Origin of the sequence: Novosphingobium indicum (genome assembly GCF_014645195.1) — a bacterium.
Taxonomy (GTDB): domain Bacteria; phylum Pseudomonadota; class Alphaproteobacteria; order Sphingomonadales; family Sphingomonadaceae; genus Novosphingobium; species Novosphingobium indicum.
This window is the reverse complement of the sequence record NZ_BMLK01000028.1, coordinates 1-40,721: the sequence shown is the minus strand read 5'-3', so window position 1 is coordinate 40,721 and position 40,721 is coordinate 1. Positions and strand designations below refer to the sequence as shown.

The 40,721-nt window shown below is 64.2% G+C and carries 53 protein-coding genes, 1 tRNA gene and 1 pseudogene; 19 read left to right on the top strand and 36 right to left on the bottom strand.

The genetic code is table 11. The features are described from left to right. A partial coding sequence (locus IEX64_RS20775; RefSeq protein ID WP_373290178.1) for an IS5 family transposase occupies positions 1–621 on the top strand: 621 nt, incomplete at its 5' end. 753 nt (positions 622–1,374) lie between these two features. Here IEX64_RS20775 and IEX64_RS20770 read toward each other — a convergent pair. Both IEX64_RS20770 and IEX64_RS20765 read right to left on the bottom strand, forming a co-directional pair. Beyond that, on the bottom strand, positions 1,375–2,553 hold the full coding sequence (locus IEX64_RS20770; RefSeq protein WP_229710611.1) for a tyrosine-type recombinase/integrase: 1,179 nt from the start codon (positions 2,551–2,553) through the stop codon (positions 1,375–1,377). Positions 2,554–2,771: 218 nt separating this feature from the next. Continuing rightward, positions 2,772–2,862: transfer RNA gene (locus tag IEX64_RS20765), tRNA-Ser, on the bottom strand. A 77-nt stretch (positions 2,863–2,939) separates the two neighbouring features. Here IEX64_RS20765 and IEX64_RS20760 point away from each other — a divergent pair. Together IEX64_RS20760 and IEX64_RS20755 are read left to right on the top strand one after the other, a co-directional pair. Then, positions 2,940–3,950: a peptidylprolyl isomerase gene (locus IEX64_RS20760; protein ID WP_188822856.1), complete on the top strand. Its 1,011-nt coding sequence runs from the start codon at positions 2,940–2,942 to the stop codon at positions 3,948–3,950. A gap of 7 nt (positions 3,951–3,957) precedes the next feature. Then, positions 3,958–4,275, top strand: coding sequence for a DUF1905 domain-containing protein (locus tag IEX64_RS20755; RefSeq protein WP_188822854.1), 318 nt, complete (start codon positions 3,958–3,960; stop codon positions 4,273–4,275). Between the two features lie 15 nt (positions 4,276–4,290). Here IEX64_RS20755 and IEX64_RS20750 read toward each other — a convergent pair whose 3' ends face one another. Further along, the gene (locus IEX64_RS20750) at positions 4,291–6,384 is read right to left on the bottom strand and encodes a RelA/SpoT family protein (protein WP_188822860.1); all 2,094 of its coding nucleotides are present in this window, start codon (positions 6,382–6,384) and stop codon (positions 4,291–4,293) included. 234 nt (positions 6,385–6,618) lie between these two features. Here IEX64_RS20750 and IEX64_RS20745 point away from each other — a divergent pair, with 234 nt between their 5' ends. Then, the gene (locus IEX64_RS20745; protein WP_188822852.1) at positions 6,619–7,095 is read left to right on the top strand and encodes a PilZ domain-containing protein; all 477 of its coding nucleotides are present in this window, start codon (positions 6,619–6,621) and stop codon (positions 7,093–7,095) included. A 25-nt stretch (positions 7,096–7,120) separates the two neighbouring features. On the opposite strand, the gene IEX64_RS20740 is transcribed toward IEX64_RS20745, so the two are convergent. Together IEX64_RS20740 and hemF are read right to left on the bottom strand one after the other, a co-directional pair. Further along, a complete protein-coding gene (locus IEX64_RS20740; protein WP_188822850.1) occupies positions 7,121–8,380 on the bottom strand; it encodes an MFS transporter in 1,260 nt (419 codons plus the stop codon). Between the two features lie 354 nt (positions 8,381–8,734). Next, positions 8,735–9,598, bottom strand: coding sequence for an oxygen-dependent coproporphyrinogen oxidase (gene hemF / locus IEX64_RS20735; protein WP_188822848.1), 864 nt, complete (start codon positions 9,596–9,598; stop codon positions 8,735–8,737). 44 nt (positions 9,599–9,642) lie between these two features. On the opposite strand from hemF, the gene pdeM reads away from it, so the two are divergent. Continuing rightward, positions 9,643–10,335 carry a ligase-associated DNA damage response endonuclease PdeM gene (gene pdeM / locus IEX64_RS20730; protein ID WP_188822846.1) on the top strand — a complete coding sequence of 231 codons (693 nt, stop codon included), beginning with the start codon at positions 9,643–9,645 and terminating at the stop codon, positions 10,333–10,335. Between the two features lie 169 nt (positions 10,336–10,504). Continuing rightward, positions 10,505–11,026 carry a translation initiation factor IF-3 gene (gene infC / locus IEX64_RS20725; RefSeq protein WP_188822844.1) on the top strand — a complete coding sequence of 174 codons (522 nt, stop codon included), beginning with the start codon at positions 10,505–10,507 and terminating at the stop codon, positions 11,024–11,026. 84 nt (positions 11,027–11,110) lie between these two features. Here infC and IEX64_RS20720 read toward each other — a convergent pair whose 3' ends face one another. From IEX64_RS20720 to IEX64_RS24805, 3 genes and pseudogenes are all read right to left on the bottom strand, one after another. Next, a complete protein-coding gene (locus IEX64_RS20720; RefSeq protein WP_188822842.1) occupies positions 11,111–12,670 on the bottom strand; it encodes a DUF1570 domain-containing protein in 1,560 nt (519 codons plus the stop codon). Positions 12,671–12,814: 144 nt separating this feature from the next. Then, entirely contained in the window at positions 12,815–13,090 is a 276-nt protein-coding gene (locus tag IEX64_RS24500; RefSeq protein ID WP_229710610.1) for a hypothetical protein, read from the bottom strand. Between the two features lie 176 nt (positions 13,091–13,266). After that, positions 13,267–13,434: pseudogene (locus IEX64_RS24805) on the bottom strand (sulfatase/phosphatase domain-containing protein); the annotation flags it as partial. Positions 13,435–13,581: 147 nt separating this feature from the next. Between IEX64_RS24805 and IEX64_RS20710 the strand changes: the two are divergent. Next, a complete protein-coding gene (locus IEX64_RS20710) occupies positions 13,582–14,997 on the top strand; it encodes an SLC13 family permease (RefSeq protein ID WP_188822837.1) in 1,416 nt (471 codons plus the stop codon). A 6-nt stretch (positions 14,998–15,003) separates the two neighbouring features. Here the strand turns inward: IEX64_RS20710 and IEX64_RS20705 are convergent, their stop codons facing one another. The 15 genes from IEX64_RS20705 to hisB form a co-directional block, all read right to left on the bottom strand. Then, positions 15,004–15,537, bottom strand: coding sequence for a J domain-containing protein (locus IEX64_RS20705; RefSeq protein ID WP_188822834.1), 534 nt, complete (start codon positions 15,535–15,537; stop codon positions 15,004–15,006). Between the two features lie 97 nt (positions 15,538–15,634). Then, positions 15,635–16,174 carry a peptidoglycan-associated lipoprotein Pal gene (gene pal / locus IEX64_RS20700; protein ID WP_188822832.1) on the bottom strand — a complete coding sequence of 180 codons (540 nt, stop codon included), beginning with the start codon at positions 16,172–16,174 and terminating at the stop codon, positions 15,635–15,637. A 117-nt stretch (positions 16,175–16,291) separates the two neighbouring features. Then, complete coding sequence (tolB, locus tag IEX64_RS20695; RefSeq protein WP_188822830.1) at positions 16,292–17,716, bottom strand: Tol-Pal system beta propeller repeat protein TolB; 1,425 nt, start codon at positions 17,714–17,716, stop codon at positions 16,292–16,294. Further along, complete coding sequence (gene tolA / locus IEX64_RS20690) at positions 17,713–18,624, bottom strand: cell envelope integrity protein TolA (RefSeq protein ID WP_188822828.1); 912 nt, start codon at positions 18,622–18,624, stop codon at positions 17,713–17,715. Before tolA ends, tolB begins: the two co-directional genes overlap by 4 nt. Before the next feature lie 25 nt (positions 18,625–18,649). After that, positions 18,650–19,093 (bottom strand): ExbD/TolR family protein, encoded by a 444-nt coding sequence (locus IEX64_RS20685; protein ID WP_188822825.1) that lies wholly within the window; start codon positions 19,091–19,093, stop codon positions 18,650–18,652. Continuing rightward, entirely contained in the window at positions 19,093–19,803 is a 711-nt protein-coding gene (gene tolQ, locus IEX64_RS20680; protein ID WP_188822823.1) for a protein TolQ, read from the bottom strand. Before tolQ ends, IEX64_RS20685 begins: the two co-directional genes overlap by 1 nt. Further along, entirely contained in the window at positions 19,800–20,261 is a 462-nt protein-coding gene (locus IEX64_RS20675) for a YbgC/FadM family acyl-CoA thioesterase (protein WP_188822820.1), read from the bottom strand. The genes tolQ and IEX64_RS20675 overlap by 4 nt, the downstream gene beginning before the upstream one ends. A 116-nt stretch (positions 20,262–20,377) precedes the next feature. Then, on the bottom strand, positions 20,378–20,755 hold the full coding sequence (locus IEX64_RS20670) for a histidine triad nucleotide-binding protein (protein WP_188822818.1): 378 nt from the start codon (positions 20,753–20,755) through the stop codon (positions 20,378–20,380). Between the two features lie 22 nt (positions 20,756–20,777). Beyond that, the gene (locus tag IEX64_RS20665; RefSeq protein ID WP_188822815.1) at positions 20,778–21,104 is read right to left on the bottom strand and encodes a phosphoribosyl-ATP diphosphatase; all 327 of its coding nucleotides are present in this window, start codon (positions 21,102–21,104) and stop codon (positions 20,778–20,780) included. A 55-nt stretch (positions 21,105–21,159) separates the two neighbouring features. Beyond that, positions 21,160–21,333, bottom strand: a complete 174-nt coding sequence (locus tag IEX64_RS20660; RefSeq protein WP_188822813.1) for a PEP-CTERM sorting domain-containing protein — start codon at positions 21,331–21,333, stop codon at positions 21,160–21,162. A gap of 132 nt (positions 21,334–21,465) precedes the next feature. Beyond that, positions 21,466–22,227 (bottom strand): imidazole glycerol phosphate synthase subunit HisF, encoded by a 762-nt coding sequence (gene hisF, locus IEX64_RS20655; protein WP_188822811.1) that lies wholly within the window; start codon positions 22,225–22,227, stop codon positions 21,466–21,468. Next, complete coding sequence (locus IEX64_RS20650) at positions 22,224–22,466, bottom strand: hypothetical protein (protein ID WP_188822809.1); 243 nt, start codon at positions 22,464–22,466, stop codon at positions 22,224–22,226. The genes hisF and IEX64_RS20650 overlap by 4 nt, the downstream gene beginning before the upstream one ends. Continuing rightward, positions 22,463–23,194: a 1-(5-phosphoribosyl)-5-[(5-phosphoribosylamino)methylideneamino]imidazole-4-carboxamide isomerase gene (hisA, locus tag IEX64_RS20645; RefSeq protein ID WP_188822807.1), complete on the bottom strand. Its 732-nt coding sequence runs from the start codon at positions 23,192–23,194 to the stop codon at positions 22,463–22,465. The genes IEX64_RS20650 and hisA overlap by 4 nt, the downstream gene beginning before the upstream one ends. A 4-nt stretch (positions 23,195–23,198) precedes the next feature. Continuing rightward, positions 23,199–23,828 (bottom strand): imidazole glycerol phosphate synthase subunit HisH, encoded by a 630-nt coding sequence (gene hisH, locus IEX64_RS20640; RefSeq protein WP_188822805.1) that lies wholly within the window; start codon positions 23,826–23,828, stop codon positions 23,199–23,201. Between the two features lie 11 nt (positions 23,829–23,839). After that, the gene (gene hisB / locus IEX64_RS20635; protein WP_188822803.1) at positions 23,840–24,433 is read right to left on the bottom strand and encodes an imidazoleglycerol-phosphate dehydratase HisB; all 594 of its coding nucleotides are present in this window, start codon (positions 24,431–24,433) and stop codon (positions 23,840–23,842) included. 171 nt (positions 24,434–24,604) lie between these two features. On the opposite strand from hisB, the gene IEX64_RS20630 reads away from it, so the two are divergent. The 7 genes from IEX64_RS20630 to IEX64_RS20600 all read left to right on the top strand — a co-directional run bounded on the left by IEX64_RS20630 (position 24,605) and on the right by IEX64_RS20600 (position 28,361). Beyond that, entirely contained in the window at positions 24,605–25,108 is a 504-nt protein-coding gene (locus IEX64_RS20630; RefSeq protein ID WP_188822801.1) for an SspB family protein, read from the top strand. Positions 25,109–25,137: 29 nt separating this feature from the next. Continuing rightward, positions 25,138–25,572, top strand: a complete 435-nt coding sequence (locus tag IEX64_RS20625; protein WP_188822799.1) for a hypothetical protein — start codon at positions 25,138–25,140, stop codon at positions 25,570–25,572. 79 nt (positions 25,573–25,651) lie between these two features. Continuing rightward, positions 25,652–26,326, top strand: coding sequence for a guanylate kinase (gmk, locus tag IEX64_RS20620; protein WP_188822797.1), 675 nt, complete (start codon positions 25,652–25,654; stop codon positions 26,324–26,326). A 93-nt stretch (positions 26,327–26,419) separates the two neighbouring features. Then, complete coding sequence (dapD, locus tag IEX64_RS20615) at positions 26,420–27,253, top strand: 2,3,4,5-tetrahydropyridine-2,6-dicarboxylate N-succinyltransferase (RefSeq protein WP_188822795.1); 834 nt, start codon at positions 26,420–26,422, stop codon at positions 27,251–27,253. A gap of 101 nt (positions 27,254–27,354) precedes the next feature. Beyond that, complete coding sequence (locus tag IEX64_RS20610; RefSeq protein ID WP_188822793.1) at positions 27,355–27,573, top strand: hypothetical protein; 219 nt, start codon at positions 27,355–27,357, stop codon at positions 27,571–27,573. Between the two features lie 22 nt (positions 27,574–27,595). Continuing rightward, positions 27,596–28,033, top strand: coding sequence for a DUF1810 domain-containing protein (locus IEX64_RS20605; protein ID WP_188822791.1), 438 nt, complete (start codon positions 27,596–27,598; stop codon positions 28,031–28,033). A 124-nt stretch (positions 28,034–28,157) separates the two neighbouring features. After that, complete coding sequence (locus IEX64_RS20600) at positions 28,158–28,361, top strand: hypothetical protein (protein WP_188822788.1); 204 nt, start codon at positions 28,158–28,160, stop codon at positions 28,359–28,361. A gap of 298 nt (positions 28,362–28,659) precedes the next feature. On the opposite strand, the gene IEX64_RS20595 is transcribed toward IEX64_RS20600, so the two are convergent. Both IEX64_RS20595 and IEX64_RS20590 read right to left on the bottom strand, forming a co-directional pair. Further along, a complete protein-coding gene (locus IEX64_RS20595) occupies positions 28,660–29,190 on the bottom strand; it encodes an SRPBCC domain-containing protein (RefSeq protein ID WP_188822786.1) in 531 nt (176 codons plus the stop codon). Further along, positions 29,187–30,053, bottom strand: coding sequence for an LLM class F420-dependent oxidoreductase (locus IEX64_RS20590; RefSeq protein ID WP_188822784.1), 867 nt, complete (start codon positions 30,051–30,053; stop codon positions 29,187–29,189). The genes IEX64_RS20595 and IEX64_RS20590 overlap by 4 nt, the downstream gene beginning before the upstream one ends. Before the next feature lie 152 nt (positions 30,054–30,205). Here IEX64_RS20590 and IEX64_RS20585 point away from each other — a divergent pair, with 152 nt between their 5' ends. Beyond that, on the top strand, positions 30,206–31,792 hold the full coding sequence (locus IEX64_RS20585) for a GMC family oxidoreductase (protein WP_188822782.1): 1,587 nt from the start codon (positions 30,206–30,208) through the stop codon (positions 31,790–31,792). Here IEX64_RS20585 and IEX64_RS20580 read toward each other — a convergent pair. Beyond that, entirely contained in the window at positions 31,789–32,595 is an 807-nt protein-coding gene (locus IEX64_RS20580) for a sugar phosphate isomerase/epimerase family protein (protein ID WP_188822780.1), read from the bottom strand. The genes IEX64_RS20585 and IEX64_RS20580 overlap by 4 nt on opposite strands. 83 nt (positions 32,596–32,678) lie before the next feature. Between IEX64_RS20580 and IEX64_RS20575 the strand changes: the two genes are divergently transcribed. Both IEX64_RS20575 and IEX64_RS20570 read left to right on the top strand, forming a co-directional pair. Next, positions 32,679–33,119: a cupin domain-containing protein gene (locus IEX64_RS20575; protein ID WP_188822778.1), complete on the top strand. Its 441-nt coding sequence runs from the start codon at positions 32,679–32,681 to the stop codon at positions 33,117–33,119. 72 nt (positions 33,120–33,191) lie between these two features. Next, the gene (locus tag IEX64_RS20570) at positions 33,192–34,292 is read left to right on the top strand and encodes a potassium channel family protein (protein WP_188822776.1); all 1,101 of its coding nucleotides are present in this window, start codon (positions 33,192–33,194) and stop codon (positions 34,290–34,292) included. 13 nt (positions 34,293–34,305) lie between these two features. Here IEX64_RS20570 and IEX64_RS20565 read toward each other — a convergent pair whose 3' ends face one another. From IEX64_RS20565 to IEX64_RS20550, 4 genes are all read right to left on the bottom strand, one after another. Then, positions 34,306–34,647, bottom strand: coding sequence for a Rieske (2Fe-2S) protein (locus IEX64_RS20565; RefSeq protein ID WP_188822774.1), 342 nt, complete (start codon positions 34,645–34,647; stop codon positions 34,306–34,308). Positions 34,648–34,837: 190 nt separating this feature from the next. Further along, positions 34,838–35,173 (bottom strand): hypothetical protein, encoded by a 336-nt coding sequence (locus IEX64_RS20560; protein WP_188822772.1) that lies wholly within the window; start codon positions 35,171–35,173, stop codon positions 34,838–34,840. Positions 35,174–35,467: 294 nt separating this feature from the next. Next, positions 35,468–36,214: a DUF72 domain-containing protein gene (locus tag IEX64_RS20555; RefSeq protein ID WP_229710609.1), complete on the bottom strand. Its 747-nt coding sequence runs from the start codon at positions 36,212–36,214 to the stop codon at positions 35,468–35,470. Beyond that, on the bottom strand, positions 36,211–36,588 hold the full coding sequence (locus IEX64_RS20550; protein WP_229710608.1) for a COG3650 family protein: 378 nt from the start codon (positions 36,586–36,588) through the stop codon (positions 36,211–36,213). The genes IEX64_RS20555 and IEX64_RS20550 overlap by 4 nt, the downstream gene beginning before the upstream one ends. Positions 36,589–36,951: 363 nt before the next feature. Here IEX64_RS20550 and IEX64_RS20545 point away from each other — a divergent pair, with 363 nt between their 5' ends. Further along, positions 36,952–37,224 (top strand): hypothetical protein, encoded by a 273-nt coding sequence (locus tag IEX64_RS20545; protein WP_188822765.1) that lies wholly within the window; start codon positions 36,952–36,954, stop codon positions 37,222–37,224. Between the two features lie 170 nt (positions 37,225–37,394). On the opposite strand, the gene IEX64_RS20540 is transcribed toward IEX64_RS20545, so the two are convergent. From IEX64_RS20540 to IEX64_RS20520, 5 genes are all read right to left on the bottom strand, one after another. Then, positions 37,395–37,796, bottom strand: coding sequence for a hypothetical protein (locus IEX64_RS20540; RefSeq protein WP_188822763.1), 402 nt, complete (start codon positions 37,794–37,796; stop codon positions 37,395–37,397). Positions 37,797–37,921: 125 nt separating this feature from the next. Beyond that, positions 37,922–38,323, bottom strand: a complete 402-nt coding sequence (locus IEX64_RS20535; RefSeq protein WP_188822761.1) for a YybH family protein — start codon at positions 38,321–38,323, stop codon at positions 37,922–37,924. A gap of 10 nt (positions 38,324–38,333) precedes the next feature. Continuing rightward, positions 38,334–38,633 (bottom strand): YciI-like protein, encoded by a 300-nt coding sequence (locus IEX64_RS20530; protein ID WP_188822759.1) that lies wholly within the window; start codon positions 38,631–38,633, stop codon positions 38,334–38,336. A 94-nt stretch (positions 38,634–38,727) separates the two neighbouring features. After that, entirely contained in the window at positions 38,728–39,351 is a 624-nt protein-coding gene (locus IEX64_RS20525; RefSeq protein ID WP_188822757.1) for a hypothetical protein, read from the bottom strand. A 45-nt stretch (positions 39,352–39,396) separates the two neighbouring features. Next, the gene (locus tag IEX64_RS20520; RefSeq protein ID WP_188822756.1) at positions 39,397–39,690 is read right to left on the bottom strand and encodes a hypothetical protein; all 294 of its coding nucleotides are present in this window, start codon (positions 39,688–39,690) and stop codon (positions 39,397–39,399) included. 184 nt (positions 39,691–39,874) lie between these two features. Between IEX64_RS20520 and IEX64_RS20515 the strand changes: the two genes are divergently transcribed. Continuing rightward, positions 39,875–40,096, top strand: coding sequence for a DUF2061 domain-containing protein (locus IEX64_RS20515; protein ID WP_188822755.1), 222 nt, complete (start codon positions 39,875–39,877; stop codon positions 40,094–40,096). A 58-nt stretch (positions 40,097–40,154) separates the two neighbouring features. Here the strand turns inward: IEX64_RS20515 and IEX64_RS20510 are convergent, their stop codons facing one another. Beyond that, a complete protein-coding gene (locus IEX64_RS20510) occupies positions 40,155–40,616 on the bottom strand; it encodes a helix-turn-helix domain-containing protein (protein WP_188822753.1) in 462 nt (153 codons plus the stop codon). Positions 40,617–40,721 lie beyond the last annotated feature (105 nt).

Genomic DNA, 40,721 nt, shown 5'->3' with positions numbered 1-40,721 from the left:
CGCCATCCTCAACCGCTTCACTGCGCTCGGAAGGCCCCAAACTCAGCGGGTCGCGTGATCAATGCCCATCAAAGACCAACTGCTACCCTGTGGTCGATTTGCGCAACAAAGCCGACCACCGATCCCGATGCCCGGCTGTTCAAGAAGGCGCGTGGCCAGGCTGCGAAGCTGTGCCACATGGCCCATGTCCTCATGGAGAACCGCAACGGCCTCGTTGTCGATACGATCCTGACCCATGCCACCGGCACCGCCGAACGCGAGGCGGCGCTGACCATGCTGGGGCGCATGGACGGGCGCCATCGGATTACCCTGGGCGCGGACAAGAACTATGACACCGCCGCCTTCGTCGCGGCGCTGCGCGAGATGGGCGTCACCCCGCACGTGGCCCAGAACAACACCAACCGGCGTTCTGCCATCGACGGGCGCACGACACGCCATCCCGGCTACGGCCTCTCCCAGAAAATCCGCAAGCGGATCGAGGAGGTGTTCGGGTGGGCCAAGACCTGCGGCACCATGCGAAAAACCCGTCACCGCGGGCAGGATCGCGTCGGATGGTCCTTCACGCTTACGGCTGCCGCCTACAACCTCATCAGACTGCCGAAACTACTGGCAGCGGCCTAGCCGTGCCGTTCACATCACCAAGACCGCGCCAACACGGCAGGCAACTTCGAATTTCAGCCTCGAATGAGCGAGGTCCTCGCCCCGCACCTTGGAAATCGGCGCGGTGGCGGCCACTGCGCCGCCTTTTTCCGCAGCCTGCTAAACATAGCCGAGGGTCGGAACGCCTTTTGAGGCCGCGAACCACATACACGAATTGCCGGTCCAGATCGACCTTCCGTTTCTTGCCCGAATGCGAACATGAAGGGCGAGCGTCGGAAAGGACGATTGTGCCCGGGTCCTCGCCGCCAAGTTCTCGCCTGCCATTGAAAGAGCGAACCGACGGCACCAGGGAGCCAAAAATCGGCGACTGAACGGCGACAAGGGCTCAGCCCCGGAAGCCGAATCCGATGGATTCGAATGCCTGCCTTCCCAACATTCTCCAACCATCAGCTGGCGTTCCGAACGGTCCGCAGTCCCGGTCATTGCCGCTATCGAGATGCCGAAAGATCGGGTAGAATTTGGCCACCGAGTGGTTAGACATCTGGAACGGGATGCCGCAGAAATCCAAGGGGCATTTTGGGCTGGCTAGACATGCTATCCTGCTGAAATCTCAAGATTGAGAGAGTCCGGCTCGAACCTCCACCCCTGCAATTTTCACCATTGATATCAATTAGCTGATCAAGCGATCCAGATCGAAGGTCTAACCCTACTGTCTAATGTGCAGGCACATGGTTGAAGGCCCGGCACGCTACGAGAAGCACCGGGCCTTCAGCGTCAATTCCCGCCCGGATCGGTGCCGCAGCCGCAATACTTGGCCCAGGCGTCCATCAGCTTGCGACGCTTGTTGAACAGGTCTCCCCGTCGATAAGCAGCCTCCGCTTTGCCCGGAATCGTGTGTGCAAGCGCCATCTCGCACACTTCATTCGAAAAATTGGTCGTCTCGGACGCCCAGTCCCGAAAGGTAGAGCGAAAGCCGTGTACGGTTTCCTCAATGCCCATCCGGCGCAGCAGCATGGGCATTGCCATGATACTAAGCGCATTGCCCTTCGCCGAATTCTTGAAGATCAAACCGGATCGCGACTTGGCAGGCGTGGCCTTGAGAATTTCAAGCGCCGCCTCGCACAATGGCACCCGATGCTCCCGCTCGGCCTTCATTCGCTCGGCTGGAACGATCCAGATCCGCTGGCGAAGATCGATCTCATCCCAATCCGCGTGGAGCACCTCAGCCGTTCGGGCAGCAGTCAGGATCAGAAATTCGAGAGCCCGTGCTGCGACAGCTGGACGTTCATGAAGTTTGGTCATGAACCGCTTGATACGATTGAATGGCAAGGCGGCATGATGGCCGCGCGAAGATTTCCGCCGTCGAGGCAAGAGTTGGTCCAGATGACCTCGCCAACGCGCCGGATTTTCGCCTTCACGCAGACCGTTTGCCTTGGCAGCATCAAGTACGTTCTCGATGCGTCCTCTGAGCCGGTCGGCAGTCTCGGGAACCCGACTCCAATGTGGCCGCAGTACTTTGAGAACGTCATCGGTCTCAATTTCGTGCAACAGCAGCGACCGGATCGGCGCGGCATAGACGGTCAGCGTCATTTTCCATTGGTCGATGTGCTTCGCGTTTTTCCAGGACGGCGACATCGTCTCTACGAAACTATCGGCATATTCGCCAAAGGTGACGTACCGGTTTGCCTTCGCTCGTTCAGCTTTGGGGTTTTTACCCTCGCTGATCATGGCGCGATACTCGGCTGCCTTCTCCCGCGCCTTGGCCAGGGACAAGGACCGGGCACTTCCGAGGCCCAGCTCCTTCTTGGCACCGCGCCAGGTGTATCGGAACAGCCAGCGGCGGCGAGTGGCATCGACAAACAGGAACAGGCCGCCGCCGTCGGCGTAGCGGCCTGGCTCCTTGATACCGGCAACTCGAGTGGCGGTGAGGCGATTCAGGGCATGACTGGTCACGATCTTGAACTCCTGTTCAAGACCCCTTCCCGCCATGGGTCGAAGGTTGGTGTGGTATGCCGGCCCCGGATCGGGACCCTCTTTGGGACCCTCTTTTGCGGCGCGCTCAAAGGATCCGGCTCGAGATTACCTGAGACGCCGAAATCCTGCAACCGACAGAAATTAAATGATTTTCTGGACGTCTTGAGACGTTGTGAGCCTGCTTGAAAAAGCGTGGCTGGCGGAGCGGGTGGGATTCGAACCCACGATACGGAGTTACCGTATACACACTTTCCAGGCGTGCGCCTTCGACCACTCGGCCACCGCTCCGCATCGCTGGTGAGCGCAGGCCCCTAGCGTGGCTTGCGGGGTTTCGCAAGCCGTCTCGCCGTGGCATTCCTGCGGCCATGAACAAAATTCTCCGGGGCCTTGCGCCCGTGCTCGCGGCGGCGACCGCCCTGTACCCTGCCCTGGCTGCCGACGAGGCTGCGGTGCTCAAGACTCCGGCGCAGGTCGTGGCCGCTGCGCCGCAAGCCGACTGGAAGCCGATCGCACCGTCGGACCTGCTGGTAATGGACCTCGCGCCGGACGGCGACGACGAGCCGCGACGGGTGGTGATCCAGCTGATGCCCGCGCCCTTCTCGCAAGGGTGGGTGGAGAACATACGCAAGCTGGCGGCCGCGCATTGGTTCGACGGGATCGCGGTCGTGCGCGTGCAGGACAACTACGTGGTGCAATGGGGCGATCCCGAGGGCGAAAACCCGGACAAGGCCAAGCCGCTGCCGGAGGGACTCACCGTCATGAGCGAGGCCGATTACACCGCGCGCGCCAGCGAGGCGACCGCGCCCGAATTGCGCGAGAAGGTGAAGGCGCTCGAGAACCTTGCGCAGATGATGTCGAACGTGAGCGACCTCGCGCCGGTCGAAGTGCTGCACGGACGCGATCCCTATGCGCTCGCCACCGGGTTCGAGACAGGCTGGCCGGTCGCGTCCGACGGCAAGGACCTCTGGCCGACGCATTGCTACGGCTCGGTGGGTGTCGGCCGCAACGTCTCGCCGGATACCGGCACCGGCGCCGAACTCTATGCCGTGATCGGCCATGCGCCCCGTCAGCTCGACCGCAACATTGCCGTGGTGGGCCGCGTTATTGCCGGGATCGGACTGCTCTCCTCGCTGCCGCGCGGGACCGGGGAGCTGGGGTTCTACGAGACGCCGGAGGAACGCACGCCCATCGTTTCGGTCCGCATGGGCGATACGGTGCCCGACCTGCCAGCCTACGAATATCTGGCGACCGACAGCGCCAGTTTCGCCGCCTATGCCTACACGCGCGCCAACCGGAAGGATGCGTTCTACATCCAGCCCGCCGGGGGCGTCGATGTGTGCAACGCTCCGGTGCCGATCCGCGAAGTAAAGCCGTGACCGCCCGGTGAGCGAGCGCATCGTCCATACCGGCCGCCTGTGGCGCTGGACCGGGGCTTCGGGCAACGGGACATGGCATTTCGTGACCATCGACGGCGAGGCCGGCGAAGCGCTGTCCGGCACGGCGCTGATGCGCAAGCTGGAAGGCAACGCGCGCGGCTTCGGCTCGCTCAAGGTCTCCGCCCGGATCGGCGAAAGCACCTTTGCCACGTCGGTTTTTCCGAGCAAGGCGGACGGGGGCTGGCTGCTACCGGTCAAGCGCGCCATTCGCCGCGCCGAGGATCTGGCGGACGGCGATGAAGTGAACGTGGTTCTGGAGGTCTGAACCGCCGCCGGCGAATCAGATGCGCACGGCATCGGTCACCGCTTCGCTGGCGCGCAGCGCGCCGACGATGCGGGTGAGATGCGCCAGGTCGGCGACTTCCAGATCGACCTCGTAAGTGCCGAAGGGATCGTCGCGCTGGACCATGTTGAGGCTGGAGACGTTCGCCCGGTTCGACGCGAAGATCTGCGTGACTTCGGCCAGCGTGCCGGGGCGATTGTAGAGCACCAGCCGCAGCCGGCCGATAGCGCCGGTGGTGCGTTCGCCCCACGAGAGGTCGAGCCAGTCGACATCGACGCCGTTCGCCAGAGTCAGGCAGTCGATGGTGTGGACTTCGACCTTCTTGTCAGGCCGGCGCAGGCCGACGATGCGGTCGCCCGGCACCGGGTGGCAGCATTGCGCCAGTTCGAAGCCCATGCCCGCGGTAAGCCCCTTGATGGAAATCGCGCGCTCGCTGCGCGTCCATTCGGGTTCCTCGGGCAGTTCGGCGGTGCTGCCGGGCACGAGAGCTTCCATCACTTCACGATCGCTCAGACGCGCGGAGCCGATGGCGATCATCAGGTCTTCCTCGTCGCGCAGGTCCAGCCGCTTGATAGCGCTGTCGATCGCCTTCTTGCCGATGCGCTGCGGCAGGCGGTCGGCGATCTCGTCGAAGAGCTTGGCACCGATCTCGGCGACTTCCGCGCGTTCCTTGGCGCGCACCGCACGGCGGATGGCGGCGCGGGCCTTTCCGGTCACGACGAAAGCCAGCCACGGCAGCTGCGGTTCGGAGGTCTCGCTCTTGATGATCTCGACGACGTCGCCATTGGCGAGCTGTGTGCGCAGCGGCACGTGGCGCCCGTTGATCTTGGCGCCGACCGCGGCATTGCCGAGATCGGTGTGCACCGCAAAGGCGAAGTCGACCGCGGTCGAGCCCTTGGGCAACTGGTGCAGCGCACCCTTGGGCGTGAAGGCGAAGATGCGGTCCTGATAGATCGCGAGCTTGGTGTGCTCGAGCAGTTCGTCGGGATCGTGGGTATTGTCGACGATCTCGATCAGGTCGCGCAGCCAGCCGACCTGCCCGTCGGGGCGGCTCCCGCCCTGCTTGTAGGCCCAGTGCGCGGCCAGCCCGAACTCGTTGAGCCGGTGCATCTCGCGGGTACGGATCTGCACTTCCATCCGCATCGAGTTTTCGTAGATCAGCGCAGTGTGCAGCGACTTGTAGCCGTTGGACTTGGGCGTCGAGATGTAATCCTTGAAGCGCCCCGGGATCATCTGCCAGGTCTGGTGCAGCACGCCGAGCGCGCGGTAGCAGTCTTCGGGCGTGTCGGTCAGCACGCGGAAGGCCATGATGTCGGTGATCTGCTCGAAGGTCACATGGCGCTCGGCCATCTTCTTCCAGATCGAGTACGGGTGCTTCTCGCGCCCGGTCACTTCAACGTTCACGTCGGCTTCGGCGAGCGCCTGCTTGATGGCGAGCGCGATGGCATCGACCTGCCCGCCTTCCTGACTGCGGATCTGCGCGAGGCGTCCGGTGATCGTGGCGTAGCCTTCGGGCTCGAGCTGCTCGAAGGCGAGCAGCTGCATCTCGCGCATGTATTCGTACATGCCCACGCGCTCGGCCAGCGGCGCGTAGATATCCATGGTCTCGCGCGCGATGCGCTGGCGCTTCTCCGGCTTCTTGATGAAGTGCAGCGTGCGCATGTTGTGCAGCCGGTCGGCCAGCTTCACGAGCAGGACGCGCAGGTCCTCGCTCATCGCCAGCAGCAGCTTGCGCAGGTTTTCCGCCGCGCGCTCGCTCTCGGTCATCGCCTCGATCTTCGAGAGCTTGGTGACGCCGTCGACCAGCCGGGCGACATCCGGACCGAACAGCTTCTCGATCTCGTCGATCGTCGCCAGCGTATCCTCGACCGTGTCGTGCAGCAGCGCGGTGATGATGGTCTGCTGGTCGAGCTTGAGCTCGGTCATCAGACCGGCGACTTCGACCGGATGGCTGAAATAGGGGTCGCCGCTCGCGCGCTTCTGGGTGCCGTGCTTCTGGACGGTATAGACATAGGCGCGGTTCAGCAGGGCCTCGTCGGCCTCCGGCGCGTATTCCTTGACGCGTTCGACGAGTTCGTACTGGCGCAGCATACCAATCGACATGTCAGGATTTTTTCCAAGGCGGCAAGAGGCAAGCCCCTTAGTTGCAATCTTTGCAATTACAGAGCGGTCCTCCGGACAAACGCGTAGAAACATTAAAAACGCTTAACCGACACCCGTCCGCACCGTCCTGTGAAGGGCACGGACGTGGGTTCTGGAACGGGGGATTCCGCCAGACCGCGTCCGTGCCCGGGCAAGGAAACGGGTAAACAGGGGCGTACTGACATGGGTGCCACAGCAGGTCTCAAACTCGCGCAAGCGGAGCCGGTCACCGGCCCGGTGATAAGTCTCGTCCAGGCGAGCATCCATGGCGGCGAAGCAGCCGAGCACGAGCCGCGTCCGCCCCGCCAGCGCACGCTGATCCGCGCCGTCATCCGGGCGCCGGGCATTCCCGGGCAGGATGTGATCGTGCGCAATGTCTCGGAACGCGGCATGCGGCTCGTCTCGCGCGGCATCTGTCCGCATGTGGGCGAGCGTCTCAGCATCAGCCTGCCGGATACGGTTCTGGTCGAGGGCGACGTGCGATGGGCAAGGGGTGAGGAATTCGGCATCGAACTGACCGCAGACCTCGATCTGCGCCACCTCGGCCTCACCAACCAGCGCCGCCACGCCAGCGATGCCGGAAAGGTCATCCACTGGCTGGTCGATGAACGCCTGCGCCGTCAGAATGAGGAACAACGCCCGCAACTGCGCAGCTGCTGAAACGAGAATGCGCCGCGGGGCGGGTTCAGCGCCTTGGACGGGTTTCCGGCAGGGCCAGCAGCACCGGCAGGACACCGAGCGCCACAACCGCGATCATGATGCCCGGTGCAGCCGGTGAGCCCGTCGTCTCCATCAACCACTGTGCCAGCCAGGGGGTAAGGCCGCCGAAAAGCGCCGTGGCCGTCGTCGCGCCGAGCGCCAGACCGCTCAGGCGCCCTTCGGCGGGCACCTGCTCGGCGGTCGCGACCGCGCCCACGGCACTCACGCCGCCCGCCAGCATCGCCAGCAGCACCGCGCCGGTCAGCGCAGCGCCGGAAGCAGCCCCCGCAAGCATGGTGAACAGCAGGTAGGGCAGCGCCGCTGCCAGAACCGCAAGCCCGATCAGGACCGGACGGCGTCCTACCCTATCCGACAGCATGCCCACGAAGGGCGTCACCACGATCACCGCGACACCGGCCACCGTGGCCAGTTGCAGCGCCTGCGCTTCGGTCAGGCTGCCGGCTGAGGTCAGGAACACCGGCACATAGGTGATGCCGACATAGTAGGTAATCGAGCCCAGTGCCGAGATCGCGAAGCCGCGCAGCACGCCGCTGCGGTGGTTGCGCATGGCGCGGACCAGCGGGCGCTTGTGCAGCCGCCCTTCCTCGCGGTGCATCTCGAACTCGGGCGATTCCTCCATCGAGGCGCGGACCAGCAGGATCGATCCCGCCAGTGCGGCGCCGAAAAAGAACGGAATGCGCCAGCCCCAGCTATCGAGTGCAGGGGTGGGCAGCAAGCTGACGGTCAGCGCGGCCACACCCGCCGCGAGCAGGCCGCCGATTTCGCTGGTCGCCGCCGCCAGCGACGTGACGAGGCCGCGCCGCCCCGGCTGTGCGCCTTCGAGCATATAGGCGACGACGCCGGTATATTCGCCGCCCACCGCAAAGCCCATCACGCAGCGCAGAAGCAGAAGCAGCACGCCCGCCATCGGCCCGATCTGCGCAGCGGTGGGCAGGCAGGCCGTAGCCAGCATCGCCGCCGTCATCAGCGCCATACTCGCCAGCAGTGTGGTGCGCCTGCCGTGCCGGTCGCCGAAATGGCCGAAGACCATCGCGCCCACCGGCCGCATCAGATAGGCCATGGCAAAGCCCGCCAGCGTCGTCAGAACCGCCGCTTCGCCGAGGAAGAAGACGCGCGACAGCACGGTCGCAAGATAGAGGTAGAGGGTGAAGTCGTACCACTCCACCACCGTCGAGAGGGCTGCCAGCGCGAGCGATCGACGGCCGAGCGGACGGATCACGGTCATGCCGCAAGCCTACCGATGCGGCACTCGGCCAGCAACCGGAGGTGCCCGGCAAGGCGTTTTCCTACTCGGCGCGAATGTGCTGTGGTGGGCCCCATGCATGCCCAACGCACGAACCGGCGAATTGATCGCCCCCTTCATCATTGCGAGGGATGGCAAGGTGACACATCACAATCGCCCGCAGCGAAAGGTCACACTGCGGACAGCCCGAGCGCCCACAAGGTGACACTCGTAAGAGGCCTCAAGCCCTTGAAAAACAGCCTATCTGCCAGGCACAGGCCGCAAGGTGACACCTGCCGGTCAACCGCACATTCCGCACGCTTGGTGTCAACCGGAGAGTCACACCGCCCGGCGCCGTCAGCTCCAGGTCGCCTCGGGTGGCAGGCTCATCAGGATCGCGTCGATGTTGCCGCCGGTCTTCAGGCCGAACAGCGTGCCCCTGTCGTAGACGAGGTTGAATTCGGCATAGCGCCCGCGCCATTCGAGCTGCTGCGCCTTGTCGGCGGGCGTGAAGTCCATGCCCATGCGCCGGCGCACGAGACGTGGGAACACGGCAAGAAACGCCTCGCCCACGGCCTTCGTGAACGCGAAGTTGGCTTCCCATGCGGCTTCGTCCGCGCATTCCAGGTGGTCGTAGAAGATGCCGCCCACGCCGCGGTGGACCTGCCGGTGCGGGATGTAGAAATACTCGTCGGCCCAGGCCTTGAAGCGCTCGTAGTAGTCGGCGCCGTGGGCATCGCAGGCGGCCTTGAGCTCGGCGTGAAACTCGGCGGTGTCCTCATCGTAGGGCAGCGGCGGATTGAGATCGGCGCCGCCGCCGAACCAGGCCTTGGTCGTGGTGAGGAAACGGGTGTTCATGTGCACCGCGGGCACATGCGGGTTCGCCATGTGCGCCACCAGACTGATGCCGGTCGCCGAAAACTGGTTCTGATCAGCCGACGCACCGTTGATCGTGGCGGCGAAGTCCTTGGCGAGACCGCCTGCGACCGTCGAGATGTTGACGCCGACCTTCTCGAACACCTGGCCTTTCATCACCCCGCGGGTACCGCCGCCGGTCTCCCCTTCCCCGCCTTCGACGGCCGCGCGTTTCCACGGCGTGTACTGGAAGGCGGCATCGGAACCGGCCTCGCGCTCGATCGCCTCGAACTCGGCGCAAATGCTGTCGCGCAGGGCTTGGAACCATTCGCTGGCGCGGGCGGTATAGGGTGTCCAGTCAGTCATCGCGTGCGCTTGCCAAATCGGGCGCGCTGCGGCAAGGGAAAGCCATGGTTCCCTTTTCGTTCCACAATCAGGAAATGCAGCTCGTCGCAGGCGCGCCCGGCAAGGCCAGCGCGCTCTACTGGCCGCGCGAGCAGGCGCTGCTGGTGGCAGACCTGCATCTGGAAAAGGGCAGCTACTATGCGCGCACAGGTCAGATGCTGCCCCCCTACGACAGCCGCGAGACGCTGGAACGCCTCGCATCGGCGGTGCGCACCACCGGGGCCCGGCGCGTCTTCGCGCTGGGAGACAACTTTCACGACAGTCTGGGACCGGACCGACTCGAGCCCCATGCCGCCGGGATGCTCGCCGCACTCACCCGCGCGCTCGACTGGGTATGGATCACCGGCAACCACGATCCCGATCTCGGCGAAAACGCAGGCGGGACATGCTTGGAGGAACTGGACGTCGGCGGGATCGTCCTGCGGCACATGGCCAGGCCGGGTTCCCGCGAACCCGAGCTATCCGGCCACTTCCATCCCCGCCTGGTGGTTGCGGCGCGGGGGCGCAGAATTGCCCGGCCCTGTGCCGTGAAGAGCGAGAACCGACTGATCCTTCCCGCCTTTGGCGCGCTTACCGGCGGGATGGATGCAGCCGACCCGGCAATCCTCTCCGCGCTGCAACCGGCGGAGGCGATTGATGCGCTGCTGACCGCGCAGGACCGACTAGTTTGCTATCCCCTCTGGCGAAAAGCAGCCTGAGGGCCCATAATAGAGAGGTGGCCGGATAATCCCGGCCGGGCTGAACTTGTGTAATACGCACGAAATCCTGCTTTGCGTAGGAGCGCGATTCGCATTAAGGCCCCCAAATTCGAGCCCTAGACGACGATAACGACTCAGGAGAACGCATATAGCACCCCCACCCCGGCGTATGATGACGCCACCGGTCAAGAGTGGACCGCGCTACAACCAATTCATTCAGGCCGACAAGGTCCGCGTAATCGATGGCGAAGGCGAAAACCTTGGCGTCATGTACACTCGACAGGCGATCGAAGAAGCTGCTGAGGTAGGCCTCGATCTGGTCGAGGTGTCGCCGAACGCTGACCCGCCGGTGTGCAAGTTCCTCGATGTCGGCAAGTACCGGTATGAGGCCCAGAAAAAGGCCAATGCCGCGCGCAAGAGTCAGAAGACGCAGGAGATCAAAGAGATCAAGATGCGTCCGAACATCGATGACCACGACTACGAAACCAAGATGCGCAACGTCCACCGCTTCATCGAAGACGGTGACAAGGTGAAGGTCACCCTGCGTTTCCGCGGCCGCGAACTGTCGCACCAGCAGCTCGGCATGAACCTGCTGCGGCGCGTGCAGGAAGACGTGGCCGAGATCGCCAAGGTCGAAGCCTATCCGCGCATGGAAGGCCGCCAGATGCTGATGGTGCTCTCGCCCAAGTAAGCTGAAGAGCCCGCCATCCGGCGACAGACGAAGGGCGCTCCGCAGGGAGCGCCCTTTGTTTTTGAAGCTCCTGAGATGGGGCGATCAGGGTGACGAAGGCGCGTTACTCTCGTCCTCGCCCTCGTCGCCGGTATCGACCAAAGTCGCCATGTCTGTGCCGTTCCATTCGGGGTCGCTTTCCAGCCGGGCGAGCATGGCGCGAGCGACATTCGCCAGCCCCCGACCGTGCGGATTGTAGGCGATCGGCCGCAAGGCGATCATGGCCTCGCGCTGCCGCCCCAGCCGGATCAGCGCCGTGGCAAGGTTCATCCGCAGCCCCAGATCGAAGGGGGCCAGCTGCGATGCGCGGATCAGCCCGGCGATGGCCAGCGGCGGCGGCTCCACCCCCTGATTGGCGAAGCTGCGGTAGAAATAGATCAGCGGCAGCGGGTGGTCGTTCTCGCGGTGATTGAGCGCAACAAACGGGGCCCGTGCCGTCTTGTAGGCCTGAGCCGGATCGTCGGCATCGCGGGCCATGCTGAACAGGGCATAGCCCTTCTGCACATAGGCGTTGACCTGCGACGGATCGCGAGCCAGCGCCTTGTCTGCCGCAGCGATGGCCTCGGCATTGTCGCCCGCATCGTATTCCGCCTCCGCAAGCGCCGACAGCACCGCCGGATCGTCCGGATAGCGCGCGGCCACTTCGCGGGCTTCATCAAGCAAGGCCTTGGCCTCCTCTGCATCGACGCCGCGGCGCGAGCGGATGCGGATCGGCATCATTGCCGCCTCACCATCGCTGAGACGCCGCACCTTGATCGGCCCGATCTTGATCAGCCGCGCCGGCAGGTTGAACGCCTGCATCCTGCGGCGGTTGAGATACTGATCGAGTTCCTTTTCCAGCACGTCGAAATCGCCGAACGCCTCCAGCGCTGCATCGCGCATGCTGCTGCCATCGTGCAGGAGATCGAGGTACTTATCGAGCTGGCCACTCCGCGCCTTCTCGAACGTCAGGTAGTGATAGAGCAGCCAGCTCTTGCCGTAGAAGGCATCGTAGCTGCGCTTCTCCTGCTTCTCGTACTCGGTGGGATCGAGCAGATCGGCAACCTTGACGTCCTTCGCGTAGAACAGCTCACCGGCGCGATGCTGGGCGGGACGACCCAGCATAAGGCCGCCATCCTTCTTGAAGCTGGCCGAGGCAAAGAACTCCGCGGCACCTTCCGACAGCCAGCGCGGCATCGCCATGGCATTGGCCGAGATCAGGAAGTGATGGGCATATTCATGGAGCAAGGTGACCATCGAGAAATCGGCGACGCCATTACCGGCATCGACCCTGGGCACAATCGCCAGCGAACCGCCTGCCCTCGGGATATAGAACCCGCCGATGTACTTGTTGTCCGTCCCATAGAGCTTGCGCACCGCATTCTGGTTGCGCACCACATAGACGGTCACCCGGTTCGAAGGACTGGGCACCGCCGGGCTGCGCATGAGCGTAAATTCCAGCGCGGAGTGATACTGTTCAAGCTGCTCGGAAAAGCGCGAGATATCGCGCTCGCTGTCGTCAGCGTAGATAACGAAGTGCTCGCTGGATGCCTGCATCCAATCGGCACGGGCCGCAGTCGGCGAAAGAGCGAAGGCCAGCAGCCCCGCAAGGATCCTGAAACGCATGAAATTCCCCTTTGCCCACGATAAAGCTACGGCGCGCGCGGCAAAAGGCAATCCATGGCAAAAATGTAATGGTTAAGACGGTTTAGCTTTCCGGGCACAGTATGTCTGGAAAGCTATAAAACCGCCGCAGCTCGAGGCGCCCCATCAATGTCCAAGATCGGGGAAAGGCGATCCGGTGGGATCGAAGGCGAACTGCACGTCGGTCAGCTTTCCGAGGAACGGTGCATCGGCCCGGGCGCCGGCCAGAACGGTCGATCCGTTGTCGATGCCGACACCGAACGTTTCCGACAGGCCGAAATACCACGGCAAGGCAAACTGCACCGTCTTGTCGGCCAGCACCTTGTCGCCCGAGCGGATAATGACCTGATAGACAATCCGCCCGTGGTCGGAATGTTGCCGACCAGTCCGGGGAATTGCCACTTGCCCCCGCGCCGCTTGAAATCGGCCAGCGCCTTGCCCATCGATTCCACTGCCGTATCGCTCAGATTGTGGATTGGATAGACATTGTAGCGCTTCGCCTGCTCGTCGAATGCGCGCGCAAAGCTGGCGGTAATGCTGCTGCCCTCCATCGGCGTCTGGAGCACGTTGTTGACGGTCTTTGCCAACGGGACACGCGACGCTTCGAGGATCGTCGGCGCAATGTCCGAGACGTGGACGAAGTCCTGCCGCACTTCGCCCTGCCCCTTCATGTGGCCGGGCCAGGCGATCACCAGCGGCACGCGGGTCCCGCCTTCGTGTGTGATTTGTTTCCAGTACCATGCGATGCATGGTCATTATAAAACGGATCACGAAACGGCGGTGCGGCGACGTCTCGATTTGCGCGCTTGCCGATCCGGCGGGCGGCTGTCTATGCCCTGCGGCAGGGGTTGCGTTCATTGCGAACGCTGAAAGGGGATGGAACGGGCATCGGCATGAACGCCAGAACGATCGGGTTTGTCGCCGGACTGGCGATGTTCGCCGCGACGCTGATATTGCCGGCCCCGGGCGGCATGGCGGGCCAGGCCTGGGTCGTTGCCGGGCTGGTGGCGCTGATGGCTGCCTGGTGGATGACCGAGGCGATCCCGCTGACGGCCACGGCCCTGATGCCGTTCCTCGTCCTGCCCTTCGCCGGGATCATGACGGCGAAGGAGACGGCTTCCTCGTACTATTCGCCCACGCTGTTCCTGATCCTCGGCGGCGCGTTCCTCGCGCTCGCCATCGAGCGGACGGGACTGCACCGGCGGCTCGCGCTGGCACTGCTCGAAGGCCTCGGATCGTCCGGCGGCGCGCCGCGACTGCTTTTCGCCTTCATGATGGCCGCCGCGATCCTCTCCATGGCGATTTCGAACACCTCGACGTCGTTGATCATGATGCCGATGGCCCTGGCCGTGATCGAGGCAGGCGGCATTCCCGCGGGTGAACGCCGGGGCCTTGCCGGAGCCCTGCCGATGGGCATTGCCTTTGCTGCCTCGATCGGCGGGCTTGGCACCATCGTCGGCTCGCCCACCAATGCCATTGCCGTTGCCCTGCTCGATACCACCATCGGCGTGCGGGTGAGCTTCGCGCAGTGGAGCATGATCGGTGTGCCGGTGGTTCTGGTCGGCATTCCGCTTGCAACATGGATCATCGTGCGCACGCAGGCGGTCGCGGCACATCCTTTCAACATCGGCGCTGCGCGCAAGGCGATCCACGTCACGCGCCGGTGGAGCGTGCCGGAGAAGCGCCTCGTCCCGCTCGTTGCCGCAGCCTTCCTGCTCTGGATGGCCACACCGCTGCTGGCGCCGCTGCTGCCGAAAGGTTCGCTCACCGACGGTACCATCGCCATCGGCGTGAGCCTGCTGCTTTTCGTCCTGCCCGACGGGACCGGCCGCAAGCTGCTCAACTGGCCGGAAGCCAACCGCGCGCCGTGGGACGTGATCATGATGTTCGGCGGCGGCCTCGCTCTCGCGGAGGGCATGGGGCAGTCGGGTCTTGCCGACTGGCTCGGTCAGTCGCTGCTGCCGCTGTCCGCCGTACCGCTGCCGATCGTGGCGCTGGCGATCACCGCTATGGTCATCCTGATTACCGAGTTCGCCAGCAATGTCGCCACGGCCAGCGGCATCATGCCCGTGGTCGCCAGCCTGACGCTGGCGCTGGGCGTCGATCCCATCCTGCTGGCCATGCCCGCCGCGCTCGCCGCGAGCTGGGGCTTCATGCTGCCTGCCGGCACCGGTCCGAACGCGATCGCATGGGCCACCGGGCGCATCGAACTGCCGCGCATGATCCGCGCCGGGTTCCTGCTCGATGTCGCGGGCGCCCCGCTGATCGTGGCCGTGGTCTGGGCGATGGCCTGGCTGATGGGCGGCTAGAAGACCCTAGCCCTTCCACTCGCGGCGTTCTTCGGCCGCGCGCAGCACTTCGTAGGCAAGCTGATAGGTCTGGAAGGCCTTGGCCGCCTCGGCATCGCCCGGTCGCACATCGGGATGCACTTCCTTGGCCTTGGTGCGCCAGGCCTTGCGCACCTGATCGAAGGTCGCGTCGGATTCGAGATCGAGCGCTTCCAGAGCGCGCAGTTCATCGCGGCTGCGGGTGCCGTCGCCGGATCCACCCCAGCCATAGTGTGCCGATTCCTGATAGCCTGCGGTTTCGGCCCGCTCCTGCGCCTCGCGCTCGGCGGCGGCTTCCTTGTCGAGACCGGCGAAGTAGTCCCAGCCTGAATTGTATTCCGCTGCGTGCTTCTGGCAGAAATACCAGCGGTCGGGGCTGTTGGGGCTCTTGGGGGCCGGGCAGTCGCCGGGCTCGCTGCAGCCGTGCCGGTCGCACAGGCGTACCTGCGTCGCCTCGCGCGAGCTGCCATAGCCGCGCCAGCGCGGGAAACCCCAGTCATTGGATCTGCGTGCGCGGCTCATCCGACTGCCGATACGCTGCGAATCGAAACCGATGCAAGCCCGCGCTGCAAACTGGCCGGGCGCGCGGGGGCAGAAAACCGGCGCGCGCCCGTCAGCATCAGTCGATGGTAACCGTCACGGCGCGGCGGTTCTGGGCCCATGCCTGCTCGTTCGAGCCGAGCGCCACCGGGCGTTCCTTGCCGTAGCTGATCGTGCCGAGGCGCGAGGCATCGACGCCCAGGCTCACCAGATAGTTCTTGGCGGCATTGGCGCGGCGTTCGCCCAGCGCAAGGTTGTATTCGCGCGTGCCGCGTTCGTCGGCATGCCCTTCGATCGTGGCGCGCTTGTTCGGATACTGCATCAGCCACTGCGCCTGCTTGGCAAGCGCCTGCTGGTCCATCGAATCGATGTCGTACTTGTCGGTGTCGAAATAGATGGTGTCCGCGCCCATCATCTTCGCCACGAAATCGGCCTGGCTGCCGGCCACCGGGCCCAGCGGCTGGGTCGGCGCGGTCGTGGTTGTGGTTGCCGGCCCCGGCTCGGGCGGCAATTCCTGCGGTGCGGAGGTCTTGCAGGCGGATACGGCCAGGGCGCCTGCGACAAGGAGCATTGTCGCGCCAGTCCGGGTGTGTCGGGAAATGGAGAGGGAAGAAGGCATAGGGCAATCTCCTGTCATGCACGACCACAGATAATGGCCAGCAAGGGGTGAAGTTCCGTGCAATTGCTAACCGAGTCAACCTGAACGCGAGTCAACGCGCTCAGGCAGCCCGCAATATCAGGGGCGGATCGGACCCCAGGCGGGGTCGGAAGCGCCGACCGGCGTCGGCAGCTTGCGCTCGTTGCGGCCGGTCAGGTCTACCTGCCAGATCGAGGCAACGCCGGAGTTCTTCTCGGTCCGGAAGAACTGCACGATGCGGCCGTTCGGCGACCACGTCGGCGCCTCATCCTGCCAGGAATTGGTCAGGTACCGCATGTTGCGACCGTTCGGTGTCATCACCGCGATACGCAGGTCACCGGCGATATGCGTGAAAGCGATCTGGTCGCCGCGCGGGCTCCATTCGGGTGTCGCCGAGCGGCCGCCGAAGAAGGTGATGCGCTGCTGCTGCGATCCGTCCGCGTTCATCACGTAGATCTGCTGCGTACCCGAACGGTCGCTTTCGAACACGATCTTGCGGCCATCAGGCGAGAAGCTGCCGCCGATATCAATACCCGGGCTGTCGGTAAGCTTCTGCGGCTCGCCGCCGGATGCCGGGATCTTGTAGATATCGGTATTGCCGGCAATCGCCATCGAATAGAGCACCCACTTGCCATCGGGCGACCAGCGCGGCGCGAACGTGGAGTTGCGGCTGCGCACCAGCAGCTTCTGCGTATCGGTGCGCAAGTCGTAGACATAGATGCTCGGCTCTCCGTTGAGGTAGGAGAGGTAGAGGATTTTCGAATAGTCCGGCGAATAGCGCGGGGTCAGCGCCGTCGCCTGTCCGCTGGTGAGATAGCGCATATTCGCGCCATCCGAATCCATCACCGCCAGACGCTTCATGCGGTGGCTCTTGGGGCCGGTCTCGGCGATGTAGGCGATCCGGGAATCGAAGAACGGGCTTTCGCCGGACAGGCGCGAATAGACCATGTCGGCGCACTTGTGCGCGGCCCGGCGCCAGTCGGCCGGTCCGACTTGCCAGCCTGCCTTGGCAAGTTGCTGCTTGAGCGCCACGTCATAGAGGTAGCAACCGACCGTCAGGTCGCCGCCGGGATTGGCATGGACATAGCCCTGCACGAGCATGTCGGCGCTGCGGTAGGTCCAGATCGGATAGTTGGGTGCCTGGACTTCGCCGAAGCTCGGCTGCGGCAGGCCGACCGGACCCGAGGGCTTGAACAGGCCGTTGTTCTTGAGATCAGCCGCGATCACCGTGGAGAGCGCGCGGCCCAGAGCCGCGGTCGAACCGGCATTGGTGCTGGTGGGCACATCGGCATCGGTTGCGAAAGTGGTGATGGCGATGCCGAGGTCCTGCCAGGCTCCGTCCGCCGAAACCGAGCCGGTCAGGCCCCCGTCATCGGCCTCGAGCCCCTGTTCGGCCTCAACTGTGGCGTCGGGAGATGGCATCGCATCAGCAGGCTGTGCCTGTGCAGCGAGCGGCGCCGCGCCAGCCAGGGCAAATGCCAGAGCGAGCGAAAGCGAAAGGGCAGTCTTGGAGCGGGCGGTCATTGGGAAAGCCTCACGTCAAAGCGGAACGAGGAAACGCGTTTCCACGCATCGTAGTATTCCGAAGGAAGATTGAAAGGCGAAGCGAGCTGAACGGCGCGGATGGCCTGCTCGGCATGGCGATCGGCCTGCGCGGAATTGGCAGCGTTGACCCCGAGCTGGCGCACGACCTGCGGCCTGCCGACGAGATTGCCGCTGCGATCGAGATTGAACGACAGGATCGTCACCAGCTTGTCGACATCGACGCCATCGGGCGGGCTCCAGTGCGGCTTGAGCTGCCGGGTAATCGCGGCGGAAAGCGCCGAACGCACCTGCGGTCCGATCTCCGATGCCGGCGTGCCATTGCCGGAATCGGACGTCGCGCCGGGCGTACCGTCCTTGAAGGCGGAATCGAAAGCACTGGCACCCGACTTTTTGGGCGGTGTCCTGCTGGAGCTCGACGAGGACGAACTGCGGCTGCTCGGGCGCGAGATGATGTCATCGATGGCGCTGGTCTGGCGGCTAGGCGACTTCTTGGGCGGGTCCTTGGCGGCAGGCTTCGGACGCTCGGTCGCGCGCGGCGCGGGCTTCGGCTGGGGCCGGGGTTCGGGGCGCGCAGCAGGGCGCGGCTGCGGTGCTTCCACGGCAGGCGGCGCTGGCTCCGGCAGCGCGGGAACCTCCTGCGCCGGTTCGGGCGGCGGAGCCGGCTCGCCCAGCTCGGGGCCGCGATCGGCCGCGGCCTGGCTGAACGGGTCGGGCGACGTCGAGGTCTTGCCGTAGAGGTCGCTGATCGTCACTTCGATCCGCTCGGGCGGCTTCACGACAAGGTCGTGCGGCGGGCGGATCAGCATGGCCGCCAGCACGGCCGCGTGCAGCGCGACCGCGACGACGAGACCGATGCATTCTTCTTTCCCGAGGGCGATGGCTGCCATCCGCGAGACCTTTATCCCGGCCGCCTTAACCGCCGCTGACGTCGGTCACGAGCGAGATCGACGTGAAGCCCGCGCGGTTGAGCTCGCCCATGACTTCCATGACCCGTCCGTAGTCGAGCGCCTTGTCCGCACGCAGCGTCACCAGCGGCATCTTTCCGTCCGGTTCCGGTGATACCGAGGCGAGCCGGTCGAGCAGTTCCCCCGGTGCCAGCGGCGAGGCCTCGAAGAAGATCACGCCGTCGCGGCGGATGCTGATGGTGACCTGCGCGGCCTCCTCGCTCATCGCCTTGGCGCGGCTTTCGGGCAGTTCGATAGGCACGGCCGCCTTGAGCAGCGGCGCGGTGACCATGAAGATGATGAGCAGCACCAGCATGACGTCGACGAGCGGCGTCACGTTGATTTCCGCCATCGGCGCCCGGCTGCGCCCGCCGCGCCGCGCCTTGCCTTGAGAGTGGAGGCCCATGGCCATCAACGCGCCTCCAGCTGGCGCGTCAGGGCCGAATGCAGCTTGTCGGCAAAGCGCTGCAAACGGGCTTCGAACGCGTTCACGCGATGCGAGAAACGGTTGTAGGCGATGACCGCCGGGATAGCCGCGAACAGGCCGATGGCCGTCGCGAACAGCGCCTCGGAAATGCCGGGAGCAACTACGGCCAGCGAAGAATTCTGTTGCTGGCCGATCTGGAAGAAGCTGTTCATGATGCCCCAGACGGTGCCGAGCAGACCGACGAACGGCGCCACCGAACCGACGGTCGCCAGGAAGTTCAGGCGGGCGGCAAGCCTGTCCGCCTCTTCACCGACAGCCGAATTCATGGCCATGGCAATGCGCTGGCGCACGCCTTCGTAGTCGGCGGTCCGCGTCGAGGCATTGCGCCGCCATTCGGCCAGTCCGGCGCTTGCCACCTTACCCATCGGCACATCGCCCCGACGACGGCCCTTCTGGTAGGATTCGAAGTTCTCCGCCTCCCAGAAACCGTCCTCGTATTCGTCGCAACGCCGCGAAACACGGCCCATCCGCAGGATGAAGGTCACGATGATGGTCCAGACCCAGATGCTCGCAAGGAGCAGGCCAAGCATGATCGCCTGCACCACGATGTCGGCATCGAGGAACAGCTTGACCGGGTTGAGCCTGCCGGAATCGCCAGCGAAATTCAGAGTGGAAGCGAGCAGATCGAGAGTCATTCTTGTCCTTCCAGGCCTTCGGCGAATGCAGTGAATGCGTCTTGCCAGTGGGCAGGTTGTTTGCGGGGTCGTCCGTCAGGGCCAATGAACCCGACCTTTACGGTAGCTTCGGCGAGGCGAGTGTCCCCCCGCAGCGCCACCTGATGCAGCGTGCAGGAAACGCGGCCGACATGCCGCGCCGTCGTTTCCACCAGCACCGTGTCCCCCAGGCGGGCCGGCGAGAGGTAGCGCAAATGCACTTCGGCAACGGTGTAGAGCCCGTCCCCGGCATCGAGCGCGGCGCGCTGATCGATGCCGAACAGCTCCACCAGATCCGAGCGCGCCCGCTCGAACCAGCGCAGATAATTGGCGTGATAGACCACCCCGCCCGCGTCGGTATCCTCGTAGAACACGCGCAGGGCGTAGCGATGCCGGCCACCGTCGATGGCGCCGCGATCGGGTTGAGGGAAAGCCGTCATGCGGCGCGTTGTGTAACGAGGCTATGCCTTGCTGCAAAGCCATTGCCGCGCTCAGGCCGGCGCTTCGGCCATAAGCGCTGACAAATTTCCGGTGGATAGCTTTTCCGCGGGGCCGTTCAGTCGGCAATCATCTGGAAGAACTGGCGACCGCCGAAGATGTGCACGTGCAGGTGCGGCACTTCCTGATGGCCTGCCCCGCCCATGTTGACCATGAGGCGATAGCCGGGACCGTCCAGCTCGAGCTGCCGGGTCACATTGCCCACGGCCCGCATGAAGTTCGCGATCTCCGCGTCCGATGCCTTGGCGGTAAAGTCGTCCCAGGACACGTAAGCGCCCTTGGGGATCACCAGCACATGGACCGGAGCCTGCGGCCGGATATCGTTGAAGGCCAGCGCATGCTCATCTTCATAGACCTTCTGGCAAGGCAGTTCGCCGCGCAGGATCTTCGCGAAGATGTTGTTCTCGTCGTAGGGCAGCTTGGGATCGATGGGCATCGGTCTCTCCGGAACGAAACGGTCAGTCCTTGGGGCGCGCGGCCTTTTCGGCAATGCCGGAAGTGCCTTCGCGGCGGTCGAGCTCGGCCATGACGTCGGACAGGGGCACGCCCTTGGCGCCAAGCAGAACCATGAGATGGAAGAGCAGGTCCGCCGATTCCCCCACCAGCGCCTTCTCGTCTTCGGTGAGCGCGGCGATTACGGTCTCGGTCGCTTCCTCGCCCAGCTTCTGTGCGATCTTGCGCAGGCCCTTGGCATTGAGCCTGGCAACGTAACTGGAATCGGGATCGGCGCCGCTCCGGGCAGCAATGGTGGCTTCGAGACGGGCGAGAGTATCGGGACTGCTCATGGTCCCCCGCCATGCGGTGAAGGCCGCACGCGGTCAAGCCGTCAGAGCGAGACGATCAATCTTCCCGCCGCTTCGAAGAGAGGCGGCGGCCGATGATCACCCCGGCGACGCCCATGCTCAGCAGAAACAGACCGCTGGGCTCGGGAAGCGGCGTGCCGCCGGATGCATGGGCCGGGACAGCCGCGAGAAGAGCCGGAACGAGGGCCGGCAGAAACTTGGAAATGTACAAGGGGGAGACTCCAGTGAGTCGGAACTTGCCCACTCCATCTGCCCCATTTTGCACTGCAACAAGCGCAATCGGGGCAGTGTCCCGTTCCGGGGCATGGCCCGCGCCAATCGTTTCGCGGGCTTGGCGGCCTTATCAGCCCCGCGCTGGAAGCCCTGCAGCCCGCAAGGCGGCATGGGCATCGGCAATCGAGTGTTTGCCGAAGTGAAAGATCGAGGCCGCCAATACAGCGCTCGCATGCCCCTGCGTCACGCCGGCCACGAGATGATCGAGCGTGCCAACCCCGCCAGAGGCGATCACCGGCACCGAGACGGCATCGGAAATCGCGCGGGTCAGCTCCAGATCGTAGCCGTTTTGCGTGCCGTCTCCGTCCATAGAGGTGACAAGCAGCTCCCCGGCGCCGTAATCGGCCAGCTTCACGGCATGCTCCAGAGCATCGATGCCCGTCGCCTTGCGGCCGCCGTGGGTAAAGATCTCCCATTTTCCCGGGGCTGTCCGGCGCGCATCGACGGAGGCGACGATACACTGCGATCCGAACTTCTCGGCAATGTCGGCGACGACTTCGGGACGCGACACAGCCGCGGAATTGACCGCGACCTTGTCCGCCCCCGCCAGTAGCAGCGCCCGCGCGTCCTCCGCCGTGCGCACACCGCCGCCGACCGTAAGCGGCATGAAGCAGACTTCGGCGGTGCGCTGCACAATGTCGAGCAGGGTACCACGCGCCTCGTGACTGGCCGTAATGTCGAGAAAGCAGAGTTCATCCGCTCCGGCGGCATCGTAGGCGCGCGCCTGCTCCACCGGATCGCCCGCATCCTTCAGGTCGACGAAGTTGACGCCCTTGACCACGCGGCCATTGGCGACGTCGAGACAGGGAATGACGCGGACGCGAACAGTCATGGCTTCACCATCATCAGATACAGGCCGCCCGCCCCCATCAGCGCGAACAGCAGAATGTTGAATCCCAGGTAAGCCCAGAACCGCTGTGGATCATCCTTCCGGCTCGCCCGGATCGGGCTGCGCATGCGGCTGAACAGCATCAGACGCACATTGCCGCCGCGGTAGTCGCTCCAGATCCACGCCAGCCCCGGCAGCGTCGCCAGTATCAGCAACAGGCCGACGAGGCGGCTGTCGTTCACGATGCCCGCTCTGCCACGGCAATGGCTGCCGCAAGGTCGAGGCGGCCGTCATAGAGCGCGCGGCCGGTAATCACGCCCTCGATGCCGTCTTCCGCATGGAGAGCGAGAATATGGATGTCGTCCAGCCCCTTTACGCCGCCGCTGGCAATTACCGGGAGATCGGTCTGGCGCGCGAGATCAACCGTCGCCTGCACGTTGCAGCCCTTGAGCAGCCCGTCGCGGCCGATATCGGTAAAGAGCAGGCTGGCGACGCCGGCATCCTCGAAACGGCGGGCCATATCGATGATCGAGACGGTGGAGACCTGCGCCCAGCCCTCGGTCGCGACCATGCCGTCGCGTGCATCGACGGCGACGACGATGCCGCCAGGGTATTCCTTCGCCATGTCCTTCACGAACTGCGGGTCCTTGAGCGCAGCGGTACCCATGACCACGCGCGAGACGCCCAGCTCGAACCAGCCCTCGACCGCTTCGGGCGTGCGGATGCCGCCACCGAGCTGCACATGGCCGGGGAACACGTCGAGAATGGCTTCGACCGCCTCGCGGTTCTCTGCCTTGCCGGCGAACGAGCCGTCGAGATCGACGACATGCAGGAACTGCGATCCGGCATCGGCAAAGAGCATCGCTTGCGCAGCGGGATTGTCGCCATAGACGGTGGCGCGCGCCATATCGCCTTCGGCGAGCCGGACGACCTGCCCCTGCTTCAAGTCGATGGCGGGAAATACGATCATGGGTTCAGGGCTTCCATTCGAGGAAACGGGACAGCAGCGACAGGCCGTAGACCTGGCTCTTTTCGGGATGGAACTGCACGCCGACGACATTGTCCCTCGCCACGGCTGCGACAAGCCCGCCGCCGTGATCGGTCATCGCCGCGACGGTGTGGCCGTCTTCGGGCGCGAAGTGGTAGGAATGCAGGAAATAGGCCTCGCCCGGCTCGATCAGCCCGCTGGCGGGATCGTGCAGGCCGAGCGCCACATCGTTCCAGCCCATGTGCGGGATCTTGATCGTGGGATCGGTCCGCTCGATCAGTTGCACTTCGCCCGCGACCCAGTCGAGCCCCCTGGTCACGCCATGCTCGAGACCGCGCGTGGCGAGAAGCTGCATGCCCACACAAATGCCCAGAAAGGGCGCGCCACCGACATGCACGCGCTCGGTCATGGCCTCGACCATGCCGGAAATGCCCCAGAGCCCTTGCGCACAGGCCTTGAACGAGCCCACTCCCGGCAGCACGATACGATCCGCCGCTCGCACGACGTCCGGATCGGCGGTTACCGCGACGTTGGGCGCGCCAGCGGCCTTCAGCGCATTGGCCACCGAATGCAGGTTGCCGGCGCCGTAGTCGATCAGGGCAAGGACTTCCGCCATGCTTTTGCCTTTCAGCCTCCGAGCTGGCCCTTGGTCGAAGGAATCGCTCCGCCCTTGCGCGGGTCGAGTTCGATGGCGCTGCGCATGGCGCGCGCGAAGCCCTTGAAGATGCCCTCGCAGATGTGGTGGTTGTTGGTGCCGTAGAGCAGCTCGATATGCAGCGTCATGCCCACCGCCTGCGAAATCGAGTGGAACCAGTGCTCGACCAGTTCGGTATCGAGTTCGCCCAGCTTTTCCTGCGTGAAACCGGCATTCCACACGAAATACGGACGCCCGGAAATGTCGAGCGCGACGCGGGCCAGCGTCTCGTCCATCGGCGAATAGGCCTGACCGTAACGACCGATCCCGGCCTTGTCGCCCATCGCCTGGGCAATCGCCTGTCCGATGGCAATGGCGCTGTCTTCGGTCGTGTGGTGCTGGTCGACGTGCAGGTCGCCCTTGATGTGGCAAGTGATGTCGATCAGCGAATGGCGCGAGAACTGCTCGATCATGTGATCGAGAAAACCGATCCCGGTCGAGACGTCGTAGGCCCCGGTGCCATCCAGATTCACCTCGACGGCAATATCCGTCTCGTGGGTTTTGCGATTGATCGAAGCAGTGCGCATGGAAAGCGCCTATAGACCCGTGCGTGTGGGAATCAATTGCGCGAATTGGCGCATCGTCACGCATGATGCTTGCAGTCGCGACGCTATTTCCTTGGTAAAACGCCCGCATGCGCGTAAAATCTGTTTCGTAACGACTTGACCCTTAGATGAACGATGCGCACGTAGGGCGCGATGAACGATACGCCGCCAGACAGCCTGATCCCTTATGACGAAATCGTGCAGGAAGCCCTGCGCGCCGTCGTGGGCCGTGTGCTCGGCCAGGTAAAGGATGCCAATGGCGTTCTTCCCGGCAGCCACCATTTCTACATCACGTTCAAGACGAACGCGCCAGGCGTGGACATTCCCGCCGACCTCAAGGCTCGTTTCCCGGACGAGATGACGATCGTCCTGCAGAACAAGTTCTGGGATCTGGAAGTAACCGACGAAGGCTTCGCGGTCGGGCTCAGCTTCAACCAGATCCCGGCGATGCTGAACATCCCGTTCTCCGCGATCACCGCCTTCGTGGACCCTGCAGTCGACTTCGGCCTGCAGTTTCAGGCGATTGCCGACGGCGAGGATGACGAAATGTCCGGTACTGCCGGCAACGACGAGTCGGAACGAGACGTGGCTTCGCGCATTACTCCCAGCGAGGACGGATCGAACGTCGTTTCTGTGGACTTCGGCAAGAAGAATTGAACGATCCGCTGCCTCTGGAGGATACGTCCATGGCCACGAAGGCAGTACAGGAAAATGCAGAAGACGCTGCGGCCGCAGTGAAGAAATCCGCGCGCAGGGCGAAGACCAAGGTCTCGCCCGAGGAACTGCACGGCCCCAGCCCCAACATCGCCACGAACCTTGCGATAGCCGATATTGCCCTGCGCAGCGGCTCGATGCTGGCCCGGCAGGCCGTCGAGCGCGCCTTTCTGGGCAGACGGTATTCGCCAAGCAAGGCCGCCAAGATCCTCAAGGGTCGCACGATGGGCGAAACCCTGCTGCATCGCACGCTTGCCAAAGTGGCACTGCGCTCCGTGCCCGGTGCGATCCTCGTTGGCGGCGCGCTGATGGCCAAGACCCTCTACGATCGCAGCAAGGCCCGCGAAGCCGCGCTGGAAGGCGAAGCCAAGCTCCAGGACATGGCAGAAGACGGCGCCGAGGACTGAGTCCGCCCGAATCCGTTTTCCCACATCGCCGGACCGGGTTCGGGTTGATTTGATCGTCCTGCCCGGTCATCGGGAAGAGATGTCCGATTCCGCATCTTCCAAAGCGACCGATACGCTGGCCCGGCGCGGCCTGATGTTCATCATGTCCTCGCCCTCGGGCGCGGGCAAGACGACCATCTCGCGCATGCTGCTCGAACACGATCCGCACATCTGCATCTCGGTGTCCTGCACCACGCGGCCGCCCCGCCCCGGCGAGGTCGACGGCAAGGACTATCATTTCGTCGACCGCACCGAATTCGATCGCATGGTTGAAAACGAAGAGTTCCTCGAATGGGCGGAAGTCTTCGGCCACTGCTACGGAACGCCCAAGGCGCAGGTGAAGGCCGGACTCAAGGACGGTCAGGACTATCTCTTCGACATCGACTGGCAGGGTACCCAGCAGCTCTATCAGAAGCTGGAACGCGACGTCGTGCGCGTGTTCCTGCTGCCCCCCAGCATCGACGAACTGCGCCGGCGCCTAACCGGACGCGGGACTGACAGCGCTGAGGTGATTGCGGGCCGCATGGACCGCGCGCGCTCGGAAATCAGTCACTGGGACGGCTACGACTACGTGGTCGTCAACGACGACATCCAGGCCTGTTTCGAAAAGGTCACCGAGATCCTCGCCGCCGAGCGCATGCGCCGCGCCCGCCAGACCGGGCTGATCGGTTTCGTACGCGAACTGATGCGTCCGGACGACGGCGCCCCGGCGTAAACGGCCCGACCCCAATCCCCTTTTGCTTGTCCTAACCGTCCCGGCGCGATAGGCGCCCGGCACGAAACTGACTCTATTCGGAGACTTCCAGCAATGTCCGAACTCGAAGCCGCCATCGAAGCCGCGTTTGATGCGCGCGACACCGTCACCCCTGCCAGCGACGACGTCCGCAAGATCGTCGACGAGGCGCTCGGTCTGCTCGATTCGGGCAAGGCCCGTGTCGCCGAGAAGATCGACGGCGAGTGGGTCGTCAACCAGTGGCTCAAGAAAGCCGTGCTGCTGAGCTTCCGCCTCAACGACAACACAGTGATGGAATACGGTTCGGCCGGCGCGCCCGCGTTCGACAAGGTCCCGCTCAAGTTCGCCGGTTGGGACGAGGCAAAATTCCGTGAAGCCGGTATCCGCGTGGTCCCGGGCGCCGTCGTGCGCCGCAGCGCGCACGTCGCCAAGGGCACCGTGCTCATGCCGAGCTTCGTCAACCTGGGCGCCTATGTCGGCGAAGGCTCGATGATCGACACCTGGGCCACGGTCGGCTCGTGCGCCCAGATCGGCAAGAACGTGCACATTTCGGGCGGTGCCGGCATCGGCGGCGTGCTTGAGCCGCTGCAGGCGGGCCCGGTCATCATCGAGGACGGCTGCTTCATCGGCGCGCGTTCGGAAGTGGCCGAAGGCGTGATGGTCGGCGAAGGCGCCGTTCTCTCGATGGGCGTCTACATCGGCGCATCGACCAAGATCGTCGATCGCAACACTGGCGAAGTCCACGTGGGCCGTGTACCGCCCTATGCCGTGGTCGTCCCCGGTGCGATGCCCGGCAAGCCCCTACCCAACGGCACGCCCGGCCCCTCGCTATACTGCGCCGTGATCGTGAAGACGGTCGATGCCCAGACCCGCTCGAAGACCGGAATCAACGAACTGCTTCGCGACTGATTCCCCAAAGGGAAGCCAGTTTTACGGAACGCAGAGCGCCATGGTGCGTTTTTGATGGAAACGGGGGCCAAGGGGGTCCCCCCAGCTATCGGAGACACACCATGGAAACCCAGGGACGGGAAGTTCACCTCGAAGAAAACGAAGCGCGCGCCGGCTCGACGCCGCGGATCGTTCGCTATGTTCTGCTCATCAGCCTTGCCTTGGCCGTGATTGCGCTTTCGGCGATCTGGATCGTGGGCGCCATCAGCACGCCCGATGATACCGGCACCGCCACCAGCCCGGCCGTTCAGGAAGGCTCTGCGGACATGTCCGCAAGCTGAGCATTGTTCAGGGCGCGCCGAGATGCCTGGCCTGGATCGCTTTCTGGAAGCGCAACGCGACATCTACGATCGCGCACACGACGAGATCGTCGCCGGCGCAAAGCAGAGCCACTGGATGTGGTTCATTTTTCCGCAAATTGCCGGATTGGGCCGCAGCGCCAATGCCCGCTTCTATGCACTGAGCGGACTTGAAGAGGCGCGGGATTATCTCGCGCACCCCATTCTCAGCAAGCGGCTGGAGCAGTGCACCGACGCCATGCTGACATGGGCCGGGAAAAAGACTGCCGAAGCGATTCTGGGCGACATTGATGCACTGAAATTGCGGAGCTCAATAACGCTTTTTGATGCCGCCGCTCGTAGTGCCAGCGAAGAAGGCCCCTATGCAGATGTGCTGACCGCATTCTACGAAGGGCAGTGCGATCCACGCACCCTGGACCTGCTGGACAGCGGCACAGCCTAGCCCTCCCGCCCTGCGTTCTTCAGAAACTGCAGGAACTTTTGCCGCCCTGGCCGCGTTACGTAAGTTGGTCCGGCGAATATTGTGGCGCCGAACGCCACGGGCTCGGCCAAACGGGAGAGCCAATATGCAACGCATCGGTGACGAAGTTCATCTCAACGGCGACGAAGCTCGCGGGGGCGCGACACCCAATATCCTGCGCTACGTGCTGATCGCCAGTCTTATTCTCGCGATTTTCTCGATGTCGGCGATCTGGATCGGTCGCGCTCTGGCGGACCGGCCATCGCAAGGACACCCGGTAACGGCGGAAGAGCATGCGCTGGGCGGTTGAAACGCGCCTGCACAGTTTTGAAGCCAAGTTTTGAAGAAAGACAAAGAGCCGCCGTCGAAAGCGGACTGCCGAAGCGTGCCATGGCAACGCTTACCCGCCTTGGTAGACAGATCGCCCCCCCGGCGATCGTGTCCGTCCCTGGCGTCGACGGCTCTTGTCAAATCTGGCGACAAAGCCGCCATCCCCTGCACTTCAAAGAGTTATGGGCAAGGAATTGCCAAAGTCTTAACGCCGCGTGATGTCAGGAACATACCCGTACATCAGGCCTCGCGCCAATGGTCTGTAGCGCAGCCCGAAACTAACTCGTCCGACCATCGACCGGACGGCCCGACCACTTGAGTTCTGCCATTCTCTTCAGCGCATCGTTCATACCTGCCAGCCCCTTTCCGACCTTGCGGCCCATGACCTTTGCGATCACGCCCCCCATTGCGCCGCCCATGATTTCGCCATTTGTGACAATACAGCGAGTCGGCGAGATTTCCTCGATCTCCACGAAACGGAAGGCCTTCACCAAGCCGCCGAAGCTGGTCATCATGTACTCAAGGCATTCGGTCGGCCGCACCGTAACCACGCGCGCAGAGCCCTTCTGCGGCTTGAGACCTTCCAGCAAGACCGCGAACCGGATCTGTCCGTCCACTTCGGCGCGCCCGGCAGTTTCGACATAGAGCGGGTTCCACCCCGACCAGCCTTCGAAATCGGCGACAAAATCCCAGACCAGCTCGGGAGGCGCATCGATCTCTATGCGATGGCCAACGCAGCGCCCGGCGATTCGCCCCGGCGCTTCGGTTCCTTCGGGCAAATCGTACGTAAGATCGCCTTCGGCAATCACAGCAGAGCCTCGGCGATACGGCGCCACTGCGGCATCAGCGTTTCAAAGCTGGCCCCGCGCGGTCCACCGATGGCCTGCAGGCACACATGGTCCGCCCCGGCATCCAGGTGCGCCTGGACGCGCTCGGCCACGGCATCGACATCGCCGATGGCGAAAAGCGAATCGAGCAGCCGGTCCGAACAGGCTTCGATCTCATCCTCGCTGAAGCCAAGCCGCTTCCAGTTGTTCCGATAGTTCGGCAGCTGGCGGTAGTTTTCGAGCGCGCCCAACGCCAGTTCGCGCGCCTTGGCGCGGTCGGTTTCCAGAATGACGCCCTGTTCCGGCGCCAGCAGCTTGCCGGGCCCAAGGATCTCGCGCGCTTCGGCCGTGTGCTCGGGCGTGACGAGGTAAGGGTGAGCCCCGGTTGAACGCTCGCCCGAAAGCGCCGTCATCTTCGGTCCGAGCGCGGCAAGGCACAGGTTCTCGCGCGGCATGCCCGCGGCTTCCAGCCCATCGACGAAACGCCGCATCACCGAAAGCGGCTTGGCCCACTTTTCACCGATGATCGGCCCGTGGCTGACGCCGATCCCGAGCAGCGTGCGTTCCTGCTCCGATTCGTCGAGACCCTTGAACCACTCTGCGATCTCTTCGGGCCTGTGCTTCCAGACATTGAGAATGCCGGTCGCGATGGTCGTACGCTTGGTCGCGCCGAGCAGCCGCTTCACGTCGGTTGGGGCACCGCTGTCAATGCCGCCGGGCACCCACAGAGCGCCATAGCCCAGTTCATCGAGTTCGGCCGCCGCATCGTTCGACTGTTCCGGATCGCCGAAGCGCAGTTCGAGGGACCATATCCCGACTTTGCCGATTACAACGGGTACAGGCATGCCCTCTCCTCCTCACATGACGATTGCGCGCGATCTTGTCTGTACGCCCTTGCCGCTTCAAGCGCTTTTGCGTGACAAAGCCTGTAGGATCGCGGGAGCGGGCAAAAACCGCCACTTGATTGCCTGTGCGCGGCGGCCTAGCCGATCCGGTCATGGATGATTTCGATTTCATCATCGTCGGCGGTGGCAGCGCGGGCTGCGTACTGGCCAACCGACTCAGCGCAGACCCGGCCAACCGCGTGCTGCTGCTCGAGGCCGGAGGCAAGGACAACTACGTCTGGATCAAGGTGCCGGTGGGGTATCTCTACTGCATCGGCAACCCGCGTACCGACTGGTGCATGTCCACTGAAGCCGAGAAGGGGCTCAACGGACGTGCGCTCAAGTATCCGCGCGGGCGCGTGCTGGGCGGATGTTCCTCGATCAACGGCATGATCTACATGCGCGGGCAGGCGGCGGACTACGACGGCTGGCGGCAAGCGGGCAATCCCGGCTGGGGCTGGGACGACGTGCTGCCCTACTTCACCCGCGCCGAGGATCACTACGACGGGCCAAGCCCGGTCCACGGCAGCGGCGGCGAGATTCGGGTGGAAAAGCAGCGCCTACGCTGGGACATTCTGGAATCGTTCCGCGCTGCCTGCGGCGAAGCCAGCATCCCGCTGATCGACGACTTCAACACCGGCGACAACGAAGGCGCGAGCTTCTTTCAGGTCACCCAGCGCAGCGGTTGGCGCTGGAGTGCGTCGGACGCCTTCCTCAAGCCGGTGCGCGGCCGTGCGAACCTGAAGATCGTCACCGGCGCGCTGGTCGACAAGGTGGTCGTGGAACAGGGGCGCACTGTGGGCGTGGCCTACCGCCTCGGCAACACCAGCCACATCGCCCGCGCTGCCGGCGAAGTCCTGCTGTCGGCGGGCGCGATCGGATCGCCGGCCATCCTCGAACGCTCCGGGATTGGCGATGCGGCGGCGCTGTCTGCGCTTGGGATAGACCCGGTGCTCAATGCGCCGGACGTGGGCGCGAACCTGCAGGACCACTTGCAACTGCGCTGCGCCTGGCGGGTCTCGGGTGTGGCAACACTCAACCAGCGCGCGGCAAACCTGTTCGGCAAGGCGCTGATCGGGATGGAATATCTGCTCAGGCGTTCAGGCCCGATGGCGATGGCGCCCAGCCAGCTCGGCGTGTTTACCAAGAGCCACGATCGCTATGCGACAGCCAATCTCGAATATCACGTCCAGCCGCTCAGCCTCGAGGCTTTCGGCGGTCTGCTCGATCCCTTTCCGGCGTTTACGGCCAGCGTGTGCAACCTGCGCCCGGAAAGCCGGGGGACGAGCCGCATCACCAGCGCCGATCCGGGCACCGCGCCCAGCATCCGGCCCAATTACCTGTCGTGCGAGGAAGACCGCCGCGTGGCGGCGCAAGCCATTCGCCAAGCGCGCGGTATCGTTTCGCAGCCTGCCCTCGCCCGCTTCCATCCCGAGGAAGTGCGTCCCGGCATGGCGCTGCAAAGCGAAGAGGAACTCCAGCGTGCTGCCGGAGACATCGGCACCACCATCTTCCACCCTGTCGGCACAGCGGCGATGGGCGCCGTAGTGGACCACGAACTGCGGGTGAAGGGCATGGACGGCCTGCGCGTCATCGATGCTTCGGTGATGCCCACGATCACGTCCGGCAACACCAATGCGCCCACCATGATGATCGCCGAAAAGGGCGCCGAAATGGTGCTTTCCGCCGCCAAGCGCTAAGCCAGCAGTTCCCGTGTCTTGAGCGCGATTTCGGCGACGTACTCGGCTGCCGGCTGCCCGCTCTGCGCCTGAGCCATGAGCGGAACTTCGAGCCCCAGTGTCTTGCCGCGCGGCAAAGCATCGACGAATTCGCGCAGGGGCAGATCGCCCTCGCCGGGAATCAGGCGCCCGGTCATCGCTTCCTGCAGATAGTTCCCGATGCCCTTGCGCTGCGCATCGCAGAGCTGGACATGGCCGATCAGCGCCGGATCGAGTTCGGCTATCTGTCGAACCGTGCCGCCCGAGCGGAAAAAGTGCATCGAGTCGATCAGCACGCTGGCCTTGTCCTCACCGATATGGCGGACAGCCTCCAGCGCCTCGCCGAGCGTACGGATGGTGAAAGCGGGGCAGAACTCGATTGTGAATTCCATGTCCCGGGCATGGGCCATTTCGGCCAGCTTGCCGAGTTGATCCAGCGCACGCTCGCGCTCCACGCCCATGTCCACCGAATTGATCCGGATCGCCCCCACTTCTGCGAAGATGTCCATGTCGGCGGCCCGTTCGGACGCGTCGAATTCGGGCGAAACGCCCATGCCTTCACCGATCGAAATGGCCACGCCGCGATCGCGCAGCACGGCCTTCAGCTCCGCACGCAGTCCCGCATCCTCACGCAGCGACCACGCCGGGTAGTCGTGAGGGTTCATCGGCAATTGCGTCAGTCCCATGGAGACCGCCGTGCAGCCAAGGTCGGCCGCCAGTGTCACATGGTCTACCGGTCCCATTCCCAGAACCGTCAATAGCTCGATACCGAGCGGATGTGGCATGCCCCGATTCCTCTCCCGTTCGGGCGCGTTATACAGCACACCATCGAGCCCGATACCGGCAATTACCAGAGGGGGACATATTCATGCCCGGCAACCGCGACGAAGCTGCGGCCATTATCGAACGCCTGCGGCTGAAACCACACCCCGAAGGGGGGTGGTACGGCGAAACCTGGCGGGCCGATGCCGAACCCGGAGACCGCCCCTCCGCAACCGCGATCCACTTCCTGCTGGAAGCGAACCAGCGCTCGCACTGGCACAAGGTCGACGCCAACGAGATCTGGCTGTGGCACGCGGGCAGCCCGATAACGCTCTCGATCGCTCCGGATGACGCGACACCGGCAAAGCAGCACCTGCTTGGCGGCGACGTCCTCGCAGGAGAATCGCCGCAGGTGCGCGTTCCCGAAGGACACTGGCAGGCAGCCGAACCGATGGGCGGATGGGCGCTTGTAAGCTGCGTGGTCTCGCCCGGCTTCGACTTCGCCGGGTTCGAACTGGCCCCGCCGGACTGGACGCCCGGGATTTGATCCAGATGCTGGACAAGCCGAACTGCGGCGCGCAGGGTCGGTTCCGGGTGAACAGAAGGGGGCGCGCAGTCAATGCCCGGCGAGTACGACAGGATAGACGACGCCGCCGGTCGCGTGCTCGGTACGCCGGTGCAGAACCTAGCCCGCGCTGCCGCATTCGTCCTGACGGTCTACATTCTTTCCACTGCCGGTTTCATGGCCGAGGGCTGGTCGCTGGGCGATGCCACCTACATGGTCACGGTGACCATCTTCTCGGTCGGCTACGGCGAAGTCCACCCGCTCGACACCACCTGGCTGCGCGGCCTTACCATGGCCACGATCGTGCTCGGCTGCACCGGCATGATCTTCTTCACCGGCGCCCTCGTCCAGGTCTTCGCGCACTACCAGATACGCAACATTCTCGGGATCGACCGCATGCAAAGCCAGATCGAAAGGCTTACCGACCACGCCATCATTTGCGGCTATGGCCGTATCGGCAAGCAGCTCGCCATTGAACTCCAGCGGGCCCGAACGCCCTACATCATCCTCGACCGCAATCCCGCCAAGCTCGCGGAAGCGGAAGGGTGCGGGCATCTCACGCTAAAAGGCGATGCCACTGACGAAGCCACCTTGCGCGCCGTCGGGATCGACCGGGCGCGTGTGCTGGCCACCGTCCTGCCCGACGATGCACTCAACGTCTTCATCACGCTTTCCGCGCGCAATCTCAATCCGCGTCTGGAGATCATCGCGCGCGGCGAGTATCCCTCGACCGAAGGCAAGCTTATCCATGCCGGCGCCGACAAGGTGGTCCTGCCCACGCACATCGGCGCCGAGCGGATCGCCGAACTGATCCTCTACCCCACGACCGCGAAGTTCCTCGGAGAAGCGCCGCAGGTGCGCGACCTCAAGCGTGGGCTGCACGATTTCGGGCTGGAGATCGAGGCGGTAACGGTTCCGGCTAAGTCTGCGCTCGCGGGCGCGACCGTTGGCGAGGCGGAGCGGCGCGGCAATGGCGGCTTCTTCGTCGTCCAGATCGACCGCCACAACGGCTCAAGCTACGTCCACCCGGCCGAAGACGTGAAGATCGAGGCAGGCGATACGATCGTGCTCGTCCTGCGCGGCTCGCGCGTGTCGGCAGGCTCGATCTTCACGCAAACCCGCCAGGCCATGAAGACGGGCCGCAGCTACCTCTAACGTCGAAGGGGCGTCAGGCCGGCTTGGGAACGGCGACGTGAAGCGCGCCGTCTTCCTCCTTCACCGGATAGGTTGTGAGGTCCGTCTTGGCTTTCATGCCGATGAAGAGGAGCCGCGGATCGCGTTCGATCTGGCCGGTCTTGAGGTCGAACTTCGCCTTGTGCAGCGGACAGACTACCGCCTCGCCCTCGATTTTGCCCCGACACAGGTTGAAACCCAAATGGGGGCACTTGCGCTGCGCGGCATAGTACGTCCCGCCGACCTTGGTCACGAGCAGCTTGAGCCCTCCCGCCTCGACCGGTACCAGCACGCCTTCCGCAACGTCCGATGCGCTTGCTACTTTCACGTAGTCCATGATCATTTTTCCCGGTCCCGTTCGCGGCGAGTATGCCTGCGAGGACGCCACCCTGTCCAGCACTACGCGGCAGCGCGGAAAACCGTGACGGCCAAACAGATAGGGCGCGATGGCCATGCCCATCGCGCCCTATCGTTTCTCCCCCCTTCCCTGGCCTCAGGAGCGACCCGAAAGGGCTCTGGGAATGGAATCAGGCCAGCTTGCGCTGAAGCTTGATCAGGGCCTTGTCGATCTCGGCCTTGGCATTCGCGTCGATCTCACCCTTGACCACCCGGTAGACGATCCGCCCATTGTCCAGCGAATAGGCAACCGTGGCCATGCCATCGTTGAAACTGGCAAGGTACAGCGCCGGCTTGCGCTGAAGCAGAGCGAGATCGTCCGCTCGGGGAACCAAAGTATCGCGCATGTAAAATGCGCCAGTCATGGCAGCGGGTTCGACCTTGGTTTCGCTTGCCCAGCCAGTACCGGACAATGCCAGCGCAAACAGGACAAGTCCGGTCTGTAATGCTGTCAGGAACTGCTTCATGACATCGCCCTCTTCCCAAGCGGCACCGTACTTTGCGGGCCGCCTCTTCTGAGAAAGATATGTACCAGTCAGGACCTGTTACGGAAAGAAAACAATACTCAAGTAGCTTAGGACCATGTCGCTTTTTGCGCCGCAATACAAATGGCGTACTGCACGGTATTTCTCATTTCGCTAATTTCCTGCGGCCTTCGCGACATGCAGCAGCCTCAAGTGCAACGGCCATGTTGCAAGTGCGGTGTCATGAAAATGCCATGAAACCGCCTGCGCAGGGGTCTGAAAAAGTGGATCCGGTGGTCAGCCCAGCTTGCGGATCAGCGCTTGAGCAGCAGCAGGCGCCCGCACCTTGGCACCGTTAATGAAGAAGACGAACACATCGCGGCCGTCCTGCGCCCATCCGCGCGCCTTGTCTGCCCAGCCATCCAGCTCAGCGGGCGAGTAGCCTGTGGGCTCTTCCTCCCGCGCGCCCTGCAGACGCGCATAAGAGAACGCGCCCGTCTGCTCGGAAAAGCACGGGTACTTCGCGGAATCGGCGAAGACGACGGCACACCCGGCTTCGCGCGCCAGATCGAAAAACGCCGGATCATCGAAACTTTCATGCCGCGGTTCGATCGCATGGCGCAGCAGCACGCCGTCCTGGCTTGGCGGCAGAAGCGTGAAGAACGCGGCCATCTGATCGGGGTCGAACACCTTGGTTGCCGGCAACTGCCACAGGATCGGCCCGAGCTTGTCTTCCAGTTCCACCAGTCCCTGCTCAAGGAACTTCGCAATACTCTCGCCCGATTGCGAAAGATCCTTGCGCTGGGTGCAGAACCGGCCCGCCTTGAGCGCGAAGACGAAACCTTCGGGCGCCGCCTTGCGCCACTTGGCGAACGTGGCCGGCGACTGCCGGCTGTAGAACGTGCCGTTCACTTCGATCGCCGTCAGATGGGATGCGGCATATTCCAGTTCGCGGGTTTTCGGCAGGTCGTCGGGATAGAACGTCCCGCGCCAGGGCTCGAAGGTCCAGCCGCCGATCCCCGCGCGGATGGTACCCGATGTCACTCCGCACCGCTCCACGGATGCGTTTTCGTCCAGCCGCACCCGTTGCGCAGATCGTCTCCTATCCGCAAAGTCACCACGAACGGGTACGTCCGGTCTGACATGCCATCCGAACATGCGCCCGGCGTCACCGCGAGAGTAAGGGCTTTGCCATTCATTTCGCCCGAGAACGATAGCCCGCCGCGCCCGGCGAAGCGGGACACCGGAACTACCGTGCCGTCACTGTTCTCCGGGGTCGTGTAGGTCAGTTCGCCATTGGAGACCTCGCCGCCCCAGAATGGCTCCGTGCCCGTGACCCGAACCACTTCATCTTCCGCGATCTGGCTGAAGGGGCGGTGATCGTTGCCGTCTCCCGGCACCTCGCTTCCCGGCCCCATCTGACATCCCGCCAGGGCAAGGGCTAACGCCGCGACAAGGGGGTGGCATGGCCTGCTGATCATGTGGCGGCGTTACCCGCAACGACCGGCACCGACAAGGGAACATGCCCTCGAAACAACACTACAACGCACTTGCAGCATATCGAAAGCAATATCCAATTTTGGAATTTTTCAGCAGCCACTACCGATGGTGCCGCGTCATGTACCTGTTTTTCAACGAATAAAATTAAGTTGCGATTTTCGCAACCCTACATCGAAGTTTTGAATTTGCATTGCACCGCACCAATCATACATGCTGCACCGCAACAACAAGAAGAGATGCCCCGAGGCAATCTTCCTGCATCCAAACTAGGGGACATTGCCATGTTCAAGACCATTATCGCCGCCGGCGCCGCCGCACTTGTAGCCGTTCCTGCCGCTGCTCACGCCAGCGATGCCCGCGAGTTCTCGCACGAAGGCGTGAACTACACCTACACCACTGCCGAGAAGGGTGATGTCACCGTGATCGACGGTCGCACCTCGGCTGGCGTTCCGTTCCGCCTTTACGTTCGTGGCGAGCGCGTTTCGGGCACCTACAACAACCGCTCGGTGAGCTTCACCAAGACGGACGTCGTCGACGAGCTGGCCAGCAAGTAATCCGCTGGCAGGATCGCGCCCGGGTAAGCTTCTCTCCCGAAGCCCGATCGCATCCTCCAGTGCACAAGGGCGTCATCCCTCGCGGGTGACGCCCTTTTCCGTTGTGCACGCGGCGGCACTGCTGCCGTTGTCAGGTATCGAGTGCGAAAGCACCCTGTCAGCCGCCTGGATCAGTGCACGCTCTGTAAAGCCGCACGGCCCTGCACAAGGCGGACCTGCAAGACGCCATCGTCTTCCTCGATGCCATGCTTTTCGCGGATCTCGGCGATGCGTTCGGCGATCGTTTCCTCATCCGCGCCGCTCGGCACCGGATAGCGGGCAATGACCATCTCATCGAGCGTATCGACCACACAGAAGTGGCTGTGGCTGCCCTTGTCGCTCAGCGCATCGAGATCGAAGCCTTCGGAGAGATCCCAGCGACCACCGTCGCGCGAGCGGATCGGGCGTTGGCAGTAGCGGCAGGTGCAGTGCACCACACCGTTTTCCTCGCGGCGGCGGCGCCCCTCCGGAACGTGACGGCGCAAGTACCAGCACTGTGCAACGACTGCCGAAGGATTGATCTTGCTGAGCATAGCTCCACCTGTCTGCGCGAGTTCCCCTGGCCTTGCGATCCTCAACCAAACCGCGGCCTTCAATCCTTAATACGGATACAAACCGCAGGACTTAAGCCGCCCTCAGCAAGAATCGTACGGCAGCCTCAGGCGAGCGTCGCGAAGACCTCGGCGACGATGACCCACTCGCCCAGCACCTCACGCCACTTCGCGCAGTAGTCGCCCGAGGCCAGCGCCTTGCCCGAGCTTGCTTCCACGCCCTGCCAGTGCCCCTGCTCGAACGCGACCGGCTCGACCCGCGACACCGCCACGCTGACGGGGGTGCGGGTATAGACCGCCCGCGCCGGGCTGGCGAATTCGCGCCGCCAGGCCTTGAGCTGCGCGTTGCGGCCCGAAACGACCGCGCTGTCGCTGCCGGTCACCATCACCACATCGCGGGCGAGGAGCTGCGAGATCGTGGCATGGTCGCCCTCGGCGATGGCCCGGTTGAACGTGGCCCGGCGCCGGCGGATGGCGAGCTCGGCGGTGGAATCGACAGTCTGCGCCACGGCCGCCTCCTCAGTGAATCGGGTTGGCGGCGCTGTCGCCGACGACCGTGTTCCAGCGTCGCACCGTCCAGCGCTCGACCAGCCCCTGCGCGACGTAGGGATCGGCGCGGGCAAAGGCCTCCGCCGCCTCCGGACCGTCTCCGGCGAAGGGCAGCATCGCCGTGTCGAGCGGCTCCTCGACCGCGCCGCCCAGCACCAGATCGCCGCGCTTGGAGGCTTCCCAAGCCAGCGCCAGATGCTCCGCGCGGAAGGCAGGGCGGCGCTCGAGGTAGTCGGGCGCCAGATGGTAGGTAAGCAGATAGTGGTTCACGACCCCTCCTTTTCCCTCTGCGGGGACTGGAAAAGCCGTTCTATATCAATCGCCGCCGATAGGAAATGCGGGGAAAACCATGTTCCACACCGGCTCAGGCGCAGCCTTCGACGTAGCCCAGCACCGGCATCGTGCCGACATGGATCAGGCTGACCTTGCCGTCCTGCCCGATCTCGAAGCGCAACGCGGCCTCACCGCTGCCGGCATTGGGCGCGGTCAGGTACTTGGCGGGCGCGTCCTCGTAGGCATGGGGCGAGGCGCGAAAACCGGGGAACGCCTGCTTCACTTCGGCCTCGCCGGCGCCGACGCCGATCCCCTCGACCAAAGTCACGTCTGAGCGCTGGCCCACGGTGATCCGCCGGACCTTGCCGTCCTCGACGATGGCATAGACGCCCGGAAACTCGGGCGAGGACACCGTCCGGCATGCATCCGAGATCTGCGCCCCGCGCTCCGCCCATGACCCGTCCCTGGGCACCGGCTTGCCGATTTCGAGATCGTCCAGCCCCTCGAGCGTGAGCATCGGCGTATTGCCGACCGGCATGACCATCGGCTGCGCGGCTGCGATGGCTCCTTCGTCCCCGGAAGCCGTATCGGCAGAGGTTGCAATGGACTCTTCAGGGACGGCCGATGCCGTCGCCGCACTGGCGCTGGGGGAAGGCTTGGACGAACAGGCCGCAAGGCACAGGGCCAGCGCCGCAGCAGAGATCAGGTGCTTCATGGTCGCAATGAAACGGCGGGACGGTCGGGCGGTTCCCCGCCCCCGTCACTTTCGCCGGGCTAGCCTCCTGCGGTTTGCCCGTACCTTGCGGCCATAGTGCTTGACCACCTTGCGCGCGGCCTTTTCGGGCGCCAGCGAGCCCCCGGCGGCGAGCTTGGCCCCCAGTTCGGCATGGGCGCGCACTTTCTCGGAAACCATTAGCGCCGCTTCCCGCTCGTACCCGGGGCGGCACACCAATATGTCCGAAGTTCGCATGCCGATGACCACCATCGAATCGAACCAGAGCCAGTAACTCTCGTGGGCAAGCATCAGCCAGTCTTCGGAAGGCGTGCGCGGCATAGACTAGGCTCCCGAAAGGCAATGCCGAATTATACCATCTGTTCGCCGCCCCCGCCATCGGGAAGCGAATGCGACGGAAAAATTGTCCGGCTCGGTAATCGTCCCCGCCGATTACTGATCGCACCATCGCCCGCTCGCTGTTGCGAACGAGTCGCATTAAATCCTGTCCCGAAGGGATGAACCGATGACCCGCGATCTTGCCAAAACCACAAGCTTCCTGACCCTGCACCTGCTGGTGGGCTTCACCGTAGCCTATACCGTAACCGGCTCGGCGACGATGGCCGGCGGCATCGCCCTGATCGAGCAGCTTGTGAATGCCGTCGTGTTCTTCTTCCACGAACGGACATGGAACGGCGAGCTGCACTTGGCGGATGCCGTGCTCCATCGCCACGCCGGCACGGCTTGATCCGGCCCCCGCCGGTCTGTGACACCCCGGTTGACTCGGACGCGCAAAAAAGTGCGTGTCACCTTGCGCCTCCCCACTGCGCCCCGAACGGATCGGACACGGCGCGGTCCATCTGCGCCAGCAGCCTCAAAAGCGCGGAATCGCTGGGCTGCAGCGAGCACCCGACGTAGCGCCCGCCGCGCATCCGCACCCGGACCAGCCCCTCATGCGCCGCCGCCACGAGCGCCCAGCCTGTCAACTTCGGAAAGGCCGGAATGTCATCGGTGTCCGGCGCCATGGCCGCAAAGTCCCACGCCGCTGCAAACCACGCCGCCCCTGCCCGCCGCCGCAGCCGATAGACACTCTCGCGCGAAGCCCCGACCCGCGCCGCCGCCTCGGACACCGAGCCCGTCTGCGCCAGCCACCCGATGAACTCCCCCTGCCGCACCGCCGACCACCCGTCCCGCCGATGCCGCAAGGGCACCGGCACGAACGGCGGAATGCGCAAGTAGGCAGGCCAGCGGGCAGGAGATCTCGGCATGGGCCAAGGCTATCGCGGCGAAGGGGCTGTAGGAAAACGGTTGGCGTTTATATACTTTGCAAACACACCTGATTCTGGTATGCTCCGAAGGGTAAGGAGTTAAGC

What these genes read in the sequence shown, in the direction of transcription:
- IEX64_RS20550 (WP_229710608.1), bottom strand. Translation starts at nt 36,588, where the DNA reads ATGGGGCCGGGAAGCGAGGTGCCGGGAGACGGCAACGATCACCGCCCC.
- IEX64_RS20750 (WP_188822860.1), bottom strand. Translation starts at nt 6,384, where the DNA reads ATGCTGCGCCAGTACGAACTCGTCGAACGCGTCAAGGAATACGCGCCG.
- IEX64_RS20575 (WP_188822778.1), top strand. Translation starts at nt 32,679, where the DNA reads ATGCCCGGCAACCGCGACGAAGCTGCGGCCATTATCGAACGCCTGCGG.
- hisB (WP_188822803.1), bottom strand. Translation starts at nt 24,433, where the DNA reads ATGCGCACTGCTTCGATCAATCGCAAAACCCACGAGACGGATATTGCC.
- hemF (WP_188822848.1), bottom strand. Translation starts at nt 9,598, where the DNA reads ATGACTGACTGGACACCCTATACCGCCCGCGCCAGCGAATGGTTCCAA.
- IEX64_RS20600 (WP_188822788.1), top strand. Translation starts at nt 28,158, where the DNA reads ATGCAACGCATCGGTGACGAAGTTCATCTCAACGGCGACGAAGCTCGC.
- hisF (WP_188822811.1), bottom strand. Translation starts at nt 22,227, where the DNA reads ATGACTGTTCGCGTCCGCGTCATTCCCTGTCTCGACGTCGCCAATGGC.
- IEX64_RS20585 (WP_188822782.1), top strand. Translation starts at nt 30,206, where the DNA reads ATGGATGATTTCGATTTCATCATCGTCGGCGGTGGCAGCGCGGGCTGC.
- IEX64_RS20580 (WP_188822780.1), bottom strand. Translation starts at nt 32,595, where the DNA reads ATGCCACATCCGCTCGGTATCGAGCTATTGACGGTTCTGGGAATGGGA.
- IEX64_RS20610 (WP_188822793.1), top strand. Translation starts at nt 27,355, where the DNA reads ATGGAAACCCAGGGACGGGAAGTTCACCTCGAAGAAAACGAAGCGCGC.
- IEX64_RS20665 (WP_188822815.1), bottom strand. Translation starts at nt 21,104, where the DNA reads ATGAGCAGTCCCGATACTCTCGCCCGTCTCGAAGCCACCATTGCTGCC.
- pdeM (WP_188822846.1), top strand. Translation starts at nt 9,643, where the DNA reads ATGGTTCCCTTTTCGTTCCACAATCAGGAAATGCAGCTCGTCGCAGGC.
- IEX64_RS20720 (WP_188822842.1), bottom strand. Translation starts at nt 12,670, where the DNA reads ATGCGTTTCAGGATCCTTGCGGGGCTGCTGGCCTTCGCTCTTTCGCCG.
- IEX64_RS20760 (WP_188822856.1), top strand. Translation starts at nt 2,940, where the DNA reads ATGAACAAAATTCTCCGGGGCCTTGCGCCCGTGCTCGCGGCGGCGACC.
- IEX64_RS20675 (WP_188822820.1), bottom strand. Translation starts at nt 20,261, where the DNA reads ATGACGGCTTTCCCTCAACCCGATCGCGGCGCCATCGACGGTGGCCGG.
- IEX64_RS20705 (WP_188822834.1), bottom strand. Translation starts at nt 15,537, where the DNA reads ATGAGCCGCGCACGCAGATCCAATGACTGGGGTTTCCCGCGCTGGCGC.
- tolA (WP_188822828.1), bottom strand. Translation starts at nt 18,624, where the DNA reads ATGGCAGCCATCGCCCTCGGGAAAGAAGAATGCATCGGTCTCGTCGTC.
- IEX64_RS20605 (WP_188822791.1), top strand. Translation starts at nt 27,596, where the DNA reads ATGCCTGGCCTGGATCGCTTTCTGGAAGCGCAACGCGACATCTACGAT.
- IEX64_RS20710 (WP_188822837.1), top strand. Translation starts at nt 13,582, where the DNA reads ATGAACGCCAGAACGATCGGGTTTGTCGCCGGACTGGCGATGTTCGCC.
- IEX64_RS20515 (WP_188822755.1), top strand. Translation starts at nt 39,875, where the DNA reads ATGACCCGCGATCTTGCCAAAACCACAAGCTTCCTGACCCTGCACCTG.
- IEX64_RS20685 (WP_188822825.1), bottom strand. Translation starts at nt 19,093, where the DNA reads ATGGCCATGGGCCTCCACTCTCAAGGCAAGGCGCGGCGCGGCGGGCGC.
- hisH (WP_188822805.1), bottom strand. Translation starts at nt 23,828, where the DNA reads ATGGCGGAAGTCCTTGCCCTGATCGACTACGGCGCCGGCAACCTGCAT.
- IEX64_RS20630 (WP_188822801.1), top strand. Translation starts at nt 24,605, where the DNA reads ATGAACGATACGCCGCCAGACAGCCTGATCCCTTATGACGAAATCGTG.
- pal (WP_188822832.1), bottom strand. Translation starts at nt 16,174, where the DNA reads ATGCCTTCTTCCCTCTCCATTTCCCGACACACCCGGACTGGCGCGACA.
- tolB (WP_188822830.1), bottom strand. Translation starts at nt 17,716, where the DNA reads ATGACCGCCCGCTCCAAGACTGCCCTTTCGCTTTCGCTCGCTCTGGCA.
- infC (WP_188822844.1), top strand. Translation starts at nt 10,505, where the DNA reads ATGATGACGCCACCGGTCAAGAGTGGACCGCGCTACAACCAATTCATT.
- IEX64_RS20745 (WP_188822852.1), top strand. Translation starts at nt 6,619, where the DNA reads ATGGGTGCCACAGCAGGTCTCAAACTCGCGCAAGCGGAGCCGGTCACC.
- IEX64_RS20625 (WP_188822799.1), top strand. Translation starts at nt 25,138, where the DNA reads ATGGCCACGAAGGCAGTACAGGAAAATGCAGAAGACGCTGCGGCCGCA.
- hisA (WP_188822807.1), bottom strand. Translation starts at nt 23,194, where the DNA reads ATGATCGTATTTCCCGCCATCGACTTGAAGCAGGGGCAGGTCGTCCGG.
- IEX64_RS20560 (WP_188822772.1), bottom strand. Translation starts at nt 35,173, where the DNA reads ATGAAGCAGTTCCTGACAGCATTACAGACCGGACTTGTCCTGTTTGCG.
- IEX64_RS20545 (WP_188822765.1), top strand. Translation starts at nt 36,952, where the DNA reads ATGTTCAAGACCATTATCGCCGCCGGCGCCGCCGCACTTGTAGCCGTT.
- IEX64_RS20540 (WP_188822763.1), bottom strand. Translation starts at nt 37,796, where the DNA reads ATGCTCAGCAAGATCAATCCTTCGGCAGTCGTTGCACAGTGCTGGTAC.
- IEX64_RS20520 (WP_188822756.1), bottom strand. Translation starts at nt 39,690, where the DNA reads ATGCCGCGCACGCCTTCCGAAGACTGGCTGATGCTTGCCCACGAGAGT.
- dapD (WP_188822795.1), top strand. Translation starts at nt 26,420, where the DNA reads ATGTCCGAACTCGAAGCCGCCATCGAAGCCGCGTTTGATGCGCGCGAC.
- IEX64_RS20525 (WP_188822757.1), bottom strand. Translation starts at nt 39,351, where the DNA reads ATGAAGCACCTGATCTCTGCTGCGGCGCTGGCCCTGTGCCTTGCGGCC.
- IEX64_RS20670 (WP_188822818.1), bottom strand. Translation starts at nt 20,755, where the DNA reads ATGCCCATCGATCCCAAGCTGCCCTACGACGAGAACAACATCTTCGCG.
- IEX64_RS20510 (WP_188822753.1), bottom strand. Translation starts at nt 40,616, where the DNA reads ATGCCGAGATCTCCTGCCCGCTGGCCTGCCTACTTGCGCATTCCGCCG.
- IEX64_RS20565 (WP_188822774.1), bottom strand. Translation starts at nt 34,647, where the DNA reads ATGGACTACGTGAAAGTAGCAAGCGCATCGGACGTTGCGGAAGGCGTG.
- IEX64_RS20740 (WP_188822850.1), bottom strand. Translation starts at nt 8,380, where the DNA reads ATGACCGTGATCCGTCCGCTCGGCCGTCGATCGCTCGCGCTGGCAGCC.
- IEX64_RS20590 (WP_188822784.1), bottom strand. Translation starts at nt 30,053, where the DNA reads ATGCCTGTACCCGTTGTAATCGGCAAAGTCGGGATATGGTCCCTCGAA.
- tolQ (WP_188822823.1), bottom strand. Translation starts at nt 19,803, where the DNA reads ATGACTCTCGATCTGCTCGCTTCCACTCTGAATTTCGCTGGCGATTCC.
- IEX64_RS20570 (WP_188822776.1), top strand. Translation starts at nt 33,192, where the DNA reads ATGCCCGGCGAGTACGACAGGATAGACGACGCCGCCGGTCGCGTGCTC.
- gmk (WP_188822797.1), top strand. Translation starts at nt 25,652, where the DNA reads ATGTCCGATTCCGCATCTTCCAAAGCGACCGATACGCTGGCCCGGCGC.